Raw genomic sequence first — 53,077 nt, forward strand, 5'->3', positions numbered from 1 at the left:
GTGAATTCGACGGAAATGCGGGTACCCGCCTTGATCAGCGCCGGCACCGCCAGAAGGTCGCCATGCGAATAGCGGCTCTGCCCGCTTTCCATGACCTTGTCATAGCCTTCCCAGTGCCGCGCCCGGAGGTTCTCGGGAATGATGATATCGAGCGACTGCCCGACAGCCTCGTTCTCGGCAAACCCGAAGATTCGCGTCGCACCCGGATTCCAGAAGGTGATGAGGCCATCCTTGCCTGTCGCAATGATGGCGTCCGATTCCGAGGAGAGGATGGCGTCTCCGAGTGCCGTGCGAAAGTCCATGATTGATACCCCTGATACAATTCCACCTGGCAAAGGCGTCGATCAGGCCGGGCAATCTTTTGTCTACGGTCGCGGCGTCTCAGCTATCCTGTTGTCGCAGACAGCTTCTTCCTGCGCAAGAAATATGACAGCCGGTCGGTTTCCGCCGAGATGGCGTTGCCGCGCGTGCGCATCAGATCCTTGCGCGTCATCAGTCCGACCAGCCGTCCGCTGACGCGATCGACAATCGGCACGCGGCCTGCTTCCGTCGCCACCATCCGATCAGCGAGCACAGCCACCTGTTCATCGGGATAACCTATCACCACCGACGAATCCGAGATGCAATCAAACAAAGTTTCGTCCGTTTCGGGATTCTCCGCACGCCAGCGCAAAATGTCGCGGCGGCCGACAACACCAACCACCACGCCATTTTCATCGATCAACGGATAGGATTTATGGAGGGGCGGCGTATCGCCGCAGAAGAACGCAACCGCCTCGTCCACGCGCATGCTTGCGGGCAATGTATCGACGTTCTTCACCATGACGTCCGACACGCGCAGCAACTCGAACGGATCGATGCTGTACTCGCGCACGACATGCTGGCCGCGCCGCGCGATCTTCTCCGTCAGGATCGAACGCTTCAACAACAGCACCGTCAGCGCATAGGCGGCGCCGGTGCAGACCAGCAATGGTTCGAGCAGGCCGAAATGGCCCGTCAGTTCCACCGCGAACATGATGCCGGTCAGCGGCGAACGCATGGTGCCGCCCATCATCGCCGCCATGCCGAGCAAGGCCCATGCCCCGGTGTCCCCCGGCAGGAACAGGCCTTCCAGCCATGCGAGGCATCCGCCGAAGATCAGGAGCGGCGCCAACACGCCCCCGGAGGTGCCCGAGGCCAGCGCGATGATCCAGATGACCGATTTGACGATCAGGATCGTCAATACTTGCGAGGTGACGATCTTATCGTTCAACAGGCCCGCGATAATATCGTAGCCGACACCGAGCGCGCGCGGCTCGATCAGGCCGCCCAGCCCGACGAGCAGGCCGCCGATCGCCGGCCACCACATCCAGTGAACCGGAAGCCGCTCGAACAAATCCTCGGCCTTGTAGAGCACTGCGGTGATCAGGCCCGATTGCAGGCCGCCCACAATACCAACCGCGATATAAAGAAAGACGCCCCACCACGGCAGGTCGAGATGGCCCGAAAACGGAAACAGCGGCCCGTGACCAATGATGAACGGACGCCAGGCCGCGGACACCACGCAGGCGGTGATCACGGGAATGAGGCTGCGCGGCTTCATCTCGAACAACAAGAGTTCGACCGACAGCAGCATCGCCGCGATCGGCGTGCCGAAGATCGCGGTCATGCCGGCAGCCGCACCCGCCACCAGCAGCGTCTTCCGCTCCGCGGCGCTCATATGGAAGCACTGCGCGAACAGCGAGCCGATCGCGCCGCCGGTCATGATGATCGGCCCTTCGGCGCCAAACGGGCCGCCGCTGCCGATCGAAATCGCCGACGACAGCGGTTTCAAGACTGCGACTTTTGGCTGCATGCGACTGCCGCCGATCAGGATGGCCTCGATCGCTTCCGGGATGCCGTGACCGCGAATTTTCTCCGATCCGTAACGCGCCATCAGGCCGATGATGAGCCCGCCCAACCCCGGCGCGAGCACCATCCAGAGGCTCGGCTTAAGCCCCGCAAGTGACAGATTCGCCGTACTAAATGTCTGCAACCAAACCAGATTCGTGACCAGCGCGATCATGTGCAGCAAAACCCAGGCGGAGGCTGCACCGCCGCTGCCGACCAGAAGCGCCATCGCGACCAGAACCAGCACGCGCTTGTCGGCGGTGAAGTCACCGAGCCTCGGCGCCACATTGGAAGAACGTGACATATTCGTAAGGATCCGAAATAGGATTGAAATTACCGAAAGCGCGCGGTAAGGCCTTTCGGGCGGGTCACGTCAATATATCGCTATACGATAGAAGGCAACGGGGTCAGGGATGGCTAAATCAACAAAGAAATCCGTAAAATCAGCACAACTTCGCATTTCGGCACAAAAGCGCATATCTGCCCTGCCCCATAGCGTGGCTATCAAGGACAAGGACTATTTCGTGCTGGCCTCGTTCCGCCGCGAGTTGCGCAATTTCCTCAATTTCAGCGAGCAGGCGGCGCAAAATCGCGGCCTGACGCCGAAGCAACATCAGGCGATCCTGGCGATTCGCGGATTTGAGGATGCGAACGGCGTCACGGTCGGCGACCTCGCCGAGCATCTTCACCTCAAGCACCATACGGCGGTCGAACTGGTAGACCGGCTGGTGCGGGCCAAGCTTGTCGTGCGCAAGACCGACCGGGAAGACCGCCGCCGCGTGCTGCTGAACCTGACCGGGAAGGCCAACGCCGCGCTCAAGGGGCTGTCCGGCATTCACATGGCGGAAATCCGCCGCAACGCACCGGGCATGATCAAACTGCTGAAGCAGTTGAGCTGATAATTCCGGCGCTCAGCGCGGCGTGATATCGCCGCGCTCGCTATCGGGTGCTTCCGCCGTCGCTTCCTCGATCTGGTAGCGCTTGACGAGCGGCATCTGCGCCATGGCGAAAACCATCGTCAACGGCACCACCCCGAACGCCTTGAACGCCACCCAGAAGTCCGTGCTCTGGGTACGCCAGATGACCTCGTTCAGCACCGCCATGGCCGCGAAGAACAGCGCCCAGCGGATCGTCAACAGCCGCCAGCCCTGCGGCGTGAGATTGAAGACCTGATCGAACAAAACGGCGATGAACGATCGCCCCAGCATCAGACCCACAAACAGCGTCAGCGCGAACAGCGCGTAGATGATGGTCGGCTTGATCTTGATGAACGTCTCATCATGCAGCACGAGCGTCAGGCCGCCGAACACCAGCACGATCACCGCCGTGACAAGCGCCATCAGCGGCACATGCCGCACCACCACATAGGACGCGATCACCGCCGCGACGATCGCGACCATGAACGCGCCCGTCGCCACGAACAGATTGAACTTGGCGTTGGCGGCAAAGAAGATCAGCAGCGGACCAAGCTCGGTCGCGAGCTTGAACAACGGATGGGGTGCGCGCTTGTCCATGATCCTGACTATCCCTGCCCCAAATCCTTGCCCGCGATCGCCAGCGCGAAATCATGCGCGGTGAACGGCGCGAGGTCGTCGATGCCCTCGCCGACGCCGATGAAATGCACCGGCAGCTTGTAGGTTTCTGAAATCGCAACCAGGATGCCGCCCCGCGCGGTGCCATCGAGCTTGGTCATCACAAGCCCGGTGACGCCTGCCGTCTTGCGGAACGCCTCGACCTGCGACAGAGCGTTCTGTCCCACGGTGGCATCCAGCACCAGCAGCACCGCATGCGGCGCGCTGGCATCGACCTTCCTGATGACGCGCGCGACCTTCTCCAGCTCGACCATCAGTTCGGCCTTGTTCTGCAATCGCCCGGCGGTGTCGATCAGCAACACGTCGCGATTGTCCGTCTTCGCCTCGCTCGCCGCATCGAAGGCAAGGCTCGCCGAATCCGAGCCGTGCGCGCGCGCAACCACCGGCACGCCGGTGCGCTCGCCCCAGACTTTCAATTGCTCGATGGCGGCCGCGCGGAATGTATCGCCTGCGGCAAGCATCACCCGGCGGCCTTCCGCCGTTAATTTCGCAGCGAGCTTGCCAATGGTCGTGGTCTTGCCCGAGCCGTTGACGCCGACGACCAGAATGACGAATGGCTTCTGGCTCTCGTCAATCACCAGCGGCTTCGCCACCGGCGCGAGCACCTTCTCGACTTCGGCGGCGACAATCTCCTGGACGTCCTGCGCCGACACATCCTTGTCGTAACGGCCCTCGCCGACCTTCGCCGCGATCCGCGCCGCGACTTCGGTTCCGAGATCGGCGCGTAACAGCACATCCTCGATACCCTCGAGCATGGCCCGGTCGAGCTTGCGCTTGCTGACGAGATCGGTGAGCGCGCCACCAATCGAACCGGACGTGCGCTTGAGGCCGGCGGACAGCCGCTGCCACCAGCTCTGCTTCGGTTTATCCTGCGGCGTATCTGTCATATGCGGACTGTCAACATTGCGGGGGGTGTGTTACCCGGTTCACGCCAAAAACGAAAGCCGCACGTCATTATGGATACGCCACAGCCGACCGCCGAGGAGATGCAGGCACGCGTGCTTCATCGCGACGGCCTGATGCTGGTGATCGACAAGCCGGCCGGAATTGCCGTGCATAAAGGCCCGAAGGGCGGGCCCAATCTTGAAGCCTCGTTCGATGCGTTGCGCTACGGTTTGCCGCGCCCGCCGGTCCTGGCACATCGGCTCGACCGCGACACCTCCGGCTGCCTCGTGCTCGGCCGCCACCGCAAGGCGACCGCCTCGCTCGGGCTTCTGTTCAAGCACGGCAAGATCGGCAAGACCTATTGGGCCGTGGTCGAAGGCGGCCCTGCGGAGAACCAAGGCGAAATCGACATTCCGCTCGGGCGGCTCGATGAAACGCGCGGCTGGTGGCAGAAGCCCGACCCGAACGGGCTGCCGTCCCAATCCCGCTGGAGCGTGATGGGGCGTGGCGATGGCCTGACCTGGCTCGCACTCGAGCCGATCACCGGCCGCACCCATCAATTGCGCGTGCATTGCGCGGCGATGGGCTTTCCCATCGTCGGCGACAACATCTACGGCAACGGCCCGCGCTTCGGCGAGCCGAGCCTGCATCTGCATTCGCGCGAGATCGTCGTGCCGCTGTCGAAGAACAAGCCGCCGGTGCGCGTGGTCGCACCTGTGCCCGAACACTTGCATGAGCGGCTGCGCGCATGCGGGTGGAATGGCGAAGAAGCGCTCGCACCCGAACAGGTCGTGTCACACGCTTAGGCGCGCGCCGTCATGACCCGCAATGGTCATGGCCCGCACATCGCCCGCAACACCACCTGTCATCGCGACGGGCAGGAAATGCTCGGTGCGGCCCTGCGTCGTGCTTTCAACCAGAACATGACGGGTCTTGCCTGCCTCACGCGCGAGCCTGCGCCGCAGCGCCACCTCGCCCGCGTCACGCAACCGCTTTGCCCGCTCCCTGATGGTACGGCCTTCCACCTGCGGCATCTTCGCCGCCGGCGTGCCGGGACGCTTCGAGTACGGAAACACGTGCAGGAAGGTGAGATCGCAGTCCTCGACCAACGCAAGCGACCGCTCGAACATGTCATCCGTCTCGGTCGGAAAGCCCGCAATGAGATCGGCCCCGAAGGCAATGTCCGGCCGCAGCCGCCGCGCCTGATCGCAGAACGCGATGGCGTCGGCGCGCGAGTGCCGCCGCTTCATGCGCTTGAGAACGAGATCGTCGCCCGCCTGCAGCGACAAATGCAGATGTGGCATCAATCGCTCGTCGTCCGCGATCACATCGAGCAGATCGCGATCCGCCTCGACCGAGTCGATTGACGAGAGCCGCAGCCGCTTCAATTCCGGCACATGCTTGAGGATCTGCTTGACCAGTGCACCCAGTTTCGGCGCACCCGGCAAATCCGCGCCATAGCTTGTAATGTCGACGCCCGTCAGCACGATCTCGGGACAGCCGCCTTCCACCAGCTTGCGCACCTGTTCGACCGCGGCGCCCATTGCCACCGAGCGCGAATTGCCGCGCCCATACGGAATGATGCAGAACGTGCAGCGATGGTCGCAGCCGTTCTGCACCTGCACGAAGGCACGCGGCTGGCCGCTGTGAAATCCCTCCACCAGATGCGGCGCCATCTCGCGCACCGCCATGATGTCGGCGACCGCAACCTTCTCACCGTCATCGAGATCGAACGCGCGGCGCGTATCCCGCCACGCATGCGCGCGCATCTTGTCGTCATTGCCGAGCACGCGATCGACTTCCGGCATCTCCGCGAACATTCTGGAATCGGTCTGCGCCGCGCAACCGGTGACAATGATCTTGCGCGCCGGATGATCGCGCCGCAGGCGGCGGATAGTCTGGCGCGCCTGCGCCACCGCCTCATTGGTCACCGCGCATGTGTTGACGATCACCGCATCCTGCACGCCGGCGGCATCGGCCTCGGCACGCATCGTCTCCGATTCAGCCAGATTGAGACGGCAGCCGAAGGTGACGAGTTCGACCGGCATGTCAGGCGAGTGCGGCGAACAGCGCCGGATCGAACACGCCTTCATATTCCAGCACGGCGGCCCCGGTCATCAGCACATGATCGTCGCGCTCGCGCCATTCAATGGTGAGATCGCCACCGGGCAGGCTCATCTGCACGATGCGGTTGGTACGCTTGAGCCGCGCCGCCGCGACCGCCGTGGCGCACGCCGCCGAACCGCACGCCTTGGTCAAGCCCGCGCCACGCTCCCAGGTCCGCATCCGGATGTGATCGCGGTCCACGATATGGGCGAGCGTGATGTTGGCGCGTTCGGGAAAGATCGGGTGATTTTCCAGCAGCGGTCCGAACCGTTCGAGGTCGTAGGCGTCGATGTCATCGACCCAGAAGATCGCATGCGGATTGCCCATGCTGACGACGGACGGCGAATGCAGCACCGGCGAATCGATCGGCCCGACCTGCAATTCGATGTAGCGGGTATCGCGGAATTCTTCCGCCAGCGGAATGTCCTGCCAGCCGAACTTCGGCGCGCCCATGTCGACCGTGTAAAGATCGGGTGACGGCCCTTGCCAGCAATTCAGAAGTCCGGCGCGGGTCTCGAAGGTCGCGGCGCGCTCGCCGTTTTCGCCGAACACGCGCTTGGCCACGCAACGCATGCCGTTGCCGCAGGCACCCGCCTCCGAGCCGTCATTATTATAGATGCGGATGAAGGCGCTGGTGCCGGCGAGCTTCGGCTTCTGCAACACCATCAATTGATCGTAAGGCACGCCATTCGGCGCGGCGACGGCGCGGGCCTCGGCCGCACTGACCTGTGAATCGGACTTGCGCAGATCGACAACGACGATCTCGTTTCCGATTCCGTTCATCTTGGCGAAGCTATGGTTTGCGAGCACGGTCATGTCAAAATCCAGGCGCTTTATATGGCGAGGATGGCGGCAATGACCAGCCCGCCAACCACTCGCTTTTCGATGACCTGACGCCCCTATCGCGCCATGCTACGCTTCTCTCACGCAAACCCCCATAAAATGGAGATTTCCGGATGACGTCCCGCCCGACCCGACTGGTTTTGCTGGTCCCGATCGCTCTCGCGGCGGCCTCCATGGCGGTCCTTCCGGTCTCCGCACAAGCGCCCGCAGCTCCCGCGACTCCCGCGCCCGCGACGGCCGACAAGCCGGTGACGCCTCCCGCGACACCTGCGCCTGCGCCCGCTCCTGCCCCCACGACCACCCCGGCACCTGCGGTCACCCCTGCTCCGGCAGCGACACCCGCTCCGGCGACGCCGCCCGAATCATCCGCGCCTGCGGCTCCCGCCGCTCCCGCCACGCCGCCTGCGGCAACCACACCCGCACCCTCTTCACCCGCGACCGAGGCCACACCTCCCGCCAAGGTGCAGGCCGCCGACCCGTTCGGGGAAGAAACCACGCTGACCGCGAAAAAGGTCGTCGTGCTGAAAGGCAAGGCCGTGTGGGACTCGGCTTTCGAGACGCTGACGGATTCGATCAAGGCGCTGAACACCCTGCTCGCCAAGCAGAAGATCGATCCCGCAGGCCCCGTGCTGATCGTCTACACCTCGACCGACGACGCCGGTTTCACCTTCCAGGCCGAAATGCCGGTCAATCAGGAACCGAAAAATCTTCCCAAGACCATGAGCATCGGCCAATCGCCCGAAGGCAAGGTGCTGAAGTTCGTCCATCGCGGCTCCTACGACAACATGGACAACACCTACGAGGCGATCACCAACTATCTCGACGAGAAGAAGCTGGAGGCCAAGGACAGCTTCATCGAGGAATACGTCACCGACCCGCTCAAGACCGAAGAAGACAAGCTCATCATCAACGTCTTCGTTCCCCTGAAGTAAGGAGTCCATCATGCGCTGCCTCGTCATCGCCGCATGCCTCGCGCTTGCCTCGCCCGCATTCGCTGACGCCCTGACGCCTTCGATCTCGGTCAACGGTCAGGCGACCGTGTCGGCCGCACCCGATCTGGCGGAGATCGAAGCCGGCGTGACCACGGAAGCCAAAACCGCGCGCGCCGCGAGCGAAGCCAATGCCAAGGCGATGAACGCGGTGCTCGCCGCCCTGAAACAAACCGGCATCGCGCAAAAGGACATCCAGACCTCGCAAATCTCGCTGCAACCGCAGATGGCCAGCCGCAACAATTCGAGCGCGCCGCCGCAGATCACCGGCTATCGCGCGACCAATCGCGTCAGCGTCACTCTGCGGGACACCGCAAAGATCGGCGACACGCTCGATGCTCTGGTGGCCGCTGGCGCCAATGATATTGGCGGCGTCAGTTTTTCCGTCTCGCAATCCTCGAAACTGCTCGATGAAGCCCGTGCCAGGGCCATCGATGATGCCCACCGCAAGGCCGCCATTTATGCCCAATCTGCAGGCATAACTTTGGGCGGACCGTTGAGCATCGCGGAAGAAGGCGTGCCTCCGCCGATCGCATTCCGCAAGATGAACGCCAGCCTCGCAGCGGCTCCGACTCCGATCGTGCCCGGCGAGCAGACGCTGCGGGTGTCGGTTCATGTGAGCTACGAGATCAAGCCGAAGCCGTAAGCGGCGAAAGCGGTCAGATCTCGAACACCTGACCCGGCTTCAGTGCGGCGAATTTTTCGCGCGGCAGCTTCGCCTCTCCCAGCGCCGCGTCGAGCGCGTGGGCAGGCGCGTCGATCGCCTCGTCGGTCAACTGGAACGTGCCGTGATGATGCGCCAGTGCCTGCTCGGCGCCGCAATCGGCCAGGGCCTTCACTGCGTCCGATGGATTCATGTGCATGTCGCGCATGAACCAGCGCGGCTCGTAGGCGCCGATCGGCAGGATCGCGAGACGCAACGCGCCGTGTGCCTCGCGCACGCGGCGGAAATGCTTGCCGTCGCCATAGCCTGAATCGCACACGATGTAGATTTTCCCCGCAGGTGTCTCCAGCACGAAGCTCGCCCACAGCACCTTGTTGCGGTCGAACAGGCCGCGCGCCGACCAGTGCCGCGTCGCCACCAGCGTCACTGCGACGCCATCGTCGATCTCGACACGCCGATTCCAGTCATGAGCCTCCGCGCGGATCGCAGCGTCATGCGCGCGCATCGTCACATCATTGCCGAGCGGCGCAATCACGCGCGGCGAGAATTTCGCCGCCAGCTTTGAGAGCGTGCGGACATCGAGGTGATCGTAATGGCCGTGCGACACCAGCACCGCGTCGATCTTTGGCAACGCCTCGAAGGCGATGCCGGGATCGTTGACGCGCTTCGGGCCTGCAAAAGTGAAAGGCGAAGCGCGCTGCGACCACACCGGATCGATCAGGATGTTCAGCCCTGCGGTCTGGATCAGCCAGCTCGCATGGCCGACGAAGGACAGCCGGACCCTGTTGCCCGTGACGCTCGGCGGCGGCACATCGGCAAACCCGCTCGGCGCGCGCGCGGGCCATTTCGCCGCCTTGCGGGTTCTCTGCCAGCGCATGATCTGCGCGAAGGTATGGGGCGGGGTGCCATCGGGATCGAAAAAGCGCAGGCCGTCGAAATGATCCGAGACCGGGCCGTTGTAAGTCTTCATCCGGGCTTCCCATGCCAAGAACCGCTCGCGGCGGTTCCATAAAAGCCGCAGCGGGTGAATTTCATGGCCGCGATAGGCCCGAAATGCCGCCCGAAGGCAAATAACGGCTCCGCGAAGCGCGTTTCCGGCCATAAAAACCGCGTTTTCCGCTCTTTTCTTGACTTTCCGGGCCGGGGAGGCTTTAACCGCGCCACTTCTCGAAAAGGTTTTCTTTTCGACCCGCCGACCGGTGCGAGACGCCGGAGGTCAACGCCCGACAGCGCTGTGCGCCCTCGGGCGCAAAATTGTTTGGATCATTGCTCCATCCGGAGCGCAACGGGATACGACGCTGAGATGTTCGACAATCTGTCGGAAAAGCTCGGAGGCATTCTCGACAAGCTGACGCGGCGCGGCGCGCTGTCGGAGGCCGATGTCGATGCCGCGATGCGCGAAGTGCGCCGTGCGCTGCTGGAAGCGGACGTGGCGCTCGATGTCGTGCGCTCGTTTACCGACAAGGTCCGCGAGCAGGCGATCGGCGCCACCGTCGTCAAATCGGTGACACCGGGCCAGATGGTCGTGAAGATCGTTCACGATCAACTCGTGGAGACGCTCGGCTCCGACGGCCAGACCATCGACCTCAACGCGCCCGCGCCAATCGCGATCATGATGGTCGGCCTGCAGGGCTCCGGTAAAACCACCACCACCGCGAAGCTCGCGCGCCGCCTCACGCAGCGCGACAAGAAAAAAGTTTTGATGGCCTCGCTCGACGTCTACCGTCCGGCGGCGCAGGAACAGCTCGCGGTGCTCGGCCGCGACCTCTCCATCGAGACGCTGCCCGTCGTCGCAGGCCAGATGCCGCCGCAGATCGCGCAGCGCGCGCTGCAGGCCGCCAAGCTCGGCGGCTACGACATCGTGCTGCTCGACACCGCAGGCCGCACCACGCTCGACGAAGAGATGATGCGCGAGGCCGCGACGGTGAAAACCGCCGCCAATCCTCATGAAGTGCTGCTGGTCGCGGATTCGCTAACGGGTCAGGACGCCGTCAATCTCGCGCGCGCGTTCGATGAGCGCGTCGGCCTCACCGGCATCGTGCTCACGCGAGTGGACGGTGACGGACGCGGCGGTGCTGCGCTGTCGATGCGCGCCGTCACCGGCAAGCCGATCAAGCTGATCGGCACCGGAGAAAAGACCGACGCACTGGAAGACTTTCATCCCTCGCGCATCGCGGGCCGTATTCTCGGCATGGGCGACATTGTTTCGCTCGTCGAAAAAGCCGCCGCCAATATCGACGCGGAGAAGGCGGCACGCACCGCCGAGAAGATGCGCAAGGGCAAGTTCGATCTTGCCGATCTGCGCGATCAACTGGCCCAGATGCAGAATCTCGGTGGTCTCGGCGGCCTGATGGGCATGATGCCCGGCGTCGCCAAGATGAAGAACCAGCTCGCCGCTGCCAATCTCGATGACAAGATCATCAAGCGGCAGATGGCGGTGATCGATTCGATGACGCGCGCCGAGCGCAAGACCCCCGACATCCTGAAGGCGAGCCGCAAGAAGCGCATCGCCGCGGGCGCGGGCGTCAGGGTCGAGGACGTCAACAAGCTCCTGAAAATGCACCGGGGCATGGCCGACATGATGAAGGCCATGGGTCAGGGCAAGCGCGGGCCGATGGCAGGCCTCGCGCAGATGATGGGCTTTGGCGGCGGCATGCCGTCGCCCGAACAGATTCAGCAATTGAAGGACCAGATGCCCCAGGGGTTGCCGCAAGGCCCCGGCGGCATGCCGTCATTGCCGAAAGACTTTCCAGGCCTGCCCTCGGGATTGGGCGGCCTCGGAAAACCAACATTGCCGGGCCTCGGAGGATTTCCGGGGCTTGGCAAGAAGAAATAGCCAGACATTTTCACACTTTCGAACACACAACGGAGAACACCATGTCAGTCGTCATTCGTCTCGCCCGCGCCGGCACCAAGAAGCGCCCGGTCTATCACGTCGTCGTCGCCGACTCGCGCTTCCCGCGCGACGGCCGCTTCATCGAGCGCCTCGGCCACTTCAATCCGCTGCTGCCGAAGGACAACGAGGCTCGCCTCAAGCTCGACATGGACAAGGTGAAGGCCTGGATGGCCAAGGGCGCGCAGCCGTCCGACCGCGTGATGCGCTTCCTCGATGCGGCTGGTGTTGCGAAGCGCACCGCGCGCAACAACCCCGAGAAGGCCGTGCCGCGCAAGGAGCGCAAGGCCGCCGCTGAAGCCGCCAAGGCTTAAGCGTTTTCGTGGCGAAGGCAGCGCAAAAAATCTGCGTTGCGAAAATCGGCGCCGCGCACGGTGTGCGCGGCGAGGTGCGGTTGTGGCCGTTCACCGAAGACCTGTTGGCGGTGCTGCATTACGGCCCGCTCTCGACCAAGGACGGCGCGCGGCAATTCGAAGTGGCGCGCGCCCGCGCCGCCAAGGATCATCTGGTCGCGACGCTCAAAGGAGTCGCGGACCGCGACGCCGCAGAGCGCCTCAACGGCATCGAGCTTTATATTTCCCGCGACGCGCTGCCTGAAACCGACGACGGCGAATATTACCATGCCGACCTGATCGGCCTTGCCGCCATCGATGCGCAGGGCGCGTCCCTCGGGACTGTGACCGCTATCCATAATTTCGGCGCGGGCGACATCATCGAGATCGCGCCGAAAAGCGGTCCATCGCTCTTGCTGCCGTTCACCAACGCCGTGGTGCCGACCGTCGATCTTGCGGCGGGGCATGTCATCGTCGAATTGCCGAACGAGATCGAGGGCGACGGCCCTGACTCGACGGATTCTGCGCCATGACCTGGCGCGCCACCGTCCTCACGCTTTTTCCGGAGATGTTTCCGGGGCCGCTCGGCGTCAGCCTCGCGGGCCGCGCGCTTGCTTCCGATATCTGGCAGCTCGACGTCCGCGACATTCGCGATTCAGCGACCGACAAACACCGCAGCGTCGATGACACCCCGGCCGGGGGCGGGCCGGGCATGGTGCTGCGCGCCGATATTCTGGCGGCCGCTATCGACGCAATTGCGCTCGATCCCAGCCATCCACGCCTCCTGATGAGCCCACGCGGTCGGCCATTGACCCAGACGCGGGTCGTGGAACTGGCGGAGGGGCCCGGCCCGCTGATCGTCTGCGGGCGGTTCGAGGGGGTAGACCAGCGCGTGATCGAGGCGCGCGGCCTCGAGGAGGTCTCGATCGGCGACTACGTGCTGTCCGGCGGGGAACTCGGGGCCATGGTGCTGATCGACGCCTGCGTGCGGCTGCTGCCGGGGGTCATGGGCAAGCTCGCTTCGGGAACCGAGGAAAGCTTCTCCGACGGCCTCTTGGAATACCCGCAATACACCCGGCCCCAGACCTTCGAAGGCCATGGGATTCCTGAGGTTTTGACCTCGGGCGACCACGCCAGGGTCGAGGCTTGGCGGCGGGCGCAGGCCGAATCCCTGACCCAAAACCGCCGCCCGGACCTCTGGGCGGCCAGAATCGGCTCAAAGACGCCAAAAAACACGACGGACCAGTGACAACGGGTGCGGTTTGGCGTATAGGACCGCCCAATCCGTGCATGTGCTGGATACGAAATTTCGCGCAGTCCCTTTCGGGCGCGCCGCCCGATGGAGTTTTGCTATGAATCTCATCCAAGAGCTCGAGAAAGAGCAGCTGGAAAAGCTCGCCGCCGGTAAGACCATTCCCGATTTCGGGCCGGGCGACACCGTGACCGTCAACGTCAAGGTCAAGGAAGGCGACCGCACCCGCGTGCAGGCCTATGAAGGCGTCTGCATCGGCCGCAACGGCGGTGGCATCAACGAGAGCTTCACCGTGCGCAAGATTTCGTACGGCGAAGGCGTCGAGCGTGTCTTCCCGATCTATTCGCCGATGATCGACTCGATCAAGCTCGTGCGCCGCGGCAAGGTGCGTCGCGCCAAGCTGTATTACCTGCGCGGCCTGCGCGGCAAGTCGGCCCGCATCGTCGAGAAGCAGGACCAGCGCCAGACCGCTGCTGCGGCTGCCGAATAATTCGGTCCTTTCACGAATTCAAAAAAGCCCCGGTTCGCCGGGGCTTTTTTCATGCCTGAATGCGACAGAGATTACGTCGAAAGCGGACCGTTCATGATCCAGCGATGGCCGAACGGATCACGCACGATCGCCGTGCGCGTTCCCCAGAACGAATTCGTCGGCGCGACTTCGCCTTTCGCGCCGAGTTTGGTCGCGCGCGCGAACACCTCGTCCACCTCCTCGGAGGTTGCAAATTCCAGACTGACCGAGGCCGTCACCGGCTCGCCGGGCAGCGGCGGGCGGGCGGTGCCGAATTCCGGGAACGCATCCGACAGGAACAGCGTGCCGCCGTTGATCTCCAGTTCGCAATGCATGATGCGCAGGCCATCCAGCGCGGGCATCAGGGCTTTCTGCTTGGCGTCGAAGGCGGCGCTGTAGAAGGCGATGGCGCCCGCTGCGGGCGAAACCGTCAAATAGGGTGCAACCGGCGGCCGTGCAGACATTGAGGAGCCCCATGCAGTTCTTATATGGCGAGGATACTTTCCCGTGGCCCCTTATGCGAGTAAAAAGCCCGCTGCAACAGGCGCCTACGGAAAGCGTCCGACCCGGCACAAGCGAAAACCGAGTAAAGCGAAAACCACAATGGCCAAACCGACCACCCTGTACGACAAGATCTGGAACGATCATCTGGTTGACGAGCAGCCCGACGGCACCTGCCTGCTCTACATCGACCGGCATCTCGTCCACGAGGTGACCTCGCCGCAGGCGTTCGAGGGATTGCGTACCGCTGGCCGCAAGGTGCATGCGCCGGAAAAGACGCTGGCCGTGGTCGATCATAACGTGCCGACCACCGACCGCTCCAAGCCCAACCCCGATCCGGAGAGCGCCGAGCAGATCGCGGCTCTCGCCACCAACGCGCGCGAGTTCGGCGTGCAGTACTTCAACGAGTTCGATAAGCGTCAGGGCATCGTTCACGTCATCGGCCCCGAGCAGGGCTTCACGTTGCCCGGCACCACCATCGTGTGCGGCGACAGCCACACCTCGACGCATGGCGCGTTCGGCGCGCTGGCGCATGGTATCGGCACCTCCGAGGTCGAGCATGTGCTCGCCACGCAGACGCTGATCCAGAAGAAGGCCAAGAACATGCGAGCCGTCGTCGACGGCAAGCTGCCTGAAGGCGTCACCGCGAAGGACATCATCCTCGCCATCATCGGTGAGATCGGCACCGCGGGCGGCACCGGCTACGTGCTGGAATACGCCGGCGACGCGATCCGCGCGCTCACCATGGAAGGCCGCATGACGGTCTGCAACATGTCGATCGAAGGCGGCGCGCGCGCGGGCCTCGTTGCGCCCGACGAGAAGGCATACGAATTCCTGAAAGGCCGTCCGCTGTCGCCGAAGGGCGCGCGGTGGGAAGAAGCCGTGCGCTACTGGGACACGCTGCGCAGCGACGACGGCGCGCATTTCGATGCCGAGATTCGTCTCGACGCCGCGAACCTGCCGCCGATCGTCACCTGGGGCACGTCACCGGAAGACGTCGCTTCGGTCGCGGGCTTCGTGCCGGATCCTGCGAAGATCCAAGACGAAGCCAAGCGGCTGTCGAAGGAGCGCGCGCTCGCCTATATGGGCTTGAAAGCCGGCACCAAGATCACCGACATCAAGCTCGACCGCGTGTTCATCGGTTCGTGCACCAACGGCCGCATCGAGGATTTGCGGGCGGCGGCGAAGGTGGTCAACGGACACACCGTCAACGGACACGTCAACGCCATGGTGGTGCCGGGCTCGGGCCTCGTGAAGGAGCAGGCGGAAGCCGAGGGCCTCGACAAGATTTTCCTCAAGGCCGGTTTTGAGTGGCGCGAGCCGGGCTGCTCGATGTGTCTCGCGATGAATCCCGACAAGCTGTCGCCGGAGGAGCGTTGCGCCTCGACATCGAACCGCAATTTTGAGGGCCGTCAGGGCTTCAAGGGCCGCACCCATCTGGTGTCGCCCGCGATGGCTGCTGCGGCGGCGATTGCAGGCCACTTCGTCGACATCCGCGACTGGAAGGCCGCGTAAGCATCCTTCATCACATCGGACTCAATAAAAGACGGGCGCTGAAAAGCGCCCGTTTTGTTTGTCATGTCCGTTGATCTGCGAGCTTCAGAAACCGAAGCTGAAGCCGATGCCGCGACCCCAGCCATAATAGCCCGGTCCGCCGTAGTAGTAACCGTAGGGACGATAATACGGGCGGTAGTAGCCATACGGACGGTAGTAGCCCGGCCCGTAATAATATCTGGGGCCGTAATAGTAGGGCCGGTAATACGGGCGATAATAGACCCGTGGATGGTAGTGGCGGTGGTAGTAGCGATGGTAACGCCGCGCACTGATATCCGTCATCGTTGTCTTGGCATGATGTGCCGGCCGCGAAACCGCCTGCGACTGTGGCGTGGCGGCCTGTGCGGATGGCGCCGCCAGTGCGGCCCCAAGCAACACGGCTCCGGCGGCGAGTAATGTTTGAAGATTTAATTTCATCAAATCCTCCTTTGATCTGCCTCAGGCCCCCATCATAGCGATATCACGTTCCCTGAACCGATGCCGACTCCAATCATTCCAAAACGAAAACAGGCCCGGTGAAGGGCCTGCTCGTGATCCAGTGGAGAGCTTACCAGTGACGGTAGTGGTGATGACGCCAATGGCGGCGATGGGGATGCCAGTGACGGCGGGGATGCCAATGACGACGATAGTGGACCTCCGTCGTCAGGCCGGCAGCGGCATGATCGGCAACTGCAGCGGTGCCCGGTGCCGCAAGCGACATCGCATTTGCCTGCTGCGACGGGGTTGCGACAAACATCAGACCCGCGACTGCGAGAAGTCCGAGAAGTTTCTTCATCGTCAAGCTCTCCTATGACCAATGCAACAGCCGTCATCCGACGACCGTAATTTCACGCCTGATAACCCGTGCGAACCACAAGGGTTCCCGATCGGGAAGGCATGGTCAGCCTGAAAGCAGAACGGTGAACTCACGCTGAATGAATCAGGGCTACAAAATGGCGCCGGTAAAACAGCCGGCTGAAAACGCCGAAGGACTCAACCCTGCCAGTAACAGCTTTCGCGCGGCACGATCACCGTCCCGCTCAGGCGATACTCGTATTCATAATAGGAGTGACAGATTCTCACGGAGTTCGGCCCCGGCCCGCGCGGTGTGTAGATATGGACCCGGCGAGGCTTGCGATGCCGCGTCGTCTCCCGGCTCTGCGCGGAAAACTCCTCCACCCGTGGCGTTGCGGTGGCAGCAGGCATAGCCACAGCACCGGATTGCGCAGGCTCGGCGGCGGCCTTTCCGCCCGTATGGAGCGTCACCAGCAAAATCGCCCCCGCCATGCTTAACAATGAATGCCGCATTATCCGCCTGCCCCGCTCAAGAAGCCCGAAACGTCTCCGATTGGCCCTCCCGCGTCAATAACCCTCGCTCGCAGCGCATTCAGCCATGCGTCCAATAGGCCTTTGCCAAATCCTCCATTCACGATAAGAACCGTTCCAAATTGGCCTGCCTTTCATAGGCCTCAACGGGTTGAGACGATGGAAAAATTCACTGTTGTAAGCAGCGTGGCCGCGCCGCTGAAGATCATCAATGTCGACACCGACATGATCATCCCCAAGCAGTACCTCAAGACCATCAAGCGGACCGGGCTCGGCAAGGGCCTGTTCTCGGAGCAGCGCTACAAGGACGACGGCAGCGAGAACCCGGATTTCGTGCTGAACAGGCCGGCCTATCGCCACGCCCAGATCCTCGTCGCGGGCGACAATTTCGGCTGTGGATCGAGCCGCGAGCATGCACCCTGGGCGCTCGCCGATTTCGGCATCCGCTGCGTGATCTCGACCTCGTTCGGCGACATCTTCTACAACAACTCGTTCAAGAACGGCCTGCTGCCGATCCGCGTCACCCACGAGCAACTGGACAAGCTGTTCGACGACGCCGAGCGCGGCGCCAACGCCACGCTGACGATCGACCTCGAGAAGCAGGAAATTCGCGGCCCCGACGGCGGTGTGATCAATTTCGAGATCGATCCGTTCCGCAAGCACTGCCTGCTCAACGGCCTCGACGATATCGGCCTGACCATGCAGAAGAAGTCGTCGATCGACACCTTCGAGGCCCGCGAGAAGGTCGCGCGTCCCTGGCTGTAAGTCAGTCATCGCCCAACACGGATTTAATAAGCCGCGCCGCCAGCGCGGCTTATTTGTTTGAGGCGCTCACGTCGCTGACTTCTCAAGCGCGCCGATCGCATCCGCCATCGCCAGCGTCCGGCGCGCCATCTCGGCGTGAAGCCGCTCGACCATGCGACCCTCATAGCGGATCGCACCCTTGCCCGCCGCTTCCGGTTGCTCGAACGCCGCGATGATGCCGCGCGCCTCGGCGAGTTCATTGCCCGATGGCCTGAAGATTCGATTGGCGGCTTCGATCTGTGCTGGATGAATCAGCGTCTTGCCGTCGAAGCCCAGATCGCGCGCCTGCTCGCATTCCGCCGCGAACCCCGCGGCATCACTGAAATCGCTAAAGGGCCCGTCGAGAATCTCGATGCCATAGCTGCGCGCGGCGACGACGCAATTAAGAAACAGCGGCACCATCTCGGCGCGCCCCGGTTTCATGCGAATCCTGGTATCGAGCGAAATGTCATTCGGCCCGATCACGAAAGCGGAGAGCCGTGCGTCCTTGGCATGCGCACACGCCGCAATCTCCGCGATGCGCAGCACCGCAAGCGGCGTCTCGATCATCACCCACAATCTGATCGCGGGATCGGCTCCCAGTTGATCGAGCCGCGCACCGATGGCCGCGATATCCTCCGGGCCCGCGATCTTCGGAACCAGAATGGCATCCGGGCGCGCCTGCGCCGCAAGCGCGCTGTCGTCCTGCCAGAAGGAAGACGCGGGAGCATTGGTGCGGATGATACGCTCGCGTCCGCCAAACCCGCCATCAGACAGAGCCTTCGCGATCTGTGCCCGCGCGTTCGGCTTTTCGTCCGGCGCAACCGAATCCTCGAGATCGAAAATGATGCCATCGGCGGCGAGGCTGCGCGCCTTCTCCAGCGCGCGCGCATTCGAACCCGGCATGAACAGAACGCTGCGGCGCGGGCGGATCATCGGCATTGCTCCAGACACATAACTAAGAGAGGCGTATCACCGGTAATAGAGGGAGGAAAGCCTTGCTCCATGCGGGGGATCGTGGTTAGCCAATGAAAATCATGCGGGAGTGGCCATGCCAGAGAGATTTCCGAAACAACTGATTTCCGGATACCGCACATTTGCGGCCCACCGTCTGCCGACCGAACAGGCGCGCTATAATGAACTGTCCGACATCGGCCAATCGCCGGAAGTGATGGTGATCGGATGCTGCGACTCGCGCGTATCTCCCGAAGTGATCTTCGACGCGGGACCGGGCGAACTGTTCGTGGTGCGCAACGTCGCCAATCTGGTGCCGCCCTACGCGCCAGACGGCGAGGCCCACGGCGTCTCGTCCGCGCTGGAATTCGCGGTGCAGGTGTTGAAGGTCAAGCACATCGTTGTACTCGGTCATGCTCAGTGCGGGGGCATCAAGACGCTGGTGCATCCTTCCGCGCCGCTCTCGCCCAGCGATTTCATCGGCAAGTGGATGTCGCTGTTGACCCCGACACGCGATGCCACGCCGCGCCAGCCCGGCGAGTCTGACTCCGACTACATCACCCGCATGGAGAAGAGAGCGGTTTCGACCAGCCTCGACAATCTCATGACGTTCCCGTGCGTGAAAATTCAGGTCGAGCGCGGCAAGATGCAGCTTCACGGCGCCTATTTCGGCGTCGCGCACGGGTCGCTGTCGATTCTCGACCGCGCGACCGGCGACTTCCAGACTGTGACCCAGACGTTGCCGGTGGGCTATGAGAGCGCCCGGCCTCACTCGGCCTCACACTAAGCTGTATAAAAAACAAGCCGCCCGAAGGCGGCTTGTTTCGCAAAGAACCCGAAGGCTGCCTGTTAGGCAGCCTTTTTCTTCGGCTGCAGCAGCTTGCGGTTAACGAGCACTTCGGCGATCTGGATCGCGTTCAGCGCCGCACCCTTGCGCAGATTGTCCGACACGCACCAGAATGCCAGACCGTTCTCCACCGTCGCGTCCTCGCGGATACGGCTGATATAGGTCGCGTCCTCACCCGCCGCCTCGTAAGGCGTGACGTAACCACCCGGCTCGCGCTTGTCGATGACGAGACAGCCCGGCGCCTTGCGCAAAATCTCGCGCGCCTCATCCGGCGTGATCGGCTTTTCGAACTCGACGTTGACGGCTTCGGAATGGCTGATGAACACCGGCACGCGCACGCAGGTCGCGGTGAGCTTGATCTTGGGGTCGAGAATCTTCTTGGTCTCGGCCACCATCTTCCATTCTTCCTTGGTGTAGCCGTCCTCCATGAACACGTCGATCTGCGGGATGACGTTGAAGGCGATCCGCTTCGGAAACTTCTTCGTCACCAGATCGTCGTTGGTGTAGACCGACTTGGTCTGCGAGAACAGTTCGTCCATCGCATCCTTGCCCGCGCCCGACACCGACTGATAGGTTGAGACCACGACGCGCTTGATGGTCGCGGCATCGTGGAGCGGCTTCAAGGCGACGACGAGTTGCGCGGTCGAGCAGTTCGGGTTGGCGATGATGTTGCGCTTGGTGAAGCCAGCAGCCGCATCGGCGTTCACTTCCGGCACGATCAGCGGCACGTCGGAATCGTAACGCCAGGCCGAGGAGTTATCGATCACCACGGCGCCCTGCGCCGCGATCTTCGGCGACCATTCCTTCGACACGTCGCCGCCCGCCGACATCAGGCAGATATCGACGTCGCTGAAATCGTAGTTCTCGAGCGCTTTGACTTTCAGGGTACGGTCGCCGAACGACACTTCCGTGCCGAGGCTGCGGCGCGACGCCAGCGCGACCACTTCGTCGGCCGGAAAGGCGCGCTCGTCCAGGATGTTGAGCATTTCCCGGCCCACATTGCCGGTAGCTCCCACGCAGGCGACCTTGAAACCCATTTTGATTCTCCAAAGGACTGTACCGCCCGGCGATCTGCCCAGGGCGGTAACGCCGGGTATCTATGCGAAAAACGCCGTGAATACAACGCCATGAATGCAACAGGCGGCAGATGAACGCCGGGCCTGCGCCTCATCGGAGGCACGGGCTTCCGCCGCCGCCTCCTCCAGCCATATGGGGTGGCGGCCGGTAAATTGCTGACCTTTTGAAACATTTTCGCCTGCGCCGAAGTTATTCAGTCCGACTGTGGCCCAATTCACCTTGTGGCGGCGCCCCCGGAACAGGTAAATTGTCCTCAACTCTGAAATTCGCGAGGGCACGATGGTTTTGAAAATGATGCGCACCAACGTCATGGCGGCCGCACTGGCGACGCTGGCGGTGGCCGCTGTTGTGGGGATTGGCACCAGCGAGGCGAACGCCGCGCCGAAGAAGAAGCAGACCGTGGTGGCTTCCCGCGATGGCCGTGGCGTGAACTATTCCTACCGGGCCGGCCCGCGCACCCGCGTTTTCATCAGCCGCCGTTCCTGGCTCGATGGCGGCACCGAGGTGCTGCCGGGCGACCGCAAGTTCACCGATTACGCGCTGGCGCCCGGCTATCATTACGGCCGCACCATCGACCGGCTGAACATGGGCCGCAATCCGCTGTCCGACAATTACGATCTCGGCGGCTATCCGACCGCGTTCCCGCTGTATTGATCGCAGCCTAACTCTCGAATCAAAATGCCCGGCTCGCGCCGGGCATTTTTATTTCCTGCAACGCGTCCGGCGATCAGCCGTGCAGCGCCTGCACTTCCTTCAGCACCGCCTCGCCCATCTGCGAGGTGGAGACGCCCTTGGTGCCAGCGGACGCGATGTCACCGGTGCGAATGCCCTTGTCGAGCACGTTGGCGATCGCCTTGTCGATGGTGTCGGCGAGCTTGCCCATGTCGAACGAATAGCGCAGCGCCATGCCGAACGAAGCCAGCATCGCCAGCGGATTGGCGAGGCCCTTGCCGGCGATGTCAGGCGCGGAGCCATGCACCGGCTCGTACAGCGCCTTGCGTTTGCCGGTCTTGGCATCGACCGCGCCGAGCGAAGCCGACGGCAACATGCCGAGCGAGCCGGTCAGCATCGCGGCGATATCGGACAGCACGTCGCCGAACAGGTTGTCGGTAACGATGACATCAAACTGCTTGGGGTTGCGCACGAGCTGCATGCCGCCGGAATCGGCGAGCTGGTGCTCGAGCTTCACGTCCTTGTACTTCTCGGCGTGCACGCGGGTCACAACCTCGTTCCAGAGCAGGCCGCTCTTCATGACGTTGCGCTTTTCCATCGACGTCACCTTGTTGCTACGCTTGCGCGCGAGGTCGAAGGCGACAGCGGCGATGCGCTCGATCTCGTAGGTCTCGTAGACCTGCGTGTCGACCGCGCGCTTCTGACCGTTACCGAGATCGGTGATTTCCTTCGGCTCGCCGAAATAGACGCCGCCGGTGAGTTCGCGCACGATCATGATGTCGAGGCCTTCGACGATCTCGCGCTTGAGGCTCGAGGAATCGGCGAGCGCCGGATAGCAGATCGCCGGGCGCAGGTTGGCGAACAGTTCGAGATCCTTGCGCAGACGCAGAAGACCCGCTTCGGGACGCACATCGAACGGCACAGGGTCCCATTTCGGACCACCGACCGCGCCGAGCAAAATGGCGTCCGCCGCCTTCGCCTTCGCCACCGTGGCGTCGGTGATCGCGACCTTGTCCGCGTCATAAGCGCAACCGCCGACGAGACCGGTTTCGGTCTCGAAGCTGGCGATGCCCTGCGCGTTCAGCCAGTCGATCAGGCGCTTCACCTCTCCCATCACCTCGGGGCCAATGCCGTCGCCGGGGAGAAGCAATAATTTGTGCGGTGCCATAGTAGAATTGTCCTGTCGCTGGTTGCCGGGTATGGGAAGTCGCGGCCTTGCTAGATTCCCCCTGCGCCTTTTGCAAGCTGCATCGGCCAAACACCGGCATTTGCAGGGCTCTCTGAGCGGTTTGCATGACCACGCGCTCCCCGACGATTGCCGATCATCGCCCCGCTCTGGCCGTTCTGACGCTGGCGATCGGACCGGCCATCGGCCTCGGGATTTGCCGTTTCGCCTACTCTCTGGTGTTGCCAGATATGCGTGACACGCTGGTCTGGTCCTACGCCACGGCTGGCGCGATGAACACGGTCAATGCCGCGGGCTATCTCGCCGGCGCGCTGCTGGCGGCGCCGGTGGCAAAACGCATCGGCCTGCTGAAAGCGATCCATCTCGGCATCGCGATGTGCCTTGTTTCGCTCGCGATCAGTTCGGCCTCCGGCGCGCCGGTGCCGTTCGGGTTTGCGCGGATTCTGTCAGGCATCGGCGGGGCGTTCGCGCTGATCTGCGGCGGCGCACTCGCCGCCTCCATCGCGCAGATGCACCCCATGCGCGCAGCCCTCCTGATCGGACTGTTCTACAACGGCCCGGCGATGGGTCTGATCATTTCAGGATCGATCTCGCCGTTCCTGCTGCAAGGTTTCGGGCGCGGCTCGTGGTGGATCGTGTGGATCGTTCTCACCGCGATCTCGGCGGTGATGGCGGTGCCGCTGCTGCGTATCCGCGTGCATTCGGTCAGCGTCGGCACGACCAGGCAGGATTCATCGGTCATGCCGATCCTGCCCTACCTCGCGGGCTATTTCCTCTACGGCGCAGGCTACATCGCCTATCTCACCTTCATGATCGCCTACATCCGCGATGATGGCGGGGGTGCCGCGGCGCAGAGCGCGTTCTGGTGCCTGATCGGATTGGGCGGCATCAGCGCGCCATGGATCTGGCGCGGCCTGATGGCGCGCGGACAAAGCGGCTTCGCCATGGCGCTGATGATCGGGATCACCGCGATCGGCGCGGGGCTCCCGCTCGCAGGCTCCTCGCCGTGGATTTTCGCCGCGTCGGCGCTGATTTTCGGCAACGGCTTTCTCGCCACCACGATCGCGACCACCGCCTTCACGCGATTCAATTATCCCGAACAGGCCTGGCCGCGCGTGATCGCGATCATCACCATCATCTTCAGCGTCGGGCAGATCCTCGGGCCTCTCGTCACCGGCGTGATCACCGATCTCACCGGGACGCTGTCGTCCGCGCTCGCCGTCTCCGCGGCGGCGCTGGCGCTGGGCGCACTGGTCAGTCTCTTTCAACGCGCGCTGCCCTTCAGTCGCGGCGCATGACGGCCCTCAGCTTCCGCTGAACGAATTGTAGCCCTGGTCTTCCCAATAGCCGCCCTTGTAGTCGTTTGTGACTTCCATCGAGACGACATATTTCGGATTCTTGAACCCGAGCTTGGTCGGCACCCTGATCTTCATCGGAAAGCCATAAGCGCGCGGCAATATCTTGTCGTCGAACTTGAAGGCCATGATGGTCTGCGGATGCAGCGCGGTTTCCATGTCGAGCGGTGAGTTATAGCCGTCCATGTCCGCGCACTGAAACCAGCAATATTTCGCGCGCGTGTCGGCGCCGACCAGTTTCAGGAAATGTCGCAGCGGCGTGCCGGTCCAGCTTCCGATCGCGCTCCAGCCCTCGACGCAGACATGGCGCGTGATCTGCTTTTCCTGCGGCAGTTGATAGAGTTCTTCGAGCGTCCACGGCTTCTTGTTCTCGACAAGGCCACGCACCTCGAGCTTCCAGTCCTTGGCGTCGATATTCGGCGCGTCGTCGAGACCGTAATAGGCATTGAAGGGAAACGGCCGCGTGATCGCGCTTTCAGCGAATGTCGGCGCCAGCGTGTTGGGGTTGAAGATTGCCGCCTGTACGGCGTCATTGAATTTGGAGATTTTCGCCAGCAGCGTTTCCGCCGAGGCGCTGTCGCTGACATCACAACCTGTCAAAAGCGTCAACGCGCCGAGGCTCGCACCACCCGTGATGAAACGGCGGCGCGTGAGGTCGGGCATCTGCCGGACAGCATCCTTGATGAGAAGCTGCCTGTCCACGCCGGGAATAAGTTTCGTCCGCTTGAATTTCAGCATCGCACGTCTCCCTCAGCGGCCGACGATCATGGCGCGCAGGCTCTTCGGCACCATGATCGCGAGCGCGATGTGGACCACGAGAAAGCCGACGATCAGCGCCATGCAGACGAAGTGCACGTAGCGGGCGACATCGTAGCCGCCGAACAATGCGGTGAGATATTGAAACTGCACTGGCTTCCAGATCGACAGGCCGGACAGCACGATCAGGATTCCGACGACGATGATGCCGCCATACAGAAGTTTCTGCACCTGATTGTAGGTGGACAGATCGTCATGCGAGAGTTTGCCCGCGAGCGCCGCTTTGGTGTCGGCGAACACACCACGCGCACTGAGTGGCAGAAGCTTGTTGCGGAAGCGGCCGGTCGCAAGGCCCAGCACCAGATAGACCAGCCCGTTCACCATCAAGAGCCACATCGCCGCGAAGTGCCACAGCAATGCTCCGCCCAGCCAGCCGCCCAGCGTGATCGAGCGCGAGAACGAAAACGGAAACAATGGCGAGGCGTTGTAGATCTGCCAGCCTGACATGATCATCATGACCATCGCGATGGCGTTGACCCAATGCACGATCCGCACCCATGCGGGTTGCAGAAGCTTGCGGGAGCCGGATTCGGCACCGCCGCCCGCGGATTTTATGCCTGACAGGCTGTCGCTCGGATTTACCGTGGTGCCGGACATCTGCATCCCTCGTTTTTGAGCCTCGATCCCTCAACGTAGACGGCGGCGCGATTGTTACACGGCAGAGCCGGGCGATTGTTTCATTTTACGCCCGCACTACGTGGGAGGAACGGCCACTCAATCCGCAATTCCGGTTACACGGCCTCTGGCCGGGCCGGATAACCGCCCATGGTCTGCATTGCATTGTGCAGCGCGGCTTTGGTAAAGCCGAACTCTCCTTTGTTTTTCCGGATCTTCGCCTATGACCTCATCCGCCAACGCCAATCTCTACGCCCGCCTGTTTGACGGATTGAAGGACCCTCTCAAAACCGCGATCGAAACCGAGGGCCGCGAAGTTTCCTATCGCGAGCTGGAGGAATTCACGGCGCGAACGGCCAATTATCTCGCCGCCCAGGGCGTCAAGCCCGGCGACCGCGTCGCGGTCCAGGTCGAAAAGTCACTCGCCGCCGTCGTTCTCTATCTTGCAACGATCCGTGCGGGCGCGGTGTTCCTGCCGCTCAACACCGCCTACACGCTCAACGAGCTTGAATATTTCTTTGGCGACGCCGAGCCGTCTTTGATCGTCTGCGATCCTTCTAAGGCCGACGACATTCGCAAGGTCGCGCAAAAGATCAATGCCAAGGTCGACACGCTCGATGCCAATGGGCATGGCTCGCTCAAGGACGGCGCGGTGAACTCCTCTCCGGACTTCAAGACCGTCGCGCGCATGGGCAGCGATCTCGCCGCGATCCTCTACACTTCCGGCACCACCGGCCGTTCGAAGGGCGCGATGCTGTCGCACGACAATCTGGCGTCGAATGCGCTGACGCTGGTGAAATACTGGCACTTCACCGACAAAGACGTGCTGATCCACGCGCTGCCGATCTATCACACCCACGGCCTGTTCGTGGCGATCAACACCTGCCTGTTCGCGCGCGCGACGATGATCTTCCTCAAGAAGCTCGACACCGACCGCATCATCGACCTGATGCCGCGCGCGACCGTGCTGATGGGCGTGCCGACTTTCTACGTGCGGCTGCTGCATAATCCGCGCCTGACGAAAGAAGCCGCCTCGCATATGCGGCTGTTCATTTCCGGCTCCGCGCCACTTCTCGCCGAGACCCATCGCGAATGGTCGGCGCGCACCGGCCACGCCGTGCTGGAGCGCTACGGCATGACCGAAACCAACATGAACACCTCGAACCCGTATGATGGCGATCGCGTGCCGGGCGCGGTCGGATTCCCGCTGCCGGGCGTCACCATGCGCGTCACCGATCCCGAAACCGGCCGCGAGCTGCCGCGCGACGAGATCGGCATGCTGGAGGTCAAGGGCCCGAACGTGTTCCAGGGCTACTGGCGGATGCCGGAGAAAACCAAGGCTGAATTCCGCGACGGCTTCTTTATCACCGGCGACCTCGGCAAGATCGACCCGCGCGGTTATGTCCACATCATCGGGCGCGGCAAGGATCTCGTGATCTCGGGCGGCTTCAACGTCTACCCGAAGGAAATCGAGAGCGAGATCGACGCCATTCCCGGCGTGATCGAGAGCGCGGTGATCGGCGTGCCGCACGCGGACTTCGGCGAAGGCGTCACCGCCGTGGTGGTGCCCGACAAGAAGACGCCGCTGGATGAGGCCGCCGTGCTGCGCGCGCTCGATGGAAGACTCGCGAAATTCAAATTGCCCAAGCGCGTGCTGTTCATCGATGAGCTGCCGCGCAACACCATGGGCAAGGTGCAGAAGAACATCCTGCGCGACAAATACGGAAAGCTCTACGCCGACGCGAAGTAGGCGGGCGGTTCATCCGCCGTGAGTTCCGCAGATGAGGCATGCCCGGTCTGCGGAACAAGAAGGCCTGCGTCTCGAGAGGCGCTACTCGCCACCGCCAAGGGAAAAGCCGAGCCATGCGGCAAGCGGGCCGGCAATGCAGATCAAACAAATCTCCAACGGCAGGTAAGTCCGCGAGATCGGCATCCTCGTCAGGATGAGGCACAGCAACAATCCGACGATGGAGAAGCCAAAGATGCCCATGAACGGGGCCTTTTTGAAGTCCGGGTCGGGCCTGCGGGCCGGCGGGTTGGTCGGGATTTCAGGAAGCGGCATCAACAACCTACTGCGTTAATTTGTCGCAGGTTAGCCACAAACGGGGCTGCGAGCAAATCGCGTCCCCGCCAGAGCTGCGGGGAGGATGAAGGAGTGAACCCGAGATCATTTTCATATTGTGCGTATTTGTACTGGTATACAAAATACACAACTAATCGGCACAACTAAAAACTGAATCAATATTCTCAATTATCATAGTTTCGCATTGCGCTCATTCCTTCCTGTCCGTAAATAGAAAATCTCTAACCCTCGGGCGCGCAGAAATCCCTTCGCCGAAATTCTCGAAAAGTCACCGATGGCCGCACAGACAGGACGTCCGCTCTCACCCTTCATGACCTATCGGTGGACGTTGACGATGATCATGTCGATCATCCACCGCATCACCGGGCTCGCACTTTATGCCGGCACGCTGTTGCTGGCCTGGTGGCTGATCGCCACCGCATCCGGCCCTGCCGCCTATGCCTGCCTGCAGAGTTTCACGGCGAGCTGGATCGGTCGTCTGATCGAAATCGGCTTCACCTGGTCACTCTTGCATCACGCCTTCAGCGGGTTGCGCTACCTTGTCTGGGACACCGGTCACGGTTTCGGCGTCGAGGCCCGCGAACGGCTGACGCAGGCGGCCCTCATAGCTGGCGTTGTCGCCACTGCCGCACTGTGGATCGGCTTTTATCTGATCGGAGCCGGCCGATGAGCGCACGCGACACCGGCAAAACCGTTTCCATGCGCACCCCGCTCGCGCGTGTGCGCCGCCTCGGCGCCGCCCATGCCGGCACCTCCGATTTCTTTCGCCAGCGCGTCACGGCCATTGCGATGGCGCTGTTAATCATCCCGGTCGCGATCATCGTCCTGATGCTGACCGGACGCGATCAGGCCGCCGCCGCGCAGCTTCTCGGATCGCCCATCGTTGCCATCCTGCTGGCGCTCTTCATCGTCGCGGGCTGCCTGCACATGAAAATCGGCGTGCAGGTCGTGATCGAGGACTATGTGCACAGCGAAGCGCTCAAGCTTCTCGCCATCATCGCCAACAATTTCTTTTCGTTCGCCGTCGGGCTTGCGTCGATCTTCGCGATCCTCAAGCTCTCGTTCGGGAGTTAAATCATGACAGCAACCGGCAAGACGGCCGCGGCCGCGGGCCCGGCCTATCCGATCGAGGATCACACCTACGACGTGGTGGTGGTGGGCGCAGGCGGCGCGGGATTACGCGCCGTGGTTGGCTGTTCCGAAGCCGGCCTTCGCACTGCCTGCATCACCAAGGTGTTTCCGACGCGCTCGCACACCGTCGCGGCGCAGGGCGGCATCTCCGCCTCGCTCGGCAACATGCATCCCGACGACTGGCGCTGGCACATGTACGACACCGTGAAGGGGTCGGACTGGCTCGGCGATCAGGACTCCATCGAATACATGGTGCGCAACGCACCCGCCGCCGTCTATGAACTCGAACATTGGGGCGTCCCGTTCTCGCGCACCGAAGACGGCAAGATCTTCCAGCGCCCGTTCGGCGGCATGACCCGCGACTACGGCAAGGGCCAGGCGCAGCGCACCTGCGCCGCCGCTGACCGCACTGGCCACGCCATGCTGCACACGATGTACGGCCAGGCGGTGCGCCATTCGGCGGAATTCTTCATCGAGTTCTTCGCCATCGACCTCATCATGGACGATCAGGGCGTCTGCCGCGGCGTGGTCGCGCTCAAGCTGGACGACGGTACGCTGCATCGCTTCCGCGCCCAGACCACGATTCTCGCCACCGGCGGCTATGGCCGCGCCTATCAGTCCTGCACCTCGGCCCACACCTGCACCGGCGACGGCGGCGGCATGGCGTTGCGCGCAGGCTTGCCGCTGCAGGACATGGAATTCGTGCAATTCCATCCGACCGGCATCTTCCCGGCTGGCTGCCTGATTACCGAAGGCGCGCGCGGCGAAGGCGGCTATCTCGTCAACGCCGAAGGCGAGCGCTTCATGGAGCGCTATGCGCCATCCGCGAAGGACCTCGCCTCACGCGACGTCGTCTCGCGCGCGATGACGATCGAAATTCGCGAGGGACGCGGCGTTGGCAAGAAGAAGGACCACATCTTCCTTCATCTCGACCATCTCGATCCCGCAGTGCTGCATCAGCGCCTGCCGGGCATTTCCGAATCCGCGAAGATTTTCGCCGGCGTCGATGTCACCCGCGAGCCGATTCCGGTGCTGCCGACCGTGCACTACAACATGGGCGGCATCCCGACCAACTTCCACGGCGAGGTGGTGGTGAAGAAGCATGGCGACGACGATGCGGTGGTGCAGGGCCTGATGGCAGTCGGTGAAGCCGCCTGCGTGTCGGTGCACGGCGCCAACCGTCTCGGCTCGAACTCGCTGATCGACCTCGTGGTGTTTGGCCGCGCCGCGGCGCTGCGCTGCGCCGAGAAGCTGACGCCGGACGGCAAGCAGCCCGAACTGCCCGCCGATTCCGCCGACAAGGCGATCGCCCGGCTCGACCATTTCCGCAACGCCTCCGGCGGCACGCCGACCGCGAAGCTGCGCGATTCGATGCAGCGCGTGATGCAGAACAACTGCGCCGTGTTCCGCACCGGCGAGGTGCTCGCCGAGGGCAAGGATCTGATCCACAAGGTCCATGGCGGCCTCGCCGACATCGGCGTGACCGACCGCTCGCTGATCTGGAACACCGATCTGATCGAGACGCTCGAACTCGACAATCTCATCGTGCAGGCGGTGGTGACGATGGATTCCGCCGTCAACCGCACCGAGAGCCGCGGCGCGCATGCGCGCGAGGACTACTCAGAGCGCGACGACAAGAACTGGATGAAGCACACGCTGGCGTGGATCGACCCCAAGGCCAACACCACGATCGATTATCGCCCAGTGCACAGCTACACGATGACCAACGACATTCAGTACATTCCGCCGAAGGCGCGCGTGTATTGAGCAATTGCCGGGCGTTTACGACCGTCCGAGACGGTCTATGCCCGGGACTGACAAGGACAAAGGCTTTACGTCATGGTTGAATTCGCGCTGCCGAAAAACTCCACCGTCACGGACGGCAAGACCTGGCCGAAGCCGGAGGCCGCGGGCGAGACGCGCGAATATCACATCTATCGCTGGTCGCCGGACGACGGCCAGAACCCGCGAATGGATACCTATTACGTCAACACCGCCGATTGCGGCCCGATGATTCTCGACGGCCTGATCTGGATCAAGAACCACGTCGATCCGACGCTGACGTTCCGCCGCTCCTGCCGCGAAGGCGTCTGCGGCTCCTGCGCGATGAACATCGACGGGCAGAACACGCTGGCCTGCACCCGCGCGATGAACGAAGTCGACAGCGGCCCGATCACCATCCGCCCGCTGCCGCACCAGCCGGTCGTCAAGGATCTGGTGCCGGACCTCACCAACTTCTACGCGCAGTATGCGTCGATCGAGCCGTGGCTGCACACCACCACCGCGACACCGCAGAAGGAATGGCGGCAATCGATTCAGGAGCGCAGCAAGCTCGACGGACTCTACGAGTGTATCCTCTGCGCCTGCTGCTCGACCTCCTGCCCGAGCTACTGGTGGAACAGCGACCGCTATCTCGGCCCCGCCGCGCTGCTGCAGGCCGACCGCTGGGTCAACGACAGCCGCGATGAAGCCACCGGCGCGCGGCTCGACAATCTGGAAGACCCGTTCCGACTCTATCGCTGCCACACCATCATGAACTGCACCAAGGCCTGCCCGAAGGGCCTCAATCCGGCGAAGGCCATTGCCGACCTCAAGGCCAAGATGGTCGAACGGCAGGTGTAAATCGGCACAACTATCGTCTCCAATTAAAAAGGCCTGCCGCTAAACGCGGCGGGCCTTTTCATTTCAGGACCGGTTGCGGCTCACATCAGAACTTGTCGACGTCGATCACCGCCTGCGCGAACGCCTGCGGCGCTTCCTGCGGCAGGTTGTGGCCGATGCCGCCAGTGATCAGCCGATGCTGATACTTGCCGGTGAATTTCTTCGCATAGGATTCCGGCGCGGGATGCGGTGCGCCGTTGGCGTCGCCTTCCATCGTGATCGTCGGCACACTGACGGTCGGGAGTTGCGCGAGGCGATCCTCGATGGCGTCGTACTTCGATTCGCCTTCGGCCAGACCAAGCCGCCAGCGATAATTGTGGATCGAGATCGCGACATGATCGGGAGTGTCGAGCGACTTTGCGCTGCGCGCGAAGGTCGCGTCATCGAATTTCCATTGCGGCGAAGCCAACTGCCAGATCAGTTTTGCAAATTCATGGGTGTACTGCGAGTAGCCGAGTTGGCCACGCTCGGTCGCGAAATAGAACTGATACCACCACGCCAGTTCGGCTTTCGGCGGCAGCGGCTTTGCGTTCGCCGCACGGCTGCCGATCAGGTACCCCGACACGGCGACCAGCGCCTTGACGCGCTCGGGCCAGAGGGCGGCGAGAATGCCCGCCGTGCGTCCACCCCAATCGTAACCCGCGACCAGCGCCTTCTCGATCTTGAGCGCGTCCATCAGTGCGATCGCATCCACCGCGAGCGCGGCCGGCTGGCCGTTGCGCATCGTGTCGCTTGAGAGGAATTGCGTCGTGCCGTAACCGCGCGCATGCGGAACGATGACGCGGTAACCCTTCGCGGTCAGCAAGGGCGCCACCTCGATGAAGCTGTGAATGTCGTAGGGCCAGCCGTGCAACAGAAGCACCACGGGGCCGTTCGCAGGACCGGCTTCGTAATAGCCGATGTCGAGAACGCCGGCCTTGATCTGCCGGATCGGAGCGAGAGTGGCTGCATTGTTCGGGGAAGCAATGGCGCGCGAGGCGGATGCGGTCTGCGCACGGGCGGGCTGGAGCAATCCAAATCCCGGTGCGGTCAACGCGGCGGCGCCGGTCGAGGCGATATGGAGGAAGTTGCGTCGGTTCGCATTGATGAGATCGGGCATGGCTGCTTTCCGGAATTTCAGTGTGAGGGAAGCTCGCGGCCTGCTCCGCGCCCGTGATGCGGCGCGGAGCAGCCTTCAACGATTCAGAGCACGGTCAGTTCGACGTTGATGTTGCCGCGTGACAGTTTCGAGTACGGGCAGATCTGGTGCGCGGCACTCACCACCGCTTCGGCGACCTCGCGATCGAGGCCTGGCAGGCTGACACTGAGGCGGGCCTGAAGCTGGAAACCGTCGCCCACCGTTCCGAGATCGACCTCGGCATCGACCGCCGTATCCGCAGGAAGCTTGACCTTCTGCGCGCTGGCGGCGCGCCCCATCGCGCCGATGAAGCAGGCCGACCAGCCCGCAGCGAACAACTGCTCCGGATTGGTACCCTGGCCGTTCGAGCCGGGAGGCGACAGCTTCACCTCCAGGCGGCCGTCGGAGGAACGGGCAGCCCCGTCGCGGCCGCCCGTGGCGTGGGTCTTGGCGGTGTAGAGCACTTTTTCGATCTGGCTGGCGGTCTGAGAGGAAGTCATGGCGAGGTCCTTTGCGGTTGTTTTTTAATCATTACCGATCTAATCGGATGCGATCTAAATAAACCAACCAAGCGAGGTGTCAAGCCTTCCGATTTAATCGGAACCGATATATATACTGTCCGAGAGATCACATCCGGGTGAGGAGCCCGCCGCCATGACCGCAAAGACCGCCCCCGCTAAAACTCCCGACGCACCGACACCACGGCTCGAGGATTTCATGTGCTTCGCGGTCTATTCGGCCAATCTCGCGTTCGGGCGGGCCTACAAACCGATTCTGGAAAAGCTCGGCCTTACCTACACGCAGTACATCGCCATCGTCGCGCTGTGGGAGCAGGACAACCAGACCGTGGGCGGGCTCGGCGAAAAACTGTTTCTCGAATCCAACACGCTGACGCCGATCCTCAAAAAGCTCGAGGAGCTGGGCTATCTGCAGCGCAAGCGCGATCCCGCCGACGAGCGCCAGGTCATCGTACATCTCACCGAAGAGGGCCGCCGCCTGCGCGAGAAAGGTCTGTGCATGAACCTCGTCAAGGAGACCGGCCTGTCGCCCGAGGACTTCCGGCACCTGCAAAAGGGAATCGTCGCGCTCCGCAACAACCTCGCCAAGGCGGCGAAGAACCAGCGGGCGTGAGACACCCCGCTACTTGAACACGGGCAAGACGAAAATCACGATATTGGCGAGCAGCGCCAGACCATAAACGATCGAGCGCGCGGTCGATTGGTTGATGACGTACAGAATGCCGTGCACCACGCGCAGCGCCACGTACATCACCGCGAGCATGTTAACGGTCGAGATCGCCGCCCCTTGCGTCACCGCGATGATGACGGCCGCAGCGAAGAACGGAAGATTCTCATAGGCATTGTAGTGGGCGGCATAAGCGCGCCGATGTTTCGGCGGCAGATCGCCGGTCGATTCGCGCGGACAGTGATTATCGACAGTGCCGCCCGCCTTCGCATATCCCGCCCAGAACGGCGGCAACAGCGCGGCAACCAGAACGCACCAATAGGCCAGCGGCATCGTTGTCTCCCCCTTGAGAGCCGCATTTCGTCGGCGCAGGGGCGCAAAGTCAACTGCATCGCAGGCCGCTCGCACGGAACATGCGGCAGCGACGTTCGTTGCTTTCATCCGATACGAAGGAAACCGAATGGCGCCGACACCGCAAACACCGCAAGGCGATCCCCCGGAAGTACCACCCGCAACACCGGGCACGCCGACAGAGCCGCCGCGCGAGATGCCACCCGCCAATCCTCAGCCGGACATTCCCCCGCCGGTGCAAGAACCGGATTCGCCGCAGACCCCTCAGGAATTGCCCGGCGACACCCCGAGCGAAGCGCCGCTGCGTGGACCGCCTTCACCGTTGCCGCCAGAACCGCTGCACGACTGACGCAAGCGAAGCGGCGCGATGTATCGCATTCGGTTCAGGAGCAATTCATCCCGATGAACAGCCCTTCATTTCCGCGATATTTCGCAATATCATCGCGCGGCATGACAATAATTCATTTCACCGCGCGTCTCGCCACATTGCCGCCTCACCATTATCGATCCATCGTGCATGACGTCTCGTGACGTCGATGAACCTTGCTGACGGACAACCATCAAAGGGTGGATATGAACAAGCTGAGATTGATACTGCTCGCGACCTCCGCATTTTCCATGTCGCAATTCGCTCATGCCGAACCATCGCCATCATTTCTGATGGCGCAGGCCGCTCCCGATCAGCAGAAGGCTCCGGAAGGCAAGACGCCACCGAAGGCCCCGCCGCATGTCGCGCCACGGCCGGCGCCTCCTGCGCCGCCGAAAGCCGCACCGCCACCTCCGCCCAGGGCTGTGCCGCCTCAGGCTCCGAAGGCCGCACCTCCGCATCCGCCAGCGGCACCGCAGGCACCTGCGGCCCGTCCCGCGACGCCTCCACCCGCTCCCCATGCCGCGCCGCCGCCGCAAGCGCATCCGCCCGGCGCACCCGCGCGGCCAACTCCGCCCGCGGCTGCGCCTCAACCGCCGCATCGGGGTGAGGCTCCACGCCCGCAACAACCACCTGCTCCACAACAGGCGCCTGCGCCACGCGGCGAAGCCCCGCGCGCGCCGAACGCCCCGCCGGTCGCGCCCGGCGTTCGCGATGTAACTCCGCAGCGTGCACCAGCGACACCCACTCCGGCCCCGAGCGCCGCGCCAACTCCGGCAGCACCTCCGAACGCGCGTCCCAATGCGATTCAGACGCCGCCGGGCGGACATCCATTGCCGAACGGCACCCCGCCCGCGCCGAATGCTGCGCCCAACGCAGCACCCACTGCACCGGGTGCTCCCGGCGCCAATGGACAACGCAGCGAACGGCGTGGCCCGCCGCCCGGCCTTCCGGCAGGGACACCGGTGGCTCCGGCAAAAGCTCCGATCGCGGCACCGCTGCCGGCTGCACCGGCTGCGGCCACGACTCCACTGCCGGCGCGAGATGCGACGACGCAGCGCGGACGGATCGAAGACTTCCGCAGCAAGCGCCAGGAGCGCACCGAAGGCGGCCGCACGATCATCACCGAACCGGGCCGCGTGATCGTGCGCGATCCGAACGGGCAATCCTTCGTGCGGCATAACGATGTCGATCGCTTCCGCTACGGCGCGCGTGATGTGCGTGTCGACCGGCAGGGCAACGACACCCGCACTGTCGTCGTGCGGCCTGACGGCTCGCAGATCATCACCATCAATGATGAGCGTGGTGGCCTGCTGCGCCGCAGCCGCCGCGGACCGGACGGACGCGAGGTTGTCATCATCGACAACCGGCGTCACGGCGGCCCCGGTTTCGGGGCTGGCCTCGCGGCCGGCATGGTGGCAGGCGCTATCGGCGGCTACTTCGTCTCGCTGCCGCCGCCCGTGCTGCACATTCCGCAGGATCGCTACATCGTCGAAGCCGACGGCGCGCCGCCGGACCTGATCTACGACACGCTGATCGCACCGCCGGTGGAGCGCATCGAGCGGCCCTACTCGCTCGATGAGATCCGCTACAGCCCATCGGTGCGCCAGCGCATGCCGTCGATCGATCTCGACACCATCAATTTCGAGACCGGATCGTGGGACATCTCACCGGATCAGGCCGCAAAACTGCAGGTCATCGCCGACGGCATGAACCGCGCCATCCAGCACAACCCGCAGACGGTGTTCCTGATCGAGGGCCACACCGACGCGGTCGGCAATGACGTCGACAACCTGTCGCTGTCGGATCGCCGTGCGGAATCCGCCGCGGAGTTGCTCACGCAGCAGTTCGGCGTGCCTGCGGAGAATCTCACCTCGCAGGGTTACGGCGAGCAGTACCTGAAGGTCCCGTCCGACGGGCCCGAACGCCGTAATCGCCGCGTCACGGTGCGCAACATCACGCCGCTGCTCAACGGCGGCGAGGCCAACGCCGCCCCGCGCTGAAGCGCCTCGCGATAAGAATGAAAACGGCCGGGACATTCTCCCGGCCGTTTTTGCATCTGGCCTCATCCGGCGGATCGGGCGCATGATGCGGCCGACAGGAGCTTGCGATGAACGACGTTGCCGGACCGATCCACCACGCCGCCGCCAAGGGCTACACCTCCAAAGCCGAGATGTACGCGCAAAGCCGCCCCGATTATCCGCCCGAGATTGTGGGCTGGCTACAGCAGCACCTCGGCATCGAGGCCGGTAAGACCGCCGTGGATATCGGCGCAGGCACCGGCAAGTTCACCCGCTATCTCGTTGAGACCGGCGCGCACGTCATTGCTGTGGAGCCGGTGAAGCAGATGCACGAACAGCTTGCCAAGCGGTTGCCCGGGATCGAAGTCCTCGAAGGCATCGCCACCGCAATTCCGCTGCCCGACAATTCAGTCGATGCGCTGACCTGCGCGCAATCGTTTCACTGGTTCGCCACCAAGGCGACGCTCGCCGAATTCCATCGGGTGCTGAAGCCACGGGGCAAACTCGCGCTCGTCTGGAACAGGCGCGACGAGTCCGTGCCGTGGGTCGCCCAGTTGAGGGACATCCTCGCGCCCCATCAGGGAGATACGCCACGCTTCACCGCGAAGACCCTGAGTTCAGTGTTTCCATGTGACGGATTCGGACCGCTGCATGCAAACCGCTTTCCTCATCCGGGCCATACCGGCGCGCCGGAGGATGTGATCGTCAACCGCTTCCGCTCGACGAGTTTCATCGCAGCACTGCCTCCCGACGAGGAAGCCAAGGTTGCGGCAGCCATTCGTGCCTTGATCGCGTCAACACCTGAGCTTGCAGGCAAGGACAGCGTGACCGTTCCCTACGACACGGTCGTCTACTGGGCGGACAAGACGGGCTAGCGCGGCAACGCTCACTTACGAGTCATTCCCGCCTTCGCGGGGACGACACCGAGGATTTCTTTTTAGTTTTTGTCGCTGCCGAGCTTGGGGATGTGGGAGCCCTGCCCGGCCGAGAGCAAGCCTGTCTTGGTATAGAGATCCAGCTTGCCGCGCGTATCGGAGATATCGAGGTTGCGCATGGTCAACTGGCCGATGCGGTCGCCCGGCGTGAACGGCGCGTCCTCGACCTTCTCCATGCTGAGCCGCTCCGGCGCATAGGTCAGGTTGGGGCTCTCGGTGTTCAAGATCGAGTAGTCGTTGCCGCGACGCAACTCGAGCGTCACCTCGCCGGTGATCGCGCGCGCCACCCAGCGCTGCGCGGTCTCGCGCAGCATCAACGCCTGCGAGTCGAACCAGCGTCCCTGATAGAGCAAGCGGCCAAGCCGCATGCCGCTGATCCGGTATTGCTCGATGGTGTCTTCGTTGTGAATGCCGGTGACGAGGCGCTCATAGGCAATGTGCAAGAGCGCCATGCCGGGCGCTTCATAGATGCCGCGGCTCTTCGCCTCGATGATCCGGTTCTCGATCTGGTCGCTCATGCCGAGGCCATGGCGCCCGCCGATGGCATTGGCCTCGAGGAACAGAGCGACGGGATCGGCGAAGGTCTTGCCGTTCAGCGCAACGGGCTGGCCTTCCACAAAGCGCACCGAAACCTTTTCAGCCTTCACGTCGCAGTCGTCACGCCAGAACGGCACGCCCATGATCGGGTTGACGATCTTGATGCCGCTGTCGAGGTGTTCGAGATCCTTGGCCTCATGCGTCGCGCCGAGGAGATTGCTGTCGGTCGAATACGCCTTCTCGGCGCTCATCTTGTAGGCGAAACCATGCGCGGTCATGAACGCGGACATTTCCGCGCGACCACCCAGTTCGTCGATGAACTGCTGATCGAGCCAGGGTTTGTAGATGCGCAGATTCGGATTGGTCAGCAGGCCATAGCGGTAGAACCGCTCGATGTCGTTGCCCTTGTAGGTCGAGCCGTCGCCCCAGATGTTGACGCCGTCCTCCTTCATGGCGGAGACCAGCATCGTACCGGTCACGGCGCGGCCAAGCGGCGTGGTGTTGAAATAGGCGATGCCGCCGGTCGAGACATGGAAGGCACCCGACTGAATGGCGGCGATGCCTTCGTGAACCAGTTGCGTGCGGCAATCCACGAGGCGAGCCTTCTCGGCGCCGAACTCCATCGCCTTGCGCGGAATCGCATCGTAATCAGCCTCGTCGGGCTGGCCAAGATTGGCGGTGTAGGCGAACACGCGCGCGCCCTTCTGCTTCATCCAGAGCAGCGCCGCGCTGGTATCGAGCCCGCCCGAGAACGCGATGCCGACATTTTCTCCCTTGGGGAGGTTTTTCAGAATCGTGCTCATGGGACTTCCTTCGGGCCGTTTCGTTGAGTGGCTGAGGCGCTGGACCGCGCTCGGATTAGACCGGCTTTCTATAGAAAGATTGGGAGGCCCCGAAAAGGCTCATTTTCGTCGTCCCGGCCAGCGTGGTCGCCTAGCCGCAGCCAGCGAGTGGCCCAAGCGCCCCCTTCGGCTGATCCAGCAGAAACAGCGAGAAGCTCCGCCGCGAGGTCGGCCCCCGCACCATCGTCACCGGCCCGAGAGAGGTGACGCTGCCGAACTGCGCAGTGAGCCGGGCCGGCAGCGGACATTCCGTGACGAACAGGATCGGCGCCGGCGACGTCGCCTTCAACGGCCGGGAAATATCGAACTCATGACTCGGCACGATCGACGGCGGCCATGCGAAAACCGGCAGCCCGCTGTCGCGCGTGTAATAGATCAGCGACGAGACGAGATCACGCGTGTCGGCCGCGATGCCATGTGCGCCATGAGCCTTGGCGGTGACGGCAACATCGTCACCAAGACGATGCCACCCCATGGTGCGGGCGTAAACGTCACCGTTGCGGATGCCGGGAATCGTGACGCGGTCGGCGATATGATCGCCGGTCAGCAGCACGGCCTGCACCACGAGCCCAATGACGACACTTGCCATCAGCCAGCGGCGGCGCTCCTCCGCCACCAGAATGGCGGTTGCCAGAATGGTCATGGCGATGGCCGATGGCGCGGCCCAGTTGGCATTGGCATGGGTGAGAAAAGCCACCACCGCGATGATCGCAACCGGCGGCAGCGAAAACGCCATCAGCATCCGCATGTCGGCATCACGCATATAATGGCGCGGACGCACCAGCAGCGCGAGGAATACGCCGAAGGTGATGAAGCCCATGACGACGAACTGGCTGGCGACAAACTCGGCAACCTGCGGAAGACTGAATACCAGACCGTGACCACGGGCATTGTCGCCGGTGTGCTTGAAGGTGACGAAGCCGTTCGCCGCATTCCACATCAGGTTGGGTGACAGCACCACGACGGCGATCGCCAGCGCGGCCCAGAGCTGCGGCGTGCGCCACAGCCGTCGGGAGTCTTCGTCCATCATCGCGGCCAGCACGGCGCAGGCGACAAAATAGATCATCGCGTATTTCGCCAGCATGCCGAAACCGATCGCGAGGCCGAGCACGACAGCCCAGCTCCAGCGCGGCGCGCGGCGCAATTCGACGAAGGCCAGAAGCGCCAGCGCCCAGCAGAACAGCAGCGGCACGTCGGTGGAGATGATCCGCGTCGAAAACACGACGCCGGGCGCAAGCAGGTAGATCAGTCCCGACCAGAAGGCGGCGCGGGCGCTGAACAGCCTTTGTGCGGTCGCATAAACCAGAAATGCCGTGGCGCCGTGCAGCAGCGGCGCCGGCGCGCGGATGCAGGCTTCCGATGCTCCGCACACCGCCTGCGACGCGCCGATGATCCACGCAAGCAGCGGCGGCTTGGAGAAATAACCGAAGTCCGGGGCCTGCGCCCACGCCCAGTATTGCGACTCGTCGAAGAACAGATCCACGACAGAAAAGTGCAGGCCGATGAGGCGGACAATGGTCAGCACCACGACGAAAGCCGCGAACAGTTCAACCCACCTGCCGCGAACCTCCGTTTGAGCAGCAACGCTCATGCGCTGGTCTTTCGGGAAGAACGGTCCCGAAGCCGCCTGAACAGCGCGCTGACGGCATTGAAGCCCGGCAGAAACCAGCGCGTGAGGCGGGCGTCGATCTCCTCATCGCTCTGCTGCGTGCGCCAGCGATAGTAGAAGCCGTGCATCACCCACACGATCAGGAATGCCATCACCCCGCCGAAGATCACGTCGGTGAAATAATGGCCGCCGAAGGACATGCGCAGAACGCCAGTCACAAGACCGAAGATCGTGGCGGCGACATAAGCGAGCGGCCGCCATTGCGGCGGCGCCAGCGCGGCAGGCGCGTAGGTCCAGAACGCTGTCGTCGCTTCGCCCGAATAGAACGAGCAGTTGCGCGGGCATTGGCCGCGCGGATCCCACCACGCCTTGAATTGCCATGGCCCACCGAACTCGGCCGTCGCCACCGGGCGAGGACGCCCCCAATAGGTCTTGAATCCGGCGTTCGAGATGATCCCTGCGGTGAGAATGATAGAGAGCGACAGAAACAGGGTGACACGCGGAGAAATCAACATCCGGCGGCGCGGCCACACGATCTTCAGCGCCAGCGAAACCAGCGCAGGCAGCGCAAACGCCCAAGTCACCCACATCGCCGCGTCGCGCACAATGCCGGCCACATGCGAAGCCTGCATCGGGAAACGCCGGGTCACGGGATCATAGAACAGCGACGCGATCTTCAGATCGAGTTGGGGAAATATGCCGAATACGGCGCCCACAACGGCACCGACGGCGAGAGCAATCAGAAGGCCCGTCCTGTTCATCGCGCCTGACTATCAGACCGCGTTGAAGGGGGGAAGGATGGCGATGGGCGCTCCCGCCATGCTCCGGCATTGCGGCCCGCGATCAGCCAGTAGACCACGCCGCCAAGAATGCCCGCGCCCACCATCACTTCGGCGTGACGCCGTACGATGCCCTCGAACGTCATCGTCACGGTGTCGAACGGGATGAAGGCGAGGTAGCAGCCAAGCCCCGCGAGCGCGCCGAAGATCGCATAAGCGAGGATATGGCGGATCGAGAACGCCTCGGTGACGAGCACCGCGATCAGCGCGGGCAGCAATGCAAAGCCGCTGATCAGCATGAAGCCGATCCCGAAAATCACGTTCACCGTGCCGCTGTCGATATCGAGCGTCTGCAAATCCATTTCGGGAAACAGCAGCGCATACACCACCACCGCTCCCGCGACGAAGCAGGCCGCAAGGAAACCAAAGAAGGTCGCGAACAGCCGTCCGATCAGGGCCATGGAGGGTTAGTCCGTCATCGCCATGGCACGCAGCGCGTCGCGCTCGCGCACCGACAATTTCTCCGTCTCCGATTTCAACTGCCCGCAGGCCGCGAGAATATCGCGCCCGCGCGGCGTGCGCACCGGCGAGGAATAGCCGGCGTTGAAGACGTATTCGGAAAATTTCTCGATCTGCTCCCAGTCCGAGCATTCGTACTTGCTGCCGGGCCATGGATTGAACGGAATGAGATTGATCTTGGCCGGGATGCCCTTGAGCAGCTTCACCAGCAGTTTCGCATCGTCGAGCGAATCGTTGACGCCCTTCAGCATCACATATTCGAACGTGATGCGGCGCGAGTTCGACGCACCGGGATAGTTGCGGCAGGCATCGAGCAATTGCGCCAGCGGATATTTCTTGTTCAGCGGCACCAGCTCGTTGCGCAGTTCATCGCGCACCGCATGCAGCGAGATCGCCAGCATCACGCCGGTCTCCTCGCCCATCCGCCCGATGTTCGGCACCACGCCGGACGTGGAGAGCGTGATGCGGCGGCGCGACAGCGCAATGCCTTCATTGTCCATCACGATGTTGAGCGCGTCGCGCACCGCATCGAAATTGTACAAAGGTTCGCCCATGCCCATCATCACCACGTTGGTGACGAGGCGGTTGCCGTTCGGCGTCTCGCGATCAACCCAGTCGTTCAGGCGGTCGCGCGCCACCATCACCTGACCGACGATTTCTCCGGCGGTGAGGTTGCGCACCAGCCGCTGCGTGCCGGTGTGGCAGAACGAGCAGTTCAGCGTGCAGCCGACCTGCGAGGACACGCACAACGTGCCGCGGTCGGTTTCAGGAATGTAGACGCACTCGACTTCATGGGCGCGGCCGACGCCGTCGCCCGGCAGGCGCAGCAGCCACTTGCGGGTGCCATCATTGGAAATCTGTTCGGCGACGACTTCCGGCCGGTCCACCGTGAAGCGTGCTTCGAGTTGCGTGCGCATGTCCTTCGACACGTTGGTCATGTCGGCGAAGGTCTGCGCGCCGCGCACATACATCCAGTGCCAGAGCTGCTGCGCGCGCATCTTGCGCTGCTTCTCGGGCACGCCGAGTTCGCCCAGACACGCCATCAGCTCCGCCCGCGACAGGCCGATCAGCGAGGGCCTGTCGGGCGCGACATAGACTTCAAGCGCGGTCTTTTCCAAAGGCGCGTCGGTGCGCGCGAGGGCGGGCGTCGTCGGGTTCATGGCGCTTCAAATAGGCTTTTCACGCAGCCGAGGAAAGCCGCAGCCGGGGCGATTCAGGCTCCAGGCTTAAAGATTCTTAGCCGGAGACATCAAAAATCCGCGCCCTCCGGACGGAGGAGGCCCCGGGAACCGGCCTATTTCCGGCATTCCTGCGCGACCTTGTCGAGCGCCTGGGACAGTCCCTTCAGCGAGAACACGTCAGTGGTCTCGGTGCCCCTGGAGGAGGTCGCTTTCACCGTCGCGTCCGCGCCCTTGCGCATCGCGTCGATCAGCCGGTCTTCCTCGGCGGCATTCTTGATCCACAGGCCGTCGCCCTGCGCGTACATCGCGTAATGCGCGTTGCCGATATTGAGCGTGGAATCAGACCCCGGCTTGATCTGGTAGCCGATCATGATCGACACCTCGTTCGTCACCTTCTCGGCGGGGCGGGTTGAGACGAAGGCGTAGCCGGGATCGCGCGGCCGGTTCGGCGGGTTGGTTTTCGAGGACGAGGGTTTCGCCAGGGCGAAGCAGACCTTCTTGCCGTTCGGTGTCGCGACATAAGCGCCCCAGGTCGCATACTGGCCGACCAGCGTCGGTTCTGCGCCACCGGCATGCGCCGCCGCAGGTTTCGCAGTCGATTTCGACTTGCTGGATTTTGCAGCCGGCTTGGCTTTGGACGAATGAGACTTGGACGATTGAGTCTTGGGAGTCTGGGCCTGCACCGAAACAGGCACGGCCATCCATCCAATGAGCGCGACCGCGGTCACAGGTGCCAGCATCCGCAACATCATGAAGAACCTCTTTGATCGGGCTTCGCGAAAGCGCCGCCCGGCCTTGTCGAAAACGGGAATCGGCGAAGATTGCCCGCAGTTTGCACTGATTCCGCCGATCAGCCAAACCGCAGCAATGTGCCGCTTTTGGGGCTGAAAAACTTAAGGCTGTGTATCCTCAACGCCACGCCCCAGCGCGGCGCGCGCGGCTTGCCGGTGTTCGGAGGTGATATGGCCCGAAACCAGCCTGATCGCGGTCGCGAGCACGGCCGCATCGTCGGTAAAACCGAGCACCGGAAGCATGTCCGGCATGAAATCGAACGGCAGCACGAAATAGGCGATGGCCCCTAACAGCGCCACCTGCACATGACGCGGGGTCTCCCGGTCGAACGCACAATAATAGGCCGCCAGCAATTCTTCGGCGAAAGGCAGTTGCGCCGCCACCCGCTTGAGCTTCTTCCAGAAGCTCTCGCGCAACCGCTCGGGATTGCTCACCAGCGCGTTGGTGTCGAACTCGATGCTCTGTTCCGATCGGGCCATGGTGACGTCCGCGGCTCCTTCATCCGCATCCGTTAGATGGGAATGCGCGGCGGGCGCGGCAAGCCGCCAATGCACGGTGCTCCTCACACGCCGAGCCTCATTGCGATCTCGTTCATGGTCTTGGCGAGCGCGACGTCGCGCGCGGTGACACCCCCGGCATCATGGGTGGAAAGGCTGACCTCGACAGTTTTGTAGACATTCCGCCAATCGGGATGGTGGTCGCTTTTCTCCGCAGCCAGCGCCGCGCGGGCCATGAAGCCGAACGCCTCGTTGAAGTCGCGGAACGTAAAGGTGCGGTTCAGCGCCTTGCCGTCCGCGGCCTCGCTCCAGCCGCTTAAACCTGCCAGCGCATCTTTCCGTGCCGCCTCCGAGAGCAAACCGCCCATTCCTACGTCTCCTTGACTGTCCCGCATCCGGTGAACCCGGGGTGGTCCCGGTGGTTCCGTGACTTAACCAACATCCCGGTTCCGGCCGTATTCCGCCTCAATCTCTGGTACGATAATGTCCACGGTCCTCGACGCCTAGCCCCGGGCGGCGACCCCCTGGTGGAGCATGGTAAAGGACAATCTGCTGGCACGGCCGACGTTGCAGCCGCAGGGAGTCTCCTCCTCGCGGACACGCAGGCGCATGCGCGGAGTCCTGATGGCGATCGCCGCCGTGCTCGCGTTCTTCGCGCTTGCGGGCGGCATCACCTATTACGTGCTGCGGCCAATTACATTGCGCATCGCGGTCGGACCCCAGAGCAGCGACGACGTCAAGGTGGTTCAGGCGCTCAGCCAGGCGTTCGCGCGCGACCATGCCCACATCCGCCTGCGGCCGGTCATCACAGAGGGTGCCGCGCAAAGCGCGGCCGATCTCGCGCAAGGCAAAACCGATCTTGCCATCGTGCGCGCCGATGTCGATCTGCCGAAGAACGCTGGCGCTGTCGCGTTCCTGCGCAAGAATTTCGCGGTGATCTGGGTGCCGGGCGGCAGCTCGAAGAAACCGAAGATCACCAGCATCAAGCAGCTCGTCGGCAAGAAGATCGGCGTGATCGGGCGCACCAAGGCCAACATCAATTTACTCAACGTCATTCTCGATCAGTCCGGGGTCTCCCCGGAATCGGTGAACGTCACCCAGTTCGCGACCGCCGGCATTTCCGAGGCCCTGCGTAACAGCAAGCTCGACGCCTACATGGCGGTGGGCCCGCTCAACAGCCGCATCACCGCCGAGGCCATCGCGGCGACATCGCGCGCCGGGGCCGAGCCGCGCTTCCTGTCGCTCGAGACGGCGGATGCGATCGCGCAGAAATTCGCCGCCTACGATTCCGGTGAAATTCCCGCGGGCACCTTCAACGCCGCGCCGCCGCGGCCCGACGACACCGTAAGCACCATCACCGTCGGCCATCACTTCATGGCGCGGCGCTCGCTGCCCGATACCACGATCGCCACATTCGCCCGCCAATTGTTCGGCGCGCGGCAGGCCGTCATCAACGAATTCCCGCAATCGGCCAAGATCGAAACTCCCGACACCGACAAGGATGCCGCCATTCCCGCGCATCCGGGTGCCGCCGCCTTCGTGGACGGCGAGGAAAAGAGCTTCCTCGACAAGTACAGCGACTACATGTGGGGCGGCATCATGCTGCTCTCGGTGATGGGCTCGGTCATCGCCTGGTTCGGCGGCTATCTGCGCAGGGATGAGCGCATCACCAATTCGGGCCTGCGCGAACGGCTCCTTGAAATGCTCACTGCCGCACGGACCAGCAATTCGGTCGAGGAACTCGATGCCATGCAGGCCGAGGCTGACACCATCATGCGGGAAACGCTGCATTGCTTCGAGGACGGGGCCATCGAGGAGGGCTCGCTCACGGCCTTCAGCATCGCGCTGGAACAGTTCCATAATGCGGTCGCGGACCGGAAGATGTTCCTGATCAACCTACCGGAAAAGCCCCGGGGGCCACGTTCCGCACCCCCCATCCAGGTCGCTTAAGCATTTTTCGCATACCCGCCAGTTTTGGCGAATTATTCGTTGTTATTGAGCGATTCCTGACTATATTGCGCCGCAACGCGTGCCCGGTTCGACAGAGCCGGGCACCGCTTTTTCGGGCCGCGATTTGGCCGCCCGATTGAACGCCGCCAAGGCGGCCCCAGGATGATTTATGAACCTGCGTAATATCGCGATCATCGCGCACGTCGACCATGGCAAGACCACACTGGTGGACAAGCTGCTGCAGCAATCCGGCACCTACCGCGAGAATCAGCGGCAGGTCGAGCGCGCCATGGACTCCAACGACATCGAGCGCGAGCGTGGCATCACCATTCTTGCCAAGTGCACATCGGTGCATTGGGGCGAGACCCAGATCAACATCGTCGACACCCCCGGCCACGCCGATTTCGGCGGCGAGGTTGAGCGCATCCTCTCGATGGTCGACGGCGTCATCGTGCTGGTCGACGCCGCCGAGGGTCCGATGCCGCAGACCAAGTTCGTGGTCGGCAAGGCGCTCAAGCTTGGCCTCAAGCCGATCGTCGCCATCAACAAGGTGGATCGTCCTGACGCGCGCGTCACCGAAGTGCTCAACGAGGTGTTCGACCTGTTCGCAGCGCTCGATGCCACCGACGAGCAGCTCGACTTCCCGATCCTGTACGGCTCGGGCAAGCACGGCTGGATGGGCAACAGCGAAACCGAGAACGACAAGGGCATGAAGCCGTTGTTCGAACTGGTCATCAAACATGTCGCGCCGCCGGTGGTTGAGGAAGGCCCGTTCCGCCTGCTCGGCACCATTCTCGAAGCCAACCCCTATCTCGGCCGCATCATCACCGGCCGCATCGCGTCGGGTTCGGTGAAGCCGAACCAGAACGTCAAGGTGCTGTCGCGCGACGGCAAGACGGTGGAAACCGGCCGCATCTCAAAAATTCTCGCGTTCCGTGGCCTCGAGCGCCAGCCGGTTGAGCTCGCCGAAGCCGGCGACATCGTTGCCATCGCGGGTCTGTCCAAGGGCACTGTCGCCGACACCTTCTGTGATCCGACCGTAGAGATGCCGATCCAGGCGCAGCCGATCGATCCGCCGACCGTGTCGATGACCTTCATGGTCAACAACTCGCCGCTGGCGGGCACCGAAGGCGACAAGGTCACGAGCCGCCTGATCCGTGACCGCCTGTTGCGCGAGGCCGAAGGCAACGTCGCGCTGCGCGTCGTCGAGGCTGCCGACAAGGATTCGATGGAAGTGTCCGGCCGTGGCGAATTGCAGCTCGCCATTCTGATCGAGAACATGCGCCGCGAAGGATTTGAGCTTTCCGTCTCGCGCCCGCGCGTGGTGCTGACCAAGGATGAGAACGGTCAGTTGCTGGAGCCGGTCGAAGAAGTCGTCATCGACGTCGACGAGGAATTCTCCGGCGTCGTCGTGCAGAAGATGAGCGAGCGGAAGGCCGAGCTGATCGAGATGCGGCCCTCCGGCGGCAATCGTTTGCGGCTGGTGTTCTACGCGCCGACCCGCGGCCTGATCGGCTACCAGAGCGAGCTTCTGACCGACACCCGTGGCACCGCGATCATGAACCGCCTGTTCCACAACTACCTGCCTTACAAGGGCGATATCCAGGGCCGCCGCAATGGCGTGCTGATCTCCAACGAGCAGGGCGAAGCCGTGGCCTACGCGATGTTCAAGCTGGAAGATCGCGGCCCGATGATGATCGAGCCCGGCTGGAAGGTCTACAAGGGCATGATCGTCGGCGAACACACGCGCGAGAACGATCTCGAGATCAACGTGCTCAAGGGCAAGCAGCTCACCAACATCCGCACCACCTCGAAGGACGAGGCCGTGCGCCTCACGCCGCCGATCAAGATGACGCTGGAAAAGGCGCTGTCCTATATCGAGGACGACGAACTGGTGGAGATCACGCCGAAGTCGATCCGGCTGCGCAAGCGCCACCTCGACCCGAACGAGCGCAAGCGCGCCGAGAAGCAGAAGGAAGCTCTCGCGAGCTGATCGCCTTCCTCACTGCGAATATTCCTGAAGTGCCCGGCCTTGTGCCGGGCATTTTCGTCTCATACGTCCAGGGCATCTCACCGGTTCCGCCCCATGTCACTTCCCTCTCATATCGATGTCGCGATCATCGGCGCAGGTGCGGCCGGGCTTGGCGCGGCGCATGCGTTGCAAGGCTCCGGCCAATCGACACTTGTTCTGGAAGCGAGGGACCGGATCGGCGGGCGCTCGCAGACCATTTCTCTCCCCAACAATGTGATCTTCGATGTCGGATGCGGCTGGCTGCATTCCGCCGACAAGAACCCGTTCGTGGCGATCGCGGAGAAACTCGGTTTCGCCATCAACAGACATCGCCCGCCATGGCAGCAGCAGACCTTCGACGCCGGTTTCCCGCGCGCGGAGCGCGAGGACTTCATTGCTGCGATGAACGATTTCTTCGAGCGCGCAGAAGATGCCGCCGACAAATCCGACCGTCCGGCGAGCGATGTCCTCATTCCCGGCAATCGCTGGAACGCACAGATCGATGCGGTGTCGACCTACATCAACGGCTGCGAACTCGATCAGGTCTCGATCCACGACATGGCGGCGTATGAGGATACCGAGATCAACTGGCGTGTGGCCAAGGGTTACGGCGCGCTGATCGCGGCCTATGGCGCGGTCTGCAATCTCGCGCTCGGCACGCGCGTGACGCTGATCGATCATTCAGGCCCGCGTATCATACTGCACACTTCGCGCGGCACGCTCACCACCGACAAGGTGATCATCACGGTCTCGACCGATCTCCTGGCGCAGGAAAAAATCCGCTTCACGCCCGCGCTGCCCGACAAGGTGAATGCCGCTGCCGGGCTGCCGCTCGGGCTCGCCGACAAGGTCATGCTGGCGCTGGCGACGCCGGATGATCTGCCCGCCGACGGCAACCTGCGCGGACGCAGCGGCACTGTGAAAACCGGCGCCTATCATCTGCGGCCGCAGGGCATGGCGTGCATCGAGGGCTATTTCGGCGGCGCTTACGCGCGCGAGCTTGAGGATGCTGGCGACGGCGCGCTGGCGCAGGCGGCAATCGACGAGATCGCGGGCCTGCTCGGCAATGATTTTCGCAAGAAGCTGACGCCGCTGGCATCGTCGCGCTGGGCGCATGACGAATTCGCGCGCGGCTCCTATTCGCACGCGCTGCCCGGACATGCGGGCGACCGCGCCGTGCTGGCGGCACCTGTCGATGGGCGATTGTTCTTCGCGGGCGAAGCCACCTCGCCGAATTTCTTCTCCACCGCCCACGGCGCGCTGGAAAGCGGCTTTCGCGCGGCGAAGGAAGTGATGACGGCTATCGCTTTATTGCGTTCGCGATGATCGAAGCGAGCAGCGCCGTGCTTCCGCTCTCCGCAAGCCAATGCCCTTCGCGCGCATGCGGCGGCAGAATCCTGAACGTCACGCGATCGCCGCCTGTGCGAAACGCATCCGCCATGCGCTTCGACAGCGCTGGTGAAAAATAGGAATCGTTCTCCGCCACCAGCCACGTCACCGGCACGCGCGCGTTTTGCCCGAGCGCCTTGCTTGCCGCGATCAGCTTGTCCGGTGCGCAGACTTCGTTAGGTCGGCCATGCGCATGTCCGCCACGGCCCGGCGCGAATGCGACGATCGTGGCAATCTCGCGCGGATCGCGTTGCGCCAGCGCCAGCGCGCCGAAACCACCGGCTGAATGCCCCACGATCACGGCGCCATTTTTTCGCGCGAAGGATTGCGTGCGCAGAAAATCCAGCGCCATGCCGATCTCGCGGCCCGCGGCCTGCGCGGCACGAAGATAGTCCGGTGCATCGCAGCCGCCCTGGCCTTCGAGATAGGGACCACCGGTTGCGCCATGGCCGGGCCGCTGCGGCACCAGCACCGCGAAGCCGCGCGCCACCAATGCCAAAGCGAGATGCACATAGTCCGGCTGCTGCATCCGTGCGCGCTGGATTTCGTTCTCGACCGACGCATGCGCGATGACCGCGACAGGGAATGGTCCTTCGCCTTGCGGGCGAAGCAGCAGCGCATGCGAGGCGATTGAGGCGTCTGGCGTCGGCACGCGCCACTCCTGCCGCCGTGCAGGCTCGCCTTCAGGCCCGGATGGGCCGAATGCGGGCGTCTGCGCGTTTGCCGCAACCGCCGCCACCGTCAGACCTGCAAGCAATACCGCCCGTGTGATCATGCGCTCCGCCCTGCCGCACTATCGGATTTGCGGCGCGGCGCGCCAAGCCGCCGGTCCAATCGCTTCACCGGCAACAGTGTCCTGTTTCGAGACACGTCACGGGGGCGTGGTGCAAAAACCCCACATGTTAACCGATAATTAACGATAGACCTTGTCGAGCGCCCGGCGAGTTGCTTTGATTATCTTATGAGCACGATCCTGATCGAAGTCCGGCCAGCCCGGACGGCTGACGCGGCCGAGATTGCTGCCACCCATGACGAGGCGTGGCGCTCGGCCTATCAGGGCATTATTCCCGGCGCGGAACTGGAAAAGCTCATCAACCGGCGCGGCCCGCAATGGTGGAACGGCGCCATCCGCAAGGGCAGCCGCGTCAGCGTGCTGTCGTTCGGCGACAAGATCGCGGGCTATGCGAATTATGGCCGCAACCGTGCCCGCAGCCTGCATTTCGACGGCGAAATCTACGAATTGTACCTGCGCCCGGAATTTCAGGGGCTGGGCTTCGGCCGCCGCCTGTTCTCCGCTGCCAAGCGCGACCTGACCCAGAGCGGGCTGAAAAGCATGGTGATCTGGGCGCTGTCGGACAACGATCCGGCGGTCGGCTTCTACCAGAGCCTCGGCGGCCGCATGGTGGCGCGTTCCTCGGAACAGTTCGGCGCCAAGGCGCTCGACAAGGTGGCCTTCGCCTGGGGCAACTGAGCGCCATTTCCCTCGCCCGCAAAAACGACTAAACAGCGCCCATCGGCTGCGCCGTTCGCGGCCTTTATTCCTAATCCAAGGTTATCCATGAATATCGACGCCATTTCGGTGGGTGCCAACCCGCCGCACGAAGTCAATGTCATCATCGAAGTTCCGATCGGCGGCGAGCCGATCAAATACGAACTCGACAAAACCGCAGGCACGCTGGTGGTCGATCGCTTCCTGCACACCGCGATGCGCTACCCCGGCAATTACGGCTTCATCCCGCACACGCTGTCCGAGGATGGCGATCCGTGCGACGTGATCATCACCAACACCCGCGCCATCGTGCCGGGCGCGGTGATGGCGGTACGCCCCGTCGGCGTGCTCTTGATGGAAGACGAGGCTGGTGGCGACGAGAAGATTGTCGCGGTGCCGGTACCGAGGCTGACCAAGCGCTACAATCGCATCAAGACCTACAGCGATCTGCCGGAAATCACGCTGGAGCAGATCCAGCACTTCTTCGAACACTACAAGGATCTCGAGCCCGGCAAATGGGTGAAGATCGTGCGCTGGGGCGGCGCGGAAGAAGCGCAGAAGCTCATTCTCGAAGGCATTGCCCGCGCCAAGAACGAGAAGAAGTAAAAGAAACTATGTGAAGCCTGCGGTCAGACCGCAGGCTTCGGCAGCTTGTGGATAGCGCAGGCCGCGCGCACGGTGTTGACCAAGAGGCACGCCACCGTCATCTGGCCGACGCCACCCGGCACCGGCGTCACCGCGCCCGCCACCTCCATCGCCTCGGCATAGGCGACGTCACCCACAAGACGACTCTTGCCGCCTTCGCCCGGCAGCCGATTGATGCCGACATCGATCACCGTCGCGCCCGGCTTGATCCAGTCGCGCTTCACCATTTCCGGACGCCCAACGGCGGCGAACACCAGATCGGCCTGGCGGCACAACGCGGGCAGATCGCGGGTGCGCGAATGCGCAATGGTCACCGTCGCGTTTTCATTGAGCAGCAACTGCACCAAGGGACGACCCACGAGATTGGAGCGGCCGAGCACGATGGCGTTCATGCCTTCGAGCGAGGCATGTACGGTCTTGGCGAGAATGATGCAGCCGAGCGGCGTGCACGGCGTCAGCGCCGAGAGCCCGCTCGCGAGCCGCCCGGCATTGACCGGGTGCAATCCATCCACGTCCTTCGCCGGATCGATGGCATTGACGATGGTGTTGGCGTCCAGCCCCTTGGGCAATGGCAACTGCACCAGGATGCCGTGAACACTTGGATCGCGGTTGAGTTTGTCGATCAGCGCCAGCACATCGGCCTGCGGCGTGTCGGCGGACAATTTGTGCTCGAACGAGTTCATCCCGGCAGCGTGGGTCTGTTTGGTCTTGCTGCCGACATAGACCTCGCTTGCCGGATCGTTGCCGATCAACACCACGGCGAGACCGGGCGTGAGATTGTGATAGCGCTTCAGCTGCGCCACTTCCGCCGCCACGTCCTCGCGCAGCTTCGCCGCAATCACCTTTCCGTCGATCACACTGGCCGGCATCGATGTCCTTTCAATCCTTGTCGGTTGCGGCGGTTGCAGCCTTCAGGGCCTCGCCGAGTTGTTTGGGGTCGCCCTCGATCGTCAGTTGCTTGACGCGCGAGGTCACGCCGGAGGCGACGCGCACCTTGCTTTTCGGAACGCGGAGCAATTCTGCGAAAAGCTCGGTCACCGCGCGGTTGGCTTCGCCGCCTTCCGCCGCCACCCGCACGCGAACCTTGACGACGGACTTGCCGTTGGCGAGTTCTTCGATGCCATCCACCGCGTCGCGCCCGCCGCGTGGCGTCACCCGCACCGCAACCATGACGCCGTGCGCCGCATAGCGCCAGGGATCCGTCATAGGTCGGCCATCGCCCGCTAACGATCAGATCACGTTCGGGTAGATGTAATAGGTGATGACCCGCTGGAGAAACATGATGATGAGGATGACGATGATTGGCGAGATATCGAGGCCGCCGAAATTCGGCATCATGTTCCGGATCGGCCGCAGCACCGGCTCGGTGATCTTGTAGAGAAATTCCG

At 63.2% G+C, this 53,077-nt stretch carries 61 protein-coding genes (2 of these 61 running past the window's edge); 28 read left to right on the forward strand and 33 right to left on the reverse strand.

Features of this window, described 5'->3' with window-relative positions:
* Together AFIDRAFT_RS06985 and AFIDRAFT_RS06990 are read right to left on the reverse strand one after the other, a co-directional pair.
* A protein-coding gene (locus AFIDRAFT_RS06985; RefSeq protein ID WP_009338403.1) for a PAS domain S-box protein crosses the window boundary here: on the reverse strand, nt 1-302 show its 5' portion. 142 nt of this gene lie to the left of the window's left edge; only the first 302 of its 444 coding nucleotides appear in the window; its start codon is at nt 300-302; its stop codon lies beyond the left edge, outside the window.
* 83 nt (nt 303-385) lie between these two features.
* Complete coding sequence (locus tag AFIDRAFT_RS06990) at nt 386-2,173, reverse strand: chloride channel protein (RefSeq protein WP_009338404.1); 1,788 nt, start codon at nt 2,171-2,173, stop codon at nt 386-388.
* A 109-nt stretch (nt 2,174-2,282) separates the two neighbouring features.
* On the opposite strand from AFIDRAFT_RS06990, the gene AFIDRAFT_RS06995 reads away from it, so the two are divergent.
* A complete protein-coding gene (locus AFIDRAFT_RS06995) occupies nt 2,283-2,768 on the forward strand; it encodes a MarR family winged helix-turn-helix transcriptional regulator (RefSeq protein WP_009338405.1) in 486 nt (161 codons plus the stop codon).
* Between the two features lie 12 nt (nt 2,769-2,780).
* Here AFIDRAFT_RS06995 and AFIDRAFT_RS07000 read toward each other — a convergent pair whose 3' ends face one another.
* A complete protein-coding gene (locus AFIDRAFT_RS07000; protein ID WP_009338406.1) occupies nt 2,781-3,383 on the reverse strand; it encodes a septation protein A in 603 nt (200 codons plus the stop codon).
* Nucleotides 3,384-3,391: 8 nt separating this feature from the next.
* On the reverse strand, nt 3,392-4,348 hold the full coding sequence (gene ftsY / locus AFIDRAFT_RS07005; protein WP_009338407.1) for a signal recognition particle-docking protein FtsY: 957 nt from the start codon (nt 4,346-4,348) through the stop codon (nt 3,392-3,394).
* Between the two features lie 69 nt (nt 4,349-4,417).
* Here ftsY and AFIDRAFT_RS07010 point away from each other — a divergent pair, with 69 nt between their 5' ends.
* The gene (locus AFIDRAFT_RS07010) at nt 4,418-5,152 is read left to right on the forward strand and encodes an RluA family pseudouridine synthase (protein WP_009338408.1); all 735 of its coding nucleotides are present in this window, start codon (nt 4,418-4,420) and stop codon (nt 5,150-5,152) included.
* On the opposite strand, the gene mtaB is transcribed toward AFIDRAFT_RS07010, so the two are convergent.
* Both mtaB and dapF read right to left on the reverse strand, forming a co-directional pair.
* Nucleotides 5,141-6,394 carry a tRNA (N(6)-L-threonylcarbamoyladenosine(37)-C(2))-methylthiotransferase MtaB gene (gene mtaB / locus AFIDRAFT_RS07015; protein WP_009338409.1) on the reverse strand — a complete coding sequence of 418 codons (1,254 nt, stop codon included), beginning with the start codon at nt 6,392-6,394 and terminating at the stop codon, nt 5,141-5,143. The genes AFIDRAFT_RS07010 and mtaB overlap by 12 nt on opposite strands.
* A gap of 1 nt (nt 6,395) precedes the next feature.
* Nucleotides 6,396-7,268, reverse strand: coding sequence for a diaminopimelate epimerase (dapF, locus tag AFIDRAFT_RS07020; protein WP_009338410.1), 873 nt, complete (start codon nt 7,266-7,268; stop codon nt 6,396-6,398).
* A 140-nt stretch (nt 7,269-7,408) separates the two neighbouring features.
* On the opposite strand from dapF, the gene AFIDRAFT_RS19395 reads away from it, so the two are divergent.
* Nucleotides 7,409-8,227 (forward strand): GyrI-like domain-containing protein, encoded by an 819-nt coding sequence (locus AFIDRAFT_RS19395; protein WP_009338411.1) that lies wholly within the window; start codon nt 7,409-7,411, stop codon nt 8,225-8,227.
* 10 nt (nt 8,228-8,237) lie between these two features.
* The gene (locus AFIDRAFT_RS07035) at nt 8,238-8,930 is read left to right on the forward strand and encodes an SIMPL domain-containing protein (RefSeq protein WP_009338412.1); all 693 of its coding nucleotides are present in this window, start codon (nt 8,238-8,240) and stop codon (nt 8,928-8,930) included.
* Nucleotides 8,931-8,943: 13 nt separating this feature from the next.
* Here the strand turns inward: AFIDRAFT_RS07035 and AFIDRAFT_RS07040 are convergent, their stop codons facing one another.
* Nucleotides 8,944-9,918, reverse strand: a complete 975-nt coding sequence (locus tag AFIDRAFT_RS07040) for an MBL fold metallo-hydrolase (protein ID WP_009338413.1) — start codon at nt 9,916-9,918, stop codon at nt 8,944-8,946.
* 333 nt (nt 9,919-10,251) lie between these two features.
* Here AFIDRAFT_RS07040 and ffh point away from each other — a divergent pair, with 333 nt between their 5' ends.
* The 5 genes from ffh to rplS all read left to right on the forward strand — a co-directional run bounded on the left by ffh (nt 10,252) and on the right by rplS (nt 13,915).
* A complete protein-coding gene (ffh, locus tag AFIDRAFT_RS07045) occupies nt 10,252-11,784 on the forward strand; it encodes a signal recognition particle protein (RefSeq protein ID WP_009338415.1) in 1,533 nt (510 codons plus the stop codon).
* 41 nt (nt 11,785-11,825) lie between these two features.
* Nucleotides 11,826-12,155, forward strand: coding sequence for a 30S ribosomal protein S16 (rpsP, locus tag AFIDRAFT_RS07050; protein WP_009338416.1), 330 nt, complete (start codon nt 11,826-11,828; stop codon nt 12,153-12,155).
* 8 nt (nt 12,156-12,163) lie between these two features.
* Nucleotides 12,164-12,706 carry a ribosome maturation factor RimM gene (gene rimM / locus AFIDRAFT_RS07055; protein ID WP_009338418.1) on the forward strand — a complete coding sequence of 181 codons (543 nt, stop codon included), beginning with the start codon at nt 12,164-12,166 and terminating at the stop codon, nt 12,704-12,706.
* Entirely contained in the window at nt 12,703-13,422 is a 720-nt protein-coding gene (gene trmD / locus AFIDRAFT_RS07060; RefSeq protein WP_009338420.1) for a tRNA (guanosine(37)-N1)-methyltransferase TrmD, read from the forward strand. The genes rimM and trmD overlap by 4 nt, the downstream gene beginning before the upstream one ends.
* 103 nt (nt 13,423-13,525) lie before the next feature.
* Nucleotides 13,526-13,915: a 50S ribosomal protein L19 gene (gene rplS / locus AFIDRAFT_RS07065; RefSeq protein WP_009338423.1), complete on the forward strand. Its 390-nt coding sequence runs from the start codon at nt 13,526-13,528 to the stop codon at nt 13,913-13,915.
* Nucleotides 13,916-13,986: 71 nt separating this feature from the next.
* Here the strand turns inward: rplS and AFIDRAFT_RS07070 are convergent, their stop codons facing one another.
* Nucleotides 13,987-14,397, reverse strand: a complete 411-nt coding sequence (locus tag AFIDRAFT_RS07070; protein WP_009338424.1) for a VOC family protein — start codon at nt 14,395-14,397, stop codon at nt 13,987-13,989.
* Nucleotides 14,398-14,536: 139 nt separating this feature from the next.
* Between AFIDRAFT_RS07070 and leuC the strand changes: the two genes are divergently transcribed.
* Complete coding sequence (gene leuC, locus AFIDRAFT_RS07075) at nt 14,537-15,949, forward strand: 3-isopropylmalate dehydratase large subunit (RefSeq protein WP_040297880.1); 1,413 nt, start codon at nt 14,537-14,539, stop codon at nt 15,947-15,949.
* Nucleotides 15,950-16,033: 84 nt separating this feature from the next.
* Here leuC and AFIDRAFT_RS07080 read toward each other — a convergent pair whose 3' ends face one another.
* The 3 genes from AFIDRAFT_RS07080 to AFIDRAFT_RS07090 all read right to left on the reverse strand — a co-directional run bounded on the left by AFIDRAFT_RS07080 (nt 16,034) and on the right by AFIDRAFT_RS07090 (nt 17,275).
* A complete protein-coding gene (locus AFIDRAFT_RS07080) occupies nt 16,034-16,405 on the reverse strand; it encodes a hypothetical protein (RefSeq protein ID WP_009338428.1) in 372 nt (123 codons plus the stop codon).
* 130 nt (nt 16,406-16,535) lie between these two features.
* On the reverse strand, nt 16,536-16,763 hold the full coding sequence (locus AFIDRAFT_RS07085; RefSeq protein WP_009338430.1) for a hypothetical protein: 228 nt from the start codon (nt 16,761-16,763) through the stop codon (nt 16,536-16,538).
* Nucleotides 16,764-16,960: 197 nt separating this feature from the next.
* The gene (locus AFIDRAFT_RS07090) at nt 16,961-17,275 is read right to left on the reverse strand and encodes a hypothetical protein (RefSeq protein ID WP_009338432.1); all 315 of its coding nucleotides are present in this window, start codon (nt 17,273-17,275) and stop codon (nt 16,961-16,963) included.
* A gap of 177 nt (nt 17,276-17,452) precedes the next feature.
* On the opposite strand from AFIDRAFT_RS07090, the gene leuD reads away from it, so the two are divergent.
* Nucleotides 17,453-18,058 carry a 3-isopropylmalate dehydratase small subunit gene (leuD, locus tag AFIDRAFT_RS07095; RefSeq protein WP_009338434.1) on the forward strand — a complete coding sequence of 202 codons (606 nt, stop codon included), beginning with the start codon at nt 17,453-17,455 and terminating at the stop codon, nt 18,056-18,058.
* Between the two features lie 66 nt (nt 18,059-18,124).
* On the opposite strand, the gene AFIDRAFT_RS07100 is transcribed toward leuD, so the two are convergent.
* Nucleotides 18,125-19,012, reverse strand: coding sequence for an HpcH/HpaI aldolase/citrate lyase family protein (locus AFIDRAFT_RS07100; RefSeq protein ID WP_009338435.1), 888 nt, complete (start codon nt 19,010-19,012; stop codon nt 18,125-18,127).
* A 115-nt stretch (nt 19,013-19,127) separates the two neighbouring features.
* Here AFIDRAFT_RS07100 and AFIDRAFT_RS07105 point away from each other — a divergent pair, with 115 nt between their 5' ends.
* The gene (locus AFIDRAFT_RS07105; protein ID WP_009338436.1) at nt 19,128-19,817 is read left to right on the forward strand and encodes a carbonic anhydrase; all 690 of its coding nucleotides are present in this window, start codon (nt 19,128-19,130) and stop codon (nt 19,815-19,817) included.
* Nucleotides 19,818-19,879: 62 nt separating this feature from the next.
* On the opposite strand, the gene AFIDRAFT_RS07110 is transcribed toward AFIDRAFT_RS07105, so the two are convergent.
* Both AFIDRAFT_RS07110 and AFIDRAFT_RS19740 read right to left on the reverse strand, forming a co-directional pair.
* Entirely contained in the window at nt 19,880-20,914 is a 1,035-nt protein-coding gene (locus AFIDRAFT_RS07110) for an aspartate-semialdehyde dehydrogenase (protein WP_009338437.1), read from the reverse strand.
* A gap of 60 nt (nt 20,915-20,974) precedes the next feature.
* On the reverse strand, nt 20,975-21,265 hold the full coding sequence (locus tag AFIDRAFT_RS19740) for a hypothetical protein (RefSeq protein ID WP_156786853.1): 291 nt from the start codon (nt 21,263-21,265) through the stop codon (nt 20,975-20,977).
* Here AFIDRAFT_RS19740 and AFIDRAFT_RS07115 point away from each other — a divergent pair.
* Entirely contained in the window at nt 21,234-21,608 is a 375-nt protein-coding gene (locus AFIDRAFT_RS07115) for a hypothetical protein (RefSeq protein ID WP_009338439.1), read from the forward strand. The two genes, AFIDRAFT_RS19740 and AFIDRAFT_RS07115, sit on opposite strands and share 32 nt — an antisense overlap.
* Before the next feature lie 73 nt (nt 21,609-21,681).
* Here the strand turns inward: AFIDRAFT_RS07115 and leuB are convergent, their stop codons facing one another.
* Entirely contained in the window at nt 21,682-22,794 is a 1,113-nt protein-coding gene (gene leuB / locus AFIDRAFT_RS07120) for a 3-isopropylmalate dehydrogenase (protein WP_009338440.1), read from the reverse strand.
* Between the two features lie 125 nt (nt 22,795-22,919).
* On the opposite strand from leuB, the gene AFIDRAFT_RS07125 reads away from it, so the two are divergent.
* Entirely contained in the window at nt 22,920-24,110 is a 1,191-nt protein-coding gene (locus AFIDRAFT_RS07125) for a YbfB/YjiJ family MFS transporter (RefSeq protein WP_009338442.1), read from the forward strand.
* A 6-nt stretch (nt 24,111-24,116) separates the two neighbouring features.
* On the opposite strand, the gene AFIDRAFT_RS07130 is transcribed toward AFIDRAFT_RS07125, so the two are convergent.
* Nucleotides 24,117-24,905: a molybdopterin-binding protein gene (locus AFIDRAFT_RS07130; protein ID WP_009338444.1), complete on the reverse strand. Its 789-nt coding sequence runs from the start codon at nt 24,903-24,905 to the stop codon at nt 24,117-24,119.
* Between the two features lie 12 nt (nt 24,906-24,917).
* Nucleotides 24,918-25,580 (reverse strand): cytochrome b/b6 domain-containing protein, encoded by a 663-nt coding sequence (locus tag AFIDRAFT_RS07135; protein ID WP_009338446.1) that lies wholly within the window; start codon nt 25,578-25,580, stop codon nt 24,918-24,920.
* Between the two features lie 241 nt (nt 25,581-25,821).
* On the opposite strand from AFIDRAFT_RS07135, the gene AFIDRAFT_RS07140 reads away from it, so the two are divergent.
* Complete coding sequence (locus AFIDRAFT_RS07140; protein WP_009338448.1) at nt 25,822-27,348, forward strand: malonate--CoA ligase; 1,527 nt, start codon at nt 25,822-25,824, stop codon at nt 27,346-27,348.
* 81 nt (nt 27,349-27,429) lie between these two features.
* On the opposite strand, the gene AFIDRAFT_RS07145 is transcribed toward AFIDRAFT_RS07140, so the two are convergent.
* Nucleotides 27,430-27,660, reverse strand: a complete 231-nt coding sequence (locus AFIDRAFT_RS07145; protein ID WP_009338450.1) for a hypothetical protein — start codon at nt 27,658-27,660, stop codon at nt 27,430-27,432.
* A 295-nt stretch (nt 27,661-27,955) separates the two neighbouring features.
* Between AFIDRAFT_RS07145 and sdhC the strand changes: the two genes are divergently transcribed.
* The 4 genes from sdhC to AFIDRAFT_RS07165 all read left to right on the forward strand — a co-directional run bounded on the left by sdhC (nt 27,956) and on the right by AFIDRAFT_RS07165 (nt 31,434).
* Entirely contained in the window at nt 27,956-28,351 is a 396-nt protein-coding gene (sdhC, locus tag AFIDRAFT_RS07150; protein WP_040297882.1) for a succinate dehydrogenase, cytochrome b556 subunit, read from the forward strand.
* Entirely contained in the window at nt 28,348-28,755 is a 408-nt protein-coding gene (gene sdhD, locus AFIDRAFT_RS07155; protein WP_009338454.1) for a succinate dehydrogenase, hydrophobic membrane anchor protein, read from the forward strand. Before sdhC ends, sdhD begins: the two co-directional genes overlap by 4 nt.
* 3 nt (nt 28,756-28,758) lie before the next feature.
* Nucleotides 28,759-30,579 carry a succinate dehydrogenase flavoprotein subunit gene (sdhA, locus tag AFIDRAFT_RS07160; RefSeq protein ID WP_009338456.1) on the forward strand — a complete coding sequence of 607 codons (1,821 nt, stop codon included), beginning with the start codon at nt 28,759-28,761 and terminating at the stop codon, nt 30,577-30,579.
* A 72-nt stretch (nt 30,580-30,651) separates the two neighbouring features.
* Nucleotides 30,652-31,434, forward strand: coding sequence for a succinate dehydrogenase iron-sulfur subunit (locus AFIDRAFT_RS07165; RefSeq protein ID WP_009338458.1), 783 nt, complete (start codon nt 30,652-30,654; stop codon nt 31,432-31,434).
* A gap of 85 nt (nt 31,435-31,519) precedes the next feature.
* On the opposite strand, the gene AFIDRAFT_RS07170 is transcribed toward AFIDRAFT_RS07165, so the two are convergent.
* Nucleotides 31,520-32,572 carry an alpha/beta fold hydrolase gene (locus tag AFIDRAFT_RS07170; RefSeq protein WP_009338459.1) on the reverse strand — a complete coding sequence of 351 codons (1,053 nt, stop codon included), beginning with the start codon at nt 32,570-32,572 and terminating at the stop codon, nt 31,520-31,522.
* An 83-nt stretch (nt 32,573-32,655) separates the two neighbouring features.
* Nucleotides 32,656-33,090 carry an organic hydroperoxide resistance protein gene (locus tag AFIDRAFT_RS07175; RefSeq protein ID WP_009338461.1) on the reverse strand — a complete coding sequence of 145 codons (435 nt, stop codon included), beginning with the start codon at nt 33,088-33,090 and terminating at the stop codon, nt 32,656-32,658.
* Between the two features lie 154 nt (nt 33,091-33,244).
* Between AFIDRAFT_RS07175 and AFIDRAFT_RS07180 the strand changes: the two genes are divergently transcribed.
* Nucleotides 33,245-33,721 (forward strand): MarR family winged helix-turn-helix transcriptional regulator, encoded by a 477-nt coding sequence (locus AFIDRAFT_RS07180; protein WP_009338463.1) that lies wholly within the window; start codon nt 33,245-33,247, stop codon nt 33,719-33,721.
* Nucleotides 33,722-33,730: 9 nt separating this feature from the next.
* Here the strand turns inward: AFIDRAFT_RS07180 and AFIDRAFT_RS07185 are convergent, their stop codons facing one another.
* Nucleotides 33,731-34,108 (reverse strand): MAPEG family protein, encoded by a 378-nt coding sequence (locus AFIDRAFT_RS07185; RefSeq protein WP_009338465.1) that lies wholly within the window; start codon nt 34,106-34,108, stop codon nt 33,731-33,733.
* Nucleotides 34,109-34,235: 127 nt separating this feature from the next.
* Here AFIDRAFT_RS07185 and AFIDRAFT_RS19400 point away from each other — a divergent pair, with 127 nt between their 5' ends.
* From AFIDRAFT_RS19400 to AFIDRAFT_RS07205, 3 genes are all read left to right on the forward strand, one after another.
* Entirely contained in the window at nt 34,236-34,475 is a 240-nt protein-coding gene (locus AFIDRAFT_RS19400) for a hypothetical protein (RefSeq protein ID WP_009338467.1), read from the forward strand.
* A 224-nt stretch (nt 34,476-34,699) separates the two neighbouring features.
* A complete protein-coding gene (locus AFIDRAFT_RS20205; protein WP_245258131.1) occupies nt 34,700-36,496 on the forward strand; it encodes an OmpA family protein in 1,797 nt (598 codons plus the stop codon).
* Between the two features lie 107 nt (nt 36,497-36,603).
* Nucleotides 36,604-37,389 carry a class I SAM-dependent methyltransferase gene (locus AFIDRAFT_RS07205; RefSeq protein ID WP_009338472.1) on the forward strand — a complete coding sequence of 262 codons (786 nt, stop codon included), beginning with the start codon at nt 36,604-36,606 and terminating at the stop codon, nt 37,387-37,389.
* 62 nt (nt 37,390-37,451) lie between these two features.
* Here AFIDRAFT_RS07205 and argG read toward each other — a convergent pair whose 3' ends face one another.
* The 8 genes from argG to AFIDRAFT_RS07245 all read right to left on the reverse strand — a co-directional run bounded on the left by argG (nt 37,452) and on the right by AFIDRAFT_RS07245 (nt 44,573).
* The gene (gene argG / locus AFIDRAFT_RS07210; protein ID WP_009338474.1) at nt 37,452-38,789 is read right to left on the reverse strand and encodes an argininosuccinate synthase; all 1,338 of its coding nucleotides are present in this window, start codon (nt 38,787-38,789) and stop codon (nt 37,452-37,454) included.
* Between the two features lie 130 nt (nt 38,790-38,919).
* Nucleotides 38,920-40,419, reverse strand: coding sequence for an ArnT family glycosyltransferase (locus AFIDRAFT_RS07215; protein WP_009338476.1), 1,500 nt, complete (start codon nt 40,417-40,419; stop codon nt 38,920-38,922).
* The gene (locus AFIDRAFT_RS07220; RefSeq protein WP_009338477.1) at nt 40,416-41,198 is read right to left on the reverse strand and encodes a phosphatase PAP2 family protein; all 783 of its coding nucleotides are present in this window, start codon (nt 41,196-41,198) and stop codon (nt 40,416-40,418) included. Before AFIDRAFT_RS07220 ends, AFIDRAFT_RS07215 begins: the two co-directional genes overlap by 4 nt.
* Nucleotides 41,195-41,677, reverse strand: a complete 483-nt coding sequence (locus AFIDRAFT_RS07225; protein ID WP_009338478.1) for a hypothetical protein — start codon at nt 41,675-41,677, stop codon at nt 41,195-41,197. The genes AFIDRAFT_RS07220 and AFIDRAFT_RS07225 overlap by 4 nt, the downstream gene beginning before the upstream one ends.
* Before the next feature lie 6 nt (nt 41,678-41,683).
* A complete protein-coding gene (rlmN, locus tag AFIDRAFT_RS07230) occupies nt 41,684-42,895 on the reverse strand; it encodes a dual-specificity RNA methyltransferase RlmN (RefSeq protein WP_009338479.1) in 1,212 nt (403 codons plus the stop codon).
* 134 nt (nt 42,896-43,029) lie between these two features.
* The gene (locus AFIDRAFT_RS07235; protein WP_009338480.1) at nt 43,030-43,668 is read right to left on the reverse strand and encodes an invasion associated locus B family protein; all 639 of its coding nucleotides are present in this window, start codon (nt 43,666-43,668) and stop codon (nt 43,030-43,032) included.
* Between the two features lie 141 nt (nt 43,669-43,809).
* Nucleotides 43,810-44,187 (reverse strand): YkvA family protein, encoded by a 378-nt coding sequence (locus AFIDRAFT_RS07240; RefSeq protein WP_040298127.1) that lies wholly within the window; start codon nt 44,185-44,187, stop codon nt 43,810-43,812.
* Nucleotides 44,188-44,270: 83 nt separating this feature from the next.
* Nucleotides 44,271-44,573, reverse strand: a complete 303-nt coding sequence (locus AFIDRAFT_RS07245) for a 4a-hydroxytetrahydrobiopterin dehydratase (RefSeq protein ID WP_009338482.1) — start codon at nt 44,571-44,573, stop codon at nt 44,271-44,273.
* A 256-nt stretch (nt 44,574-44,829) separates the two neighbouring features.
* On the opposite strand from AFIDRAFT_RS07245, the gene AFIDRAFT_RS07250 reads away from it, so the two are divergent.
* The 3 genes from AFIDRAFT_RS07250 (at nt 44,830) to AFIDRAFT_RS07260 (ending at nt 49,492) form a co-directional block, all read left to right on the forward strand.
* The gene (locus AFIDRAFT_RS07250; protein ID WP_009338483.1) at nt 44,830-46,155 is read left to right on the forward strand and encodes a TAXI family TRAP transporter solute-binding subunit; all 1,326 of its coding nucleotides are present in this window, start codon (nt 44,830-44,832) and stop codon (nt 46,153-46,155) included.
* Between the two features lie 169 nt (nt 46,156-46,324).
* Nucleotides 46,325-48,148 carry a translational GTPase TypA gene (gene typA, locus AFIDRAFT_RS07255; protein ID WP_009338484.1) on the forward strand — a complete coding sequence of 608 codons (1,824 nt, stop codon included), beginning with the start codon at nt 46,325-46,327 and terminating at the stop codon, nt 48,146-48,148.
* 93 nt (nt 48,149-48,241) lie between these two features.
* Nucleotides 48,242-49,492, forward strand: a complete 1,251-nt coding sequence (locus tag AFIDRAFT_RS07260; protein ID WP_009338485.1) for a flavin monoamine oxidase family protein — start codon at nt 48,242-48,244, stop codon at nt 49,490-49,492.
* On the opposite strand, the gene AFIDRAFT_RS07265 is transcribed toward AFIDRAFT_RS07260, so the two are convergent.
* Entirely contained in the window at nt 49,467-50,330 is an 864-nt protein-coding gene (locus AFIDRAFT_RS07265) for an alpha/beta hydrolase family protein (RefSeq protein WP_009338486.1), read from the reverse strand. The two genes, AFIDRAFT_RS07260 and AFIDRAFT_RS07265, sit on opposite strands and share 26 nt — an antisense overlap.
* 186 nt (nt 50,331-50,516) lie before the next feature.
* Between AFIDRAFT_RS07265 and AFIDRAFT_RS07270 the strand changes: the two genes are divergently transcribed.
* Both AFIDRAFT_RS07270 and ppa read left to right on the forward strand, forming a co-directional pair.
* The gene (locus AFIDRAFT_RS07270) at nt 50,517-51,026 is read left to right on the forward strand and encodes a GNAT family N-acetyltransferase (RefSeq protein ID WP_009338487.1); all 510 of its coding nucleotides are present in this window, start codon (nt 50,517-50,519) and stop codon (nt 51,024-51,026) included.
* Between the two features lie 87 nt (nt 51,027-51,113).
* Nucleotides 51,114-51,650, forward strand: coding sequence for an inorganic diphosphatase (ppa, locus tag AFIDRAFT_RS07275; RefSeq protein ID WP_009338488.1), 537 nt, complete (start codon nt 51,114-51,116; stop codon nt 51,648-51,650).
* 23 nt (nt 51,651-51,673) lie between these two features.
* Here the strand turns inward: ppa and folD are convergent, their stop codons facing one another.
* The 3 genes in view from folD to AFIDRAFT_RS07290 are tightly spaced (at most 24 nt apart) and all read right to left on the reverse strand, a layout consistent with a single transcriptional unit that may run on beyond the window.
* On the reverse strand, nt 51,674-52,558 hold the full coding sequence (folD, locus tag AFIDRAFT_RS07280) for a bifunctional methylenetetrahydrofolate dehydrogenase/methenyltetrahydrofolate cyclohydrolase FolD (protein ID WP_009338489.1): 885 nt from the start codon (nt 52,556-52,558) through the stop codon (nt 51,674-51,676).
* Between the two features lie 10 nt (nt 52,559-52,568).
* Nucleotides 52,569-52,895 carry a DUF167 domain-containing protein gene (locus tag AFIDRAFT_RS07285; protein WP_009338490.1) on the reverse strand — a complete coding sequence of 109 codons (327 nt, stop codon included), beginning with the start codon at nt 52,893-52,895 and terminating at the stop codon, nt 52,569-52,571.
* A 24-nt stretch (nt 52,896-52,919) separates the two neighbouring features.
* Nucleotides 52,920-53,077, reverse strand: the 3' portion of a protein-coding gene (locus AFIDRAFT_RS07290; RefSeq protein WP_009338491.1) for a YggT family protein. The gene runs 133 nt beyond the window's last position; the window shows 158 of its 291 coding nt (coding positions 134-291); its start codon lies beyond the right edge, outside the window; its stop codon occupies nt 52,920-52,922.

The sequence above is a fragment of the Afipia sp. 1NLS2 genome (genome assembly GCF_000178995.1).
Taxonomy (GTDB): Bacteria; Pseudomonadota; Alphaproteobacteria; order Rhizobiales; family Xanthobacteraceae; genus Afipia.

Excerpts from the sequence above, each read along its gene's own strand:
- AFIDRAFT_RS06990 (WP_009338404.1), bottom strand. The coding sequence starts at position 2,173 with ATGTCACGTTCTTCCAATGTGGCGCCGAGGCTCGGTGACTTCACCGCC.
- AFIDRAFT_RS06995 (WP_009338405.1), top strand. The coding sequence starts at position 2,283 with ATGGCTAAATCAACAAAGAAATCCGTAAAATCAGCACAACTTCGCATT.
- AFIDRAFT_RS07000 (WP_009338406.1), bottom strand. The coding sequence starts at position 3,383 with ATGGACAAGCGCGCACCCCATCCGTTGTTCAAGCTCGCGACCGAGCTT.
- ftsY (WP_009338407.1), bottom strand. The coding sequence starts at position 4,348 with ATGACAGATACGCCGCAGGATAAACCGAAGCAGAGCTGGTGGCAGCGG.
- AFIDRAFT_RS07010 (WP_009338408.1), top strand. The coding sequence starts at position 4,418 with ATGGATACGCCACAGCCGACCGCCGAGGAGATGCAGGCACGCGTGCTT.
- mtaB (WP_009338409.1), bottom strand. The coding sequence starts at position 6,394 with ATGCCGGTCGAACTCGTCACCTTCGGCTGCCGTCTCAATCTGGCTGAA.
- dapF (WP_009338410.1), bottom strand. The coding sequence starts at position 7,268 with ATGACCGTGCTCGCAAACCATAGCTTCGCCAAGATGAACGGAATCGGA.
- AFIDRAFT_RS19395 (WP_009338411.1), top strand. The coding sequence starts at position 7,409 with ATGACGTCCCGCCCGACCCGACTGGTTTTGCTGGTCCCGATCGCTCTC.
- AFIDRAFT_RS07035 (WP_009338412.1), top strand. The coding sequence starts at position 8,238 with ATGCGCTGCCTCGTCATCGCCGCATGCCTCGCGCTTGCCTCGCCCGCA.
- AFIDRAFT_RS07040 (WP_009338413.1), bottom strand. The coding sequence starts at position 9,918 with ATGAAGACTTACAACGGCCCGGTCTCGGATCATTTCGACGGCCTGCGC.
- ffh (WP_009338415.1), top strand. The coding sequence starts at position 10,252 with ATGTTCGACAATCTGTCGGAAAAGCTCGGAGGCATTCTCGACAAGCTG.
- rpsP (WP_009338416.1), top strand. The coding sequence starts at position 11,826 with ATGTCAGTCGTCATTCGTCTCGCCCGCGCCGGCACCAAGAAGCGCCCG.
- trmD (WP_009338420.1), top strand. The coding sequence starts at position 12,703 with ATGACCTGGCGCGCCACCGTCCTCACGCTTTTTCCGGAGATGTTTCCG.
- rplS (WP_009338423.1), top strand. The coding sequence starts at position 13,526 with ATGAATCTCATCCAAGAGCTCGAGAAAGAGCAGCTGGAAAAGCTCGCC.
- AFIDRAFT_RS07070 (WP_009338424.1), bottom strand. The coding sequence starts at position 14,397 with ATGTCTGCACGGCCGCCGGTTGCACCCTATTTGACGGTTTCGCCCGCA.
- leuC (WP_040297880.1), top strand. The coding sequence starts at position 14,537 with ATGGCCAAACCGACCACCCTGTACGACAAGATCTGGAACGATCATCTG.
- AFIDRAFT_RS07080 (WP_009338428.1), bottom strand. The coding sequence starts at position 16,405 with ATGAAATTAAATCTTCAAACATTACTCGCCGCCGGAGCCGTGTTGCTT.
- AFIDRAFT_RS07085 (WP_009338430.1), bottom strand. The coding sequence starts at position 16,763 with ATGAAGAAACTTCTCGGACTTCTCGCAGTCGCGGGTCTGATGTTTGTC.
- AFIDRAFT_RS07090 (WP_009338432.1), bottom strand. The coding sequence starts at position 17,275 with ATGCGGCATTCATTGTTAAGCATGGCGGGGGCGATTTTGCTGGTGACG.
- leuD (WP_009338434.1), top strand. The coding sequence starts at position 17,453 with ATGGAAAAATTCACTGTTGTAAGCAGCGTGGCCGCGCCGCTGAAGATC.
- AFIDRAFT_RS07100 (WP_009338435.1), bottom strand. The coding sequence starts at position 19,012 with ATGATCCGCCCGCGCCGCAGCGTTCTGTTCATGCCGGGTTCGAATGCG.
- AFIDRAFT_RS07105 (WP_009338436.1), top strand. The coding sequence starts at position 19,128 with ATGCCAGAGAGATTTCCGAAACAACTGATTTCCGGATACCGCACATTT.
- AFIDRAFT_RS07110 (WP_009338437.1), bottom strand. The coding sequence starts at position 20,914 with ATGGGTTTCAAGGTCGCCTGCGTGGGAGCTACCGGCAATGTGGGCCGG.
- AFIDRAFT_RS07115 (WP_009338439.1), top strand. The coding sequence starts at position 21,234 with ATGGTTTTGAAAATGATGCGCACCAACGTCATGGCGGCCGCACTGGCG.
- AFIDRAFT_RS19740 (WP_156786853.1), bottom strand. The coding sequence starts at position 21,265 with ATGACGTTGGTGCGCATCATTTTCAAAACCATCGTGCCCTCGCGAATT.
- leuB (WP_009338440.1), bottom strand. The coding sequence starts at position 22,794 with ATGGCACCGCACAAATTATTGCTTCTCCCCGGCGACGGCATTGGCCCC.
- AFIDRAFT_RS07125 (WP_009338442.1), top strand. The coding sequence starts at position 22,920 with ATGACCACGCGCTCCCCGACGATTGCCGATCATCGCCCCGCTCTGGCC.
- AFIDRAFT_RS07130 (WP_009338444.1), bottom strand. The coding sequence starts at position 24,905 with ATGCTGAAATTCAAGCGGACGAAACTTATTCCCGGCGTGGACAGGCAG.
- AFIDRAFT_RS07135 (WP_009338446.1), bottom strand. The coding sequence starts at position 25,580 with ATGTCCGGCACCACGGTAAATCCGAGCGACAGCCTGTCAGGCATAAAA.
- AFIDRAFT_RS07140 (WP_009338448.1), top strand. The coding sequence starts at position 25,822 with ATGACCTCATCCGCCAACGCCAATCTCTACGCCCGCCTGTTTGACGGA.
- AFIDRAFT_RS07145 (WP_009338450.1), bottom strand. The coding sequence starts at position 27,660 with ATGCCGCTTCCTGAAATCCCGACCAACCCGCCGGCCCGCAGGCCCGAC.
- sdhC (WP_040297882.1), top strand. The coding sequence starts at position 27,956 with ATGGCCGCACAGACAGGACGTCCGCTCTCACCCTTCATGACCTATCGG.
- sdhD (WP_009338454.1), top strand. The coding sequence starts at position 28,348 with ATGAGCGCACGCGACACCGGCAAAACCGTTTCCATGCGCACCCCGCTC.
- sdhA (WP_009338456.1), top strand. The coding sequence starts at position 28,759 with ATGACAGCAACCGGCAAGACGGCCGCGGCCGCGGGCCCGGCCTATCCG.
- AFIDRAFT_RS07165 (WP_009338458.1), top strand. The coding sequence starts at position 30,652 with ATGGTTGAATTCGCGCTGCCGAAAAACTCCACCGTCACGGACGGCAAG.
- AFIDRAFT_RS07170 (WP_009338459.1), bottom strand. The coding sequence starts at position 32,572 with ATGCCCGATCTCATCAATGCGAACCGACGCAACTTCCTCCATATCGCC.
- AFIDRAFT_RS07175 (WP_009338461.1), bottom strand. The coding sequence starts at position 33,090 with ATGACTTCCTCTCAGACCGCCAGCCAGATCGAAAAAGTGCTCTACACC.
- AFIDRAFT_RS07180 (WP_009338463.1), top strand. The coding sequence starts at position 33,245 with ATGACCGCAAAGACCGCCCCCGCTAAAACTCCCGACGCACCGACACCA.
- AFIDRAFT_RS07185 (WP_009338465.1), bottom strand. The coding sequence starts at position 34,108 with ATGCCGCTGGCCTATTGGTGCGTTCTGGTTGCCGCGCTGTTGCCGCCG.
- AFIDRAFT_RS19400 (WP_009338467.1), top strand. The coding sequence starts at position 34,236 with ATGGCGCCGACACCGCAAACACCGCAAGGCGATCCCCCGGAAGTACCA.
- AFIDRAFT_RS20205 (WP_245258131.1), top strand. The coding sequence starts at position 34,700 with ATGAACAAGCTGAGATTGATACTGCTCGCGACCTCCGCATTTTCCATG.
- AFIDRAFT_RS07205 (WP_009338472.1), top strand. The coding sequence starts at position 36,604 with ATGAACGACGTTGCCGGACCGATCCACCACGCCGCCGCCAAGGGCTAC.
- argG (WP_009338474.1), bottom strand. The coding sequence starts at position 38,789 with ATGAGCACGATTCTGAAAAACCTCCCCAAGGGAGAAAATGTCGGCATC.
- AFIDRAFT_RS07215 (WP_009338476.1), bottom strand. The coding sequence starts at position 40,419 with ATGAGCGTTGCTGCTCAAACGGAGGTTCGCGGCAGGTGGGTTGAACTG.
- AFIDRAFT_RS07220 (WP_009338477.1), bottom strand. The coding sequence starts at position 41,198 with ATGAACAGGACGGGCCTTCTGATTGCTCTCGCCGTCGGTGCCGTTGTG.
- AFIDRAFT_RS07225 (WP_009338478.1), bottom strand. The coding sequence starts at position 41,677 with ATGGCCCTGATCGGACGGCTGTTCGCGACCTTCTTTGGTTTCCTTGCG.
- rlmN (WP_009338479.1), bottom strand. The coding sequence starts at position 42,895 with ATGAACCCGACGACGCCCGCCCTCGCGCGCACCGACGCGCCTTTGGAA.
- AFIDRAFT_RS07235 (WP_009338480.1), bottom strand. The coding sequence starts at position 43,668 with ATGATGTTGCGGATGCTGGCACCTGTGACCGCGGTCGCGCTCATTGGA.
- AFIDRAFT_RS07240 (WP_040298127.1), bottom strand. The coding sequence starts at position 44,187 with ATGGCCCGATCGGAACAGAGCATCGAGTTCGACACCAACGCGCTGGTG.
- AFIDRAFT_RS07245 (WP_009338482.1), bottom strand. The coding sequence starts at position 44,573 with ATGGGCGGTTTGCTCTCGGAGGCGGCACGGAAAGATGCGCTGGCAGGT.
- AFIDRAFT_RS07250 (WP_009338483.1), top strand. The coding sequence starts at position 44,830 with ATGGCGATCGCCGCCGTGCTCGCGTTCTTCGCGCTTGCGGGCGGCATC.
- typA (WP_009338484.1), top strand. The coding sequence starts at position 46,325 with ATGAACCTGCGTAATATCGCGATCATCGCGCACGTCGACCATGGCAAG.
- AFIDRAFT_RS07260 (WP_009338485.1), top strand. The coding sequence starts at position 48,242 with ATGTCACTTCCCTCTCATATCGATGTCGCGATCATCGGCGCAGGTGCG.
- AFIDRAFT_RS07265 (WP_009338486.1), bottom strand. The coding sequence starts at position 50,330 with ATGATCACACGGGCGGTATTGCTTGCAGGTCTGACGGTGGCGGCGGTT.
- AFIDRAFT_RS07270 (WP_009338487.1), top strand. The coding sequence starts at position 50,517 with ATGAGCACGATCCTGATCGAAGTCCGGCCAGCCCGGACGGCTGACGCG.
- ppa (WP_009338488.1), top strand. The coding sequence starts at position 51,114 with ATGAATATCGACGCCATTTCGGTGGGTGCCAACCCGCCGCACGAAGTC.
- folD (WP_009338489.1), bottom strand. The coding sequence starts at position 52,558 with ATGCCGGCCAGTGTGATCGACGGAAAGGTGATTGCGGCGAAGCTGCGC.
- AFIDRAFT_RS07285 (WP_009338490.1), bottom strand. The coding sequence starts at position 52,895 with ATGACGGATCCCTGGCGCTATGCGGCGCACGGCGTCATGGTTGCGGTG.